We start from the raw sequence: 55,062 nt of genomic DNA, 5'->3' as shown, positions 1-55,062 counted from the left end.
GAGTTTTGCCTGCGCCGTGCCGGGCGTGATGGCCACGCGCTCCATCACGCACTGGCGTGACCGGCTGGTGACCATCATGATCGCTCCGCTCATGACCTGCTCGGCGCGCCTGCCGGTGTATGCGCTGCTGATCGCAGCCTTCATCCCCGAGCGCACGGTGGCCGGGGTGTTCAACCTGCAGGGCGTGGTGCTGTTTGCGCTGTATGTCGCGGGCATCGTCAGCGCCATGGCCGTGGCGGCGGTGGCCAAGCTGGCCCGCAGCGACACGCGCGCCACGCCGCTGATGATGGAGCTGCCCGCGTACCGCTGGCCCAGCGTGCGGGGCCTGGCCTACGGGCTGTACGAGCGGGCGGTGATTTTCATCAAGCGGGTGGGAGGCATCATCCTGGCCGTCACCGTGTTGTTGTGGTTTCTGTCCACGTACCCCGGCGCACCAGAAGGCGCCACGCAGCCCGCCATCACCTACAGCCTGGCCGGCCAGTTGGGTCGCCTGCTGGAGGTCATCGCCGCGCCGATTGGCTTCAACTGGCAGATTGCGATTGCGCTGGTGCCTGGTATGGCGGCGCGCGAGGTCGCGGTGAGCGCACTGGGCACGGTGTACGCGCTGTCTGCCACGGGCGACGAGGTGGCGAGCCAGCTGGGATCGTTGATTGCGGGCTCGTGGTCGCTGGCTACCGCGCTGTCGCTGATGGCCTGGTATGTGTTTGCGCCCCAATGCATCTCCACCATTGCCGCCGTGCGCCGTGAGACCAATGGCTGGCGCTATCCGCTGCTCATGGTGGGGTACCTGTTTGCCATGGCGTATGCCGCCAGCTTTGTGACCTACCGCGTGGCGCTGGCGCTGGGCGGGGGCTGAGGAGGAACGTTGTGATGGCCCAGCAATTCATCGTTGGTCTGATCGTGCTCGCTGCGGCGCTCTATGTGCTCTGGCGGTACCTGCCCGGGCGCTGGCGCCAGGGGTTGGGCAAGGTCCACCCGGGGCTGGTCCAGTCGCCGGGCTGTGGCGCGAGCGATGGTGGGTGCAGCAGCTGCGGCAGTTGCGCGGCGCCATCCGATACAGGTGCTGAAAAGCCCGTGGCCATGCCCGTTCGTCGTAGGCCTGCTTCTTAGTGAGTGCTATCTTTTGGATAGCTACTAGCGCATGATTCACTAGCGCTACAGGCCGTTTTGGCTCCAATCGCCTACTGGTACAGCTGGCCCTGGCCCAGCGCGCTCAGCGCCTGTTGCAGGTTGACGCGCGCCTGGGCCTCGTAGCGCTGCGCAAAGTAGTCCGTGCCGTAGATGTGCGGGCGGTCCAGAAACCCTCGCAGCACCGCGCTGCGCCCCGCCACATAACGCGGCCAGCGCACAAAGAAGTATTCACGCCGCACGTTGCGTTCGAACTGCCGGTACACCGTGTCACCCTGGCCCAGGATGGCGAGGTCGATGTCCACCACCCACTGCGCATCGCCCGTGAGCGGGCCCGGGGTGTGGCGGGTGTCCATCACATGCTGGAGCACGGTCTCGGCCAGCGTGGTGGGCAGCCCTTGGCTGAGCAGGAACTGGCGCGCCCAGTCGGCGCTGCGCTCTTCGTTATGTGCACTCCACGGCCAGTAGATGGCGTCGTGGTACCACAGGGCCAGCGCTACGGCATGGGGGTTGTGGATCGCGCCGGGCTGGTGGCCCTGCACCGCCTGCAGGTGCCGCAGGCAGGCCCGCAGGTGGGTGGTGTCGTGGTAGGCGCGGGGCCAGCGGGCCCAGCTGCGCAGCAGGCGCCGGCCTTCAGCCCGCCAAGCGGGCGTGTCGCGCCCCAGCGCTTGGCCCAGGGCCTGCCAGTGCGCCAGCAATTCGGCGCTGTGGGCGGGCTGGCGGCGCCAGGGCATGGGGCTGTCAGGCCAGTTTGCCCAAGAGCAGATATTCCATCAGTGCTTTTTGCACATGCATGCGATTCTCTGCCTCATCCCACACCACGGACTGCGGCCCGTCGATCACGTCGGCCTCGACCTCTTCGCCCCGGTGCGCGGGCAGGCAGTGCATGAAGAGGGCGTCGGGCTGGGCGGCGGCCATCATTTCGGTGTCCACACACCAGTCGGCAAAGGCCTTCTTGCGCGCTTCGTTCTCGGCTTCGTAACCCATGCTGGTCCACACATCGGTGGTGACCAGGTCGGCGCCTCGGCAGGCTTCCATGGGGTTGCTAAAGAATTGATAGCTATCAGCGCTGATTCCATGGGCGCCAGCGGCCAATTTTTCGTCCACTTCGTAGCCGCGTGGCGTGCTCACATGCACCTTGAAGCCCAGTAGCGACGCGGCCTGCAGCCAGGTGTTGGCCATGTTGTTGCCATCGCCTACCCAGGCCACCGTCTTGCCCTGGATGGAGCCACGGTGCTCGATGTAGGTGAAGATGTCCGCCAGGATCTGGCAGGGGTGGTACTCGTTGGTCAGACCGTTGATCACGGGCACGCGCGAGTTGGCGGCAAAGCGCTCGATCTTGGCCTGCTCGTAGGTGCGGATCATCACCAAGTCGGTCATGCGGCTGATGACCTTGGCGCTGTCCTCGATGGGCTCGGCGCGGCCCAACTGGCTGTCGCCCGTGGTCAGGTGCACCACACTGCCGCCGAGCTGGTACATGCCCGCCTCAAAGCTCACACGCGTGCGGGTGCTGGCCTTCTCGAAGATCATGGCCAGCGTGCGGTCCACCAGCGGGTGGTGCTTTTCGTAGGCCTTGAACTTCTTCTTGATGAGCGCGGCGCGCTCGAACAGGTAGGCGTACTCGTCGGCGGAGAGGTCGGTGAACTGCAGGTAATGTTTCAGCGTCGTCATGGCAGTGGGACTATTCTTCATTCAGCCAGGATGGCTTTGACCAGCGGGGTCAGCTTGGCAACGATTTCGTCGGCTTCGACGGTGGTGAGGATCAGGGGGGGCACCAGGCGGATCACGGTGTCGGCCGTGACCGACAGCAGCAGGCCTGCCTCGGCCGCGCGGCCAATCAGGGCGCCGCAGGGCTTGTTCAGCTCAATGCCCAGCATCAGGCCCTGGCCCCGGATCTCCTTCACACCGGGCAGGCTGCCCAGCTCGCGCTGCAGTGCCGCCTTGAGGTGCTCACCCACCGTGGTGGCATTTTGCAGCAGGCCGTCTTCTTCCATGATGCGGATGGTCTCGACCCCGGCGCGCATGGCCAGCGGGTTGCCGCCAAAGGTGGTGCCGTGGTTGCCAGGCTGCAGCACGTTGGCGGCCTTGGGGCCCGCCACCACCGCGCCAATCGGCACGCCGGAGCCCAGGCCCTTGGCCAGCGGCATCACGTCGGGCACGATGCCGGCCCACTGGTGGGCAAACCACTTGCCAGTGCGGCCCATGCCGCACTGCACTTCGTCGATCATCATCAGCCAGCCGCGCTCATCGCACAGCTTGCGCAACTGCTGCAGGTATTCCACGCGCATGGGGTTGATGCCGCCTTCGCCCTGGATGGTCTCGAAGAACACGGCCACCACGTTGGGGTTGCCTTCGGTGGCCTTCTTGATGGCTTCGATGTCGTTCATCGGCACGCGCACAAAACCTTCGACCAGCGGACCAAAGCCGCTGTAGATCTTGGGGTTGCCGGTGGCCGACATGGTGGCAATCGAGCGGCCGTGGAAGGCCTTTTCGTACACCACGATCTCGGGCTTGGCGATGCCCTTGTCCACGCCGAACTTGCGTGCGATCTTGAGCGCCGCCTCGTTGGCCTCCAGGCCCGAGTTGCAGAAGAAGACGTTCTGCATGCCCGACAGCTCTACCAGCTTGGCGGCCAGCTGCTCCTGCAGGGGCGAGTGGTAGTAATTGGAGGTGTGGATCAGCTTGGTGATCTGGTCCTGCAGCGCGGGCACCAGCTTGGCGTGGTTGTGACCCAGCGTGTTCACGGCAATGCCGCCCAGGCCGTCCAGGTATTCCTTGCCGTTCACGTCCCACACGCGGCTGCCTTGTCCACGGGCCAGCGCGATGGGTACGCGGCCATAGGTGTTCATCACGTGGGGCGAAGCGGCCTCAATGAAAGCGGTCATGCGGAAATCTCCAGACGGTGCAGTGGCGAAAAAACGAGTCACGATTCTAGGGGGAGCAGGGCGACGGTCTGTTGACGATTGCGCATCAGTGCAATGCAGCCCACTACCTGAGTTTGGGGTGCTATGTGTAGCGCGGCAGAGGGATTAGGGAGTCAGCTCTTATATAAGAGTTAGAATGTCGCGTTGCGGTGCAACATGCAGTGATCCTGCGTCTGTGCCCTCACTACCACTCCAATCCCCGATGGTTTCCCCCTCCTCCAAAGAAGTCTTCATCCAGGGCATCACCCACGAAGGGAAAACCTTTCGTCCCAGCGACTGGGCCGAGCGGCTGGCCGGGGTGATGAGCAGCTTTCGACCCGGTGGAGCGCGGCCGGGCAGCCATTTGAGCTATTCGCCCTGGTGCATTCCCACCACGCTCAATGGCGTGAAATGTGTGGTGGTGCACCGCGACCTGCAGGGGCACGAACCCATGGCCTGGGACTTTGTGATCAATTTCGCCCGCGACAACAACCTGCAGGTGGCCGAGGCCTGCCTGCTGCCCGACGTTCCGCCGCTTCCAAAGCCCTGAGGGTGTGCCTGCCGGGGCGCTGACGGCGGCCTGCGCGCGCCGTGGCGCCCCTCAATAGCGCACGATGAGCGCAACGATGCCAAGGAACGCGGCCACCGCTGGTTCCATGCCAGGCAAGTCGATCACAAGCTCCCGTTTGAAGGTGATGGCCGACCTCTCCCGGACGCACCCCAGCGGTTGTCCGGTGGACAGGTAGGTGACGGGGAAGTTCTTTGTGAGCCAGCCGGAGGATGTCCCGACCTCGATGTCAGCCGGCTGCGCCATCACGATGCGTGGCAGGCGCCGACCGGTGTTTTGGCTCAGAACATCTGCCTGGGCGTGTATGGATTCGTCGGTGGTTTCGAGCGTGTAGCGAATATCGCTGACGTACCCCCGGCTCAGGTAGCAATGCCGCACCCTCCAGGCCTGGCCGTGCAAGGTCATCTGAATGTCGCCCTTGGCGGCATCTTCGGCGCTGAAGACGCGCAACCGGGCATTTTTGGCCTGCGCAAACCACGCGTAGTGGAATCCACCCACCACCAGGCTTTCGGTGCCATCCAGAAACTCGTAGGCAAAACCATCCAACGCTGACTTCTGCCGCAGGATCATGGGGCCTCGTGGGGTGGATGTCTTGCCGGACAATGTAGCCGTTGTCGTAAGGGCGCCCCCAACGAAAAAACCGCCCGAAGGCGGTTTGTTCGTTTTTTTGCTGGCAGCGCACCCGTTACAAACGGCGAACGGCAGGTGCCGTTCGGGCTGTTTGCCTGCCGGGGCAGGCGGTCAATTGATTAAGCGGCTGCGGGTGCCAGGGCTTTCACCTTGGCAGACAGACGGCTCTTGTCGCGAGCAGCCTTGTTCTTGTGGAAGATGCCCTTGTCAGCCACGGTGTCCACCACGGCTTGCATCTTGGCGAACAGTTCGGTCGCCTTGGTCTTATCGCCAGCCAGAACAGCCTTTTCGACGTTCTTGACAGCGGTACGGTATTTGGAACGCAGCGAGGTGTTTGCAGCGTTGATCTTGACGTCCTGACGGACGCGCTTGCGGCCCGACGCCAGGCGCGGGTTCTTCTTCTTGGGTTTTGCGGATGCCATTGTTTAGTTCCTTGGGTCTGTGGATGATGCCAGCAAAGCCCGCAATTATAGCCCAGAGCCTTTCGTTGCGCCACTGCGACAACGGTTCACGCCCACCTCACCCACTTCCTGCCCGCCTCACACGCACTGTTCACAGTGGGTGATCCACACCCTCATGAAGGATCATCGCTTGAAGCATCTGTCGCCTCATTGGTCTGCACTGCCTCCTGACACTGCCTCCTGAAAGTGCGCGCCTGCAAGCGCATACACTCCCGCCGGTGTCACTGTTCAAAGCCGCCTCCACCGTTTCCCTGTTGACCCTCGTCTCCCGCATCACGGGGCTGGTGCGCGAGTTGCTCATGGCCTCCGTCTTCGGGGTCAGTGCCATGACGGACGCTTTCAATGTGGCGTTCCGCATTCCCAATCTGTTCCGCAGGGTGCTGGGCGAGGGCGCCTTCAGCCAGGCTTTTGTGCCGGTGCTGGCCGCTACCCGGGCTGAGGATGGCGACGACGGTGCCAAGGCGCTGATCGACCATGTGGGCACCTTGCTGGCCTGGACGCTGGTGCTGCTGTGCATCGCCGGTGTGCTGGGCGCGCCCTGGATGGTGTGGGCCATGGCCAGCGGCATGAAGCAGTCCCCCCAAGGCTTTGACGCCGCCGTCACGATGACGCGCTGGATGTTCCCCTACATCGGCTTCATGTCTCTGGTGGCGCTGGCCGGGGGCATTCTCAATACTTGGAAGAAGTTTGCGGTGCCCGCCGCGTCGCCGGTGCTGCTCAATATTGCCCTCATCCTGTCCATCACGCTGGGCGCGCCCTTGTTTGCACGCCACGGCATCGAGCCCATCTATGCCCAGGCAGCGGGCGTGATGCTGGGCGGCCTGCTGCAACTGGCCATCCAGGTGCCTGCGCTGCTGCGCCTGGGGTTGTTGCCGCGCATTGGCGTGCGCTGGGCGGCCATCCGTGCGGCCTGGGCCGACCCCACTACCCGCAAGGTGGCGCGCCTGATGCTGCCCGCCTTGCTGGGGGTGAGCGTGGCGCAGGTGTCCCTGCTCATCAATACACAGATTGCCTCGCACCTGGCCACCGGCAGCGTGAGCTGGATCACCTATGCCGACCGCCTGATGGAGCTGCCCACCGCCTTGCTGGGCGTGGCGCTGGGCGTGGTGCTGATGCCGCAACTGGCCAGCGCCCGCGCCAAGCAAGACGACGAACGCTATTCGGCCATGCTCGACTGGGGGTTGCGGCTGGTGGTGGTGCTGTCGGTGCCCTGCATGGTGGCGCTGCTGGTGTTTGCCAAACCGCTGGTGGCCGTGCTGTACCACTACGGCGCTTTTGCCGACCGGGATGTGCAGCAGACCACCCTGGCCCTCGCGGGCTATGGGGTGGGCATTGTGGGTATCGTGGCCATCAAGGTGCTGGCGCCTGGCTACTTTGCCAAGCACGACATGCGCACCCCCATGCTGATTGCGGTGGCGGTGCTGGCGCTCACGCAGATGATGAACTTTGTGCTGGTGCCTTACTTGCAGCACGCGGCGCTGACGCTGTCCATCGGGGTAGGGGCGATCATCAACGCCACCTGGCTGTTGGTGGGCCTGCTGCGGCGTGGCAGCTACCGGCCCCTGCCGGGTTGGGGGCGGTTTGCCCTGCAGGTGGTGGCGGCCAGTGCCTTGCTGGCCGTGCTGCTGGCGTGGGGTGCCCAGCATTTTGATTGGGTGGAAATGAAGGCACAGCGCCTGCAGCGCATTGGCCTGCTGGCCGCCATGATGGTGGCCGCAGCGGTGCTGTACTTCGGCGCCCTGTGGGCGGCTGGCCTGAAGCTGCGCCAGTTGCTGCGCCGCTGAGCGGAAGTGGCAGACCGGGCCCCCGAAATGCCCTGCAAAGCCCGTCCTTCTGTGGCTTGACGCCATGGCGACGGCCCCGTACAAAGCTGCCATGTCCCTGAGCCTTTCCGTGCCCACCTCGCTGGAGTACTTTGCATCGCTGGTGCAAAGCGACGACCACTTTCCGCTGCTCGAGGCCGCCGCCAGCCTTGCGCAGGATGAGTACCCCGAGTTCGACGTGCAGCAACTGCTGGGCGACGTGGATCAGCTGCAGGCCCGCATCAAGCGCCGCCTGCCTGCCGACGCGCCCGCACTGCAAAGGCTGCGCACGCTCAACCAGTTCTTTTTTGCCGACCTGGGTTTTGGCGGCAACATCAACAACTACTACGACCCCGAAAACAGCTACTTGAACGCCGTGCTGCGCACGCGCCGGGGCATTCCCATCAGCTTGGCCGTGCTGTGGATGGAACTGGCACAGGGGCTGGGCCTGCACGCGCGGGGCATTGCGTTCCCGGGGCACTTCATGGTCAAGGTGCTGCTGCCCAAGGGTCAGGTGGTGCTGGACCCGATCTCGGGCCAGTCACTCAGCCGCGAGGAGCTGGCCGAGCGGCTGGAACCCTACAAGCGCCGCAACGGCCTGGTGGACGACTACGACGTGCCACTCGGCCTGTACCTGCAGGCGGCCACGCCGCGCGACATCATTGCGCGCATGCTGCGCAACCTCAAGGAGGTGCACCGCACCCAGCAGGACTGGCAGCGCCTGATCGCCGTGCTGGACCGGCTGATCGTGCTGTTGCCCCAGGCCTGGGGCGAGCGGCGCGACCGGGGCCTCGCGCATGCCGAGCGCGGCAACACGGCCGAGGCCGTGGCCGACCTGGAGGCCTATCTGGCCCACAGCGAAGACGGGCTCGACATCGACCTCATCGCCGACCGGCTGAGCGCGCTGCGCAACGCCAACGGGTGATTCCGGGCGGCGGGCTCCAAAAACAGTGTTAGAACGGGGTGCTGTCTGCGGGCAGCGCCGCCTGCAATTGCGCCACCTGCCGGCGCAGTTCGGTGTTCTCCTCCGTCAGCTCGGCCACGCGGATGCGCAGCGTGTACAACTCGTCAGTATTGGCCTCGGCACCGGCGGCCGGTTCCGCCGTAGCTTTGTCTTCTGACGGAGCCTCCTCGCGCGGCTTGCGCTTGTTGAGTTCGCGCACCCGCTTCGCTGCCTGCTTGAGTTCGTCCTTGCCGGCCACAGCGGCCGCCACCTGTTCCTCGGCGGGCAGGGTGGCCACAGCGGCTGCGGCGTTGATGGAGATGGTGCCGGACTTGACGGCGGCCACCAGCTCGGGCGCGGCCTGCTTCTGGATTTTTTCGATCATCACCACCTGGCTGCTGCTTAGGCGTGCAGCCTTGGCAATGGCCTCGCGGCTGTTCAGCGGGTCGGGGGCGGGCAGGGCGGTTGCAGCCTCGGGCATGTCAGCAGCAGGGGTGGCTTCGGCGGTCTCGGTGGCGGTGGCTGCGCGCGCCTTGCGCTCGGCCATGATCTCGCGCTTGCGCAGGGCGAGCACGCCACGCAGGAAGTCAGACACGCTGCGGCGGCCCAGGTGCTGGTCGATCATCCACAGGTGCACGTCTTCCATCGACTGAAAGCGCGGGTTCTGCACGGTCTGGAACGGCAGGCCATGCTTTTGGCAGATGCCATAGCGGTTGTGGCCGTCTACCAGCACATCGCCCCACAGCACCAGTGCGTCGCGGCAGCCCTCGGCCAGGATGCTACGTTCCAGCGCGTCGTGTTCGTCGGGGGTCAGGGGTTCGATGTAGGCTTTGAGTTCTTCGTTGACGACGATGTTCATGGTGCAGGCGGTCCGGGGATCTGGGCAAGGGGCGCGATTGTAGAGGCCCCGCGTTGGCGGCTACGCGTCGCCCGTGCCTCGCAGTGCCAGCCAGCCCGCCACGGCCGTGAAGGCCGCCACCACGGCCACGATGATCCAGAAGCCGTGGCCGTTGTCCGCCAGCGGCACGCCGCCCACATTCATGCCGAACAGGCCAGCCAGAATGTTGATGGGCAGAGCCAGCACCGTCACCACCGTCAACACAAACAGGCTGCGGCTGTTGGCCTCCTGCACGCTGGCGGCAATTTCTTCCTGCAGCAGCTTGATGCGCTCCTGCAGGCCTTGCATGTCGCGCAGTACCACCGAAAACTCCTCGGTCGAATCGCGCAGCTCCTGCGCGTCGTCGGCGCCCATCCAGGCAGGCGGGTGTTGCAGCAGGCGAAACAGCGCCGCCGGCTCGGGCGCCAGCAGCCGCTGAAGGCGCACCAACAGGCGCCGCAACACGCCCAGCCGAGCGCGCTTGTGGTCCAGGCGGCCGGCCAGCAGCGCGTCTTCCACGTCGTCGATGCGTTGTGTCACGCCCCGCACGATGTCCACCAGGCCCGAGGCCTGGGTGCGCATCAGCTCGGCCAGCAGCGCTACGCTGGAGCAGGGCGCGTTGCCGCTGCGCACGGCGGTGCGCAATGCGTCCACCGACCGCAGCGGGCGCGTGCGGCCCGTCACCATCAGGTGGGGCGCCACGCTGGTCCACAGGGTGGCAATGTCTGAGGGCTCGAACGCAAAGTCAAAGTGGGCGTCGTTGAGCACGGCAATCAGCGTGTCATCGTCGCGCTCGATGCGGGTCGAGACCGAGCGGTCCTTGAGGGCGTCAAAAAAAGCCGCAGGCAGGTCTGCGTGACGCTCCATCCATCGCACGGCCTGCGCGTGGCTCAGGTTGAAGTGCAACCACAGGAACTGGCCTGGCGGCGCTGCGCCTGCCTGCAGGCTGGCCAGCCATTGCGCGGCCTGGTTCGAATCCACCTCGTGCGGCGGGGTGTCGGTGCCCAGCAGGTAGCCGCAGATCAGCCCGGCGGCATCTCCGCCGTAGTTCAGGCTGGCGCTGGCGGTGAGAGGGGTGGACAAAAGGGGGGTGTGGTCTGCGGGCGGCACGGCCTCGCATGCTGGCCTCAGGGCATGACAGTGTCGTGACAGATCACGCCAATGTCACGGCGTTGTCACCGCAGCCGACCACCATTGCGCATCTGTTTTGCACTACCGCCGGATGCTTGCCTATGTTCTACAACAACGCCCTCGACACGCAGGAGCTGATGCAACGCATCGCCAACGACCTCATTGACAGCTATGACGAAGAGCTGGAACTGGAGATCGAAGACCGCGAGGTCGATGACATTGGCGCCCCCAGCCCAGGCGACAAGCTGGCGCGCCAGCAGTACTTCAAGGACTTGTTTCGCCTGCAGGGCGAACTGGTCAAGCTGCAGGACTGGGTGCAGCACAGCCGCCAGAAGGTGGTGATCCTGTTCGAGGGGCGCGATGCCGCAGGCAAGGGGGGCGTCATCAAGCGCATCACCCAGCGGCTGAACCCCCGCGTGGCGCGCGTGGCGGCGTTGCCCGCGCCCAACGACCGCGAGCGCACGCAGTGGTACTTCCAGCGCTATGTGGCGCACCTGCCTGCGGCGGGCGAGATGGTGCTGTTTGACCGCAGTTGGTACAACCGCGCGGGCGTTGAGCGGGTGATGGGCTTTTGCACCGACGACGAATACGAAGAGTTCTTCCGCACCGTGCCCGAGTTTGAAAAGATGCTGGTGCGCTCGGGCATCACGCTCGTCAAATACTGGTTCTCCATCACCGACGAAGAGCAGCACTTGCGCTTTCTGGGCCGCATCCACGACCCGCTCAAGCAATGGAAGCTCAGCCCCATGGACCTGGAAAGCCGCGTGCGCTGGGAGGCCTACACCAAGGCCAAGGAGACCATGCTGGAGCGCACCCACATCCCCGAGGCGCCCTGGTGGGTGGTGCAGGCGGTGGACAAGAAAAAGGCGCGCCTGAACTGCATTGCCCACCTGCTGTCGCAGCTGCCTTACCAGGAGGTGCCGCACCCGCCCGTGGTGCTGCCCGATCGCGTGCGCAACCCCGAATACCTGCGCCAGCCCGTGCCTGCCAGCATGTACGTGCCAGAGATCTACTGAGGTACCCGGCGCGCTGCGCGGTGGGTGCGCGGTTATCTGTCCTTCAGCAGGGCAATGGTGGCGATCACGTCCCGCACCTTGAAGGGCTTGATCAGCACACGCCGCACCTGCAGCGCCTTCATTTTCACGGCGGTGGACGCATCCACCTGTGTGGTGGTCACGGCCACTGGCACATCGGCACTGACGGCCAGCGCATCGTTGCGCACCTGCTCCAGCAGGGCGACGGCCTCCTGCTCTTGCTCGTCCAGCGAGACGATCACGCCCGCATAGCTCTCATGGCTCAGCCGCTGCTGGGCCATGCGCACGCTGTTCACCTGCCGCACCACGGGCAGGTTCAGCTGGCGGGCCGTGGCCACGATGATGCTGCCGGTCAGCGAACTGGGTTCTACCAACAGGATGTCCTGGGGGCTGCGGTCGCTCATGGGGCGGGCGCTCCCTGTTCGCGCCGCACCAGCTCTTCCACCGCCAGATCGCGCAGGGAGCCGAGGATGGCCAGATCGATGTCGTCCAGGGTGCGCGGTTTGTTGTCGATCAGGCACAGCGTGCCCACGTTGTGCCCATTGGGCAGCTTGAGCGGAGCGCCTGCATAGAACTGGATGTGAGGTTCACCCGTCACCAGCGGGTTGCCGATGAAGCGCTCGTCCTGGTTCACATCGGGCACCACCATGATGTCGTCCTGCAGGATGGCGTGGCCGCAGAACGAGATGCCGCGTGCTGTCTCGCACTGCTCCATGCCCACCCGCGACTTGAACCACTGGCGGTCATCGTCGATGAGCGAGAGCAGCGCCGTGGGTACGTCGAACTCCTGCGCGGCGAAGGCCGTTAGGCGGTCGAACCGCTCCTCGGGCGGTGTGTCCAGAATCAGCAACTGGCGCAGCGCCTGCAGGCGGTCTGGCTCGTTGGCGGGGCGGGGTGGTTCTTGCATGGTGGCGACCCGGCGGGTGTGCGGCGAAGGGCTTGATTATCGGCGGGTGCTGGGTCGCGTGCATCGCGCGGCATCACGCCGGACGGGGCCCTTAGTGGCTGCGCGCACTGCCCTGCGACGGCGTGCCGCCGCGCCCGAACTGGTGCCAGGCCCTGCGCAGCTGCGTGTCAGAGCTGAAGCCCGCCATCAGTGCCGCCTGTGTCACGTTCTGGCCGGACCGCAGAGCGGCTTCGGCTGTGGCCAGACGGATGCGGCGTAGGTACTGCAGCGGGGCGATGCCCGCATGTTCCAGAAACAGCCGCGTCAGGTGCCGTGGCGAGGTGTGCGCCACCTCCGCCATCTGCGGCACGCTCCAGTCGGCCTGGGGTTGCTGGCCTACCGCATCCTGCACGCGGTGCAGGGCGGGGTGCAGGTGGTTGCGGTGGTGCAGAAAGGGTGAAAACTCGGGGTCGTTGGGCCCGCGGCGCAGCGCCACCACCATGGCCTGCGCTACCTGCGCTGCCAGCGCAGGGCCGCAGGTGTCCGAGATGCGGTGCAGCAGCAGGTCGATGCCCGTGGTCACGCCCGCACTGCTGTACACCGCGCCATCGGCCACAAACACACGGTTGGCCACCACGTCGCAGCGCGGGTCCACGGCGGCCAGCTCGTCCAGGTGCTGGTGGTGCGTGGTGGCGCGGCGCCCTGTCAGCAGGCCGGCGTGGGCGGCCAGCACCGAGCCCGCGCACACGGTGACCAGATCCAGCTGCCCGGCCACGGGCCGCAGGCCGCGCAGCCAGTGCAGCAGCGCGCGGGCCTCGTCGCTCTCCACGTCGATGTGTTGGCCGGCCAGTCCCACCAGCACTACCCAGGCGGGCGTGGGCAGGGTGGTAGGTAGCGGCTCCAGCCCTGTCAGCACGGCGCCCACCGAAGTCATGGATTGCGGGGTGGGGCTCACGAAATGCTGCACAAACCGCTCGGGCTGGCCCCGGCCTACCAAGGCCTGGTTGGCGATGCGCAGTGCTTCGGCCGGACCGGCCCAGTCCAGCACCAGGCTACCCGGCAGCAGGGCGAAATAGACGTGGATGGGGGAGAGGGCCGAGTTCTGCATCGATGGCTTTGAATGGCTAAAAGCGTGTCATGGCTGAGGGTTCCAGGGCGTGTCTATCTGGCGGGCCGTGCGCTCGGACAGCGCCGCGCCCAGCAGCCGGGTGACCAGGTGCAGGCTCATGTCAATGCCCGCGCTGATGCCGGCCGATGTGACCAGTGCACCCCGGTCCACCCAGCGCACATTCTCCTGCACGTCCAGCGCGGGGTACTGCGTGCGCAGGTCCGCAATGTCCTCCCAGTGCGTGGTGGCCGGGCCTTCGGTCAGCACACCCGCCGCCGCGAGGATGAAGGCCCCCGTGCACACCGAGGCCGTGATCTGCGCGGCCCCAGCCACCTGGGCCACCCAGGCCCGGGTGGCGGGGCAGGCGGCAGCGGCATCGACCACGCCGCCGGGCACGATGAGCACATCGGGCGCGGTGGCGCTGGCAAAGTCCGCATCGGGCAACACGCGCAGGCCCGCGCGTGCGCGCACCGGGGCCATGCTGCGGGCTACGCACTGCACCACAAACGGTGCGGCAGCCTCCGGGTGCTGCCGCTGGTGCATGCGGCTGGCGGTGGTGAAGACCTCGTAGGGCCCGCCCAGGTCCAGGGCCTCCACGTCGTCGAACACCAGGATCGCGACCTGCAACGGCTGCGTGCTCACTGGTGCACCTTCGGCTTCGCCTGCGGTGCGAGCTTGCTTGGGGCGGCCCGGCGCGGCGCTCATGCGGCTGCCCGGTCCAGAGCCTGCTGCAAGGTGCACAGCGTGGCAAAGCGGCCCTGCAGCACGGTGGCGGTGCGGGTCTTGATGTCGGCTGCGGCCAGCACCTGGCCGTCGGGCTGCACCATGTCCCAGGTCAGGGTGGCATCGGTCACGTAGTCCACATTCCAGCCCAGGTCCGAGGCGTGGCGCGTGGTGGTTTCGCAGCACTGTTCAGTGCGAATGCCGCTGATGATGAGGCGCTGGATGCCATGGCGCGTGAGCCACACATCGAGGCCCGTGCCCACCAGTGCGCTGTGGCGCGACTTGGTGAAGGTGGCCGCCGCCTCAAAAGGCGCCAGACCGTCAAGCGCGCGCACCTGGCCCGAGGCCAGCGAGAACGGGTTCTCGGCGACCTCCGGGCCTTCGCTATGGAACACGCGCAGCACCGGGATGCCCCGCGCCACACTCCCGTCGATCAGGGCGTTTTGCGCCTGCAGGTAGGCGGGCAGGTCGTGTTCGGTGAAAAAAGGGCGGTGGCGAAACGATTCCTGGACATCGATCACTATCAGACAGGTTTTCATGGAACGCTTTCAAAGGAAGTGGTTGGGATGTGCTTATGTTCGTTGTTCAAAGGAGCGAGGTCCGAACCGACGGAGACAGGATTCGATCAATTTAAGCCATCATCATTTTGCTGGTGGACGAATCTGACTGTGCGTGCAGGCGCCTTTTACGCGCTGGGGATGCCATGCCAGGAGGTTTTGAGGCCAAATCGTTGGTAGGCGCCCGTGAATCATGCTTCTATAGCTATCAAAAAAGTAGCGACATCTATTCCAGGCAGGAAGCTGTTAAGGTGGCTAGGGTTTTCCCTGTGTTTTCGACATCGCCTGCAAGACCACCTGCCTATGCCCCGCCGCTCCCGCCTGTTCTCGCTGTCGTCCCTGGCGCGGGCCTACCAGCGCAATCTCAAGGCTTTCGCGCGGGTTGCGCGGGCCTCCACCCGGCCGGTGCGGGCCAAGGCGGCGTCCAAGCTGCGGGCGGCGCCGCGCAAGGTGGCGGTGGCCAAAGGGCCCTCCACGGCCCGTACGCCGCGCTCGGCCGGCAAGCCGGTGCCGGTGCGGGGCGAGTGGATCTCCGGCGTTGCGCCCGGCCCGGCGGGGGCGCGGCGGTTTCATGCGTATGTGCCCACCGGGCTGGCCCTGCGTCCGGGCGAAAAGCTGCCGCTGCTGGTCATGCTGCACGGCTGCGGCCAGACGGGGCGGGACATTGCCGCCGTGTCGCGCATGAACCGGCTGGCGGCGCGCCATCGGTTTGTGGTGCTGTACCCCGAGCAGGAGCGCGTGGCCAACGCCCAGGGCTGCTGGAACTGGTTTGAACGCCGCAATGGCCGCGCCGAGGCCGAAGCCGCCACGCTGCTGGCTGCCGTGGACAAGGTGGCGCGCCGCCTGCCGGTGGACCTGGCGCGGGTGGCGGTGGCCGGGCTCTCGGCCGGCGCCAGCATGGCGGTGCTGATGGCGGCGCTGTTCCCCGACCGGTTCTGCGCCGTGGCCATGCATTCGGGCGTGGCGCCCGGCACGGCCGAATCGGCCGCCACCGCCCTGGCCGCCATGCATGGCCGCCGCGAAGCCCATCTGCCCGACCCCCCTGCGGCTAACGCTGCAGCCACCCCGGTGCTACCCGTTGGCGCCCCTGCGGCCCTGCCCCCTCTGTTGATCCTGCATGGCGATGCCGATGGTGTGGTGTCGGTGCGCAATGCAGCGGCCACCGCTCAGTTGTGGGCCGATGCGCTGGGCGCGCGGGCGGGTGCCATCCGTACCTTGCAGCGGGGCCAGCGCTACCCCATGCGGGTGACCGAATTCAAGGCCCGCGGGCGCACCATGGTCGCCCTGCGCGAGGTGGTCGGGCTGGCCCATGCCTGGAGCGGCGGTACCGCCCAGTTGCCCTACAGCGACCCGGCCGGTCCGGATGCGTCGGCGCTCATCTGGGCCTTTGTGGCCCGGCAATTCGGAAAATAAGCAAGAAAATGGCCGCAAGCGCTAGTGCATATTGCGCTAGCTGCTATCAAAAGATGACTGCAAAAGCCATCGGGTGCCTCCTGGGCAGGGTGCGCAACGCCGGGGTCACACCAGCCGAGCGGCCACCAGTTCCTTCTTGAGGTAGGCGTAGAACAGCGGTGCCGCCACCAGCCCCGCAGGGCCAAACACGGCCTCGGCCACGAACATGACGGAGAGCAGCTCCCACACGCCCATCTGGGTGCGGCGGCCCACCACCTTGGCGTTGATCACGTATTCGGCCTTGTGGATCAGGATCAGGAAGCCCAGGCAGGCGGCGGCTGCGAGCGGCGACACCGACAGCCCCACGATGGTGATCACCACGTTGCACACCAGGTTGCCCACGATGGGCACCAGCCCGGCCACGAAGGTGAAGGTGATCAGCACCGGCGTGTAGGGCAGCTGCAGCCCCCAGATCGGCAGCACAAACAGCAGAAACAGAGCGGTGAGCAGGGTGTTGAACGCCGCGATCCAGAACTGGGCCGCCACGATCTGGCGGAACGCCTCGCCGAACAGCGTGATGCGCAGCTTGAGCTGCTGGGCCAGCGGGCCGCGCGCCAGCACGGGTGGTCGCACCGCAGCCAGCGCGCCGATGAGCAGGCCCACATAGGCAAACAGCACACCGGCGAGCCAGGCCCGGCCCGCCATGGCCAGCGCCCCGGCCTTGGCGCCCAAGTAGCTGGCAATGATGCGCTGGATGTCTGCCACGCCCTCGGGCAGGTGGGAGGCCATGTCGGCGGGCAGCTTCAGGCGCAGCTCCAGCACCGTGCGGGCCATGTAGGTGAGCAATTCCTGGTACTGCTGCGGTGCGCTGACCAGGTAACCGCGCGAATGCGTGAAGCCCAACGCCAGCAGTGCCAGCGGCAGCAGCATCACCAGGCCAGCGGCCGTGACCTGCGCCACGCGCAGGTGGGTGGCGGACGGCGTGGCCTGGCGCTGAACGCGGCCCAGCCCTGCGGCAAACCAGCCCGTGAGCGCGCGGGTCAGCAAAAAACCCAGGCACACGCACAGCAGGCCGGGCAGCAGGCCGCGCCACATCGCCAGCAACAGCGCAGCGGCCACCAGCAGGTAGCTGGCCACCACGATGCTCTGGCTCAGGGCGCGCGGCGGCAGGGTGGTGAGCGTGGGCTCAGTCTGCGCTGAGGGGGCGGGTGCCGGAGCGGGGCGCTGCGCCATGCGCGTTAAGGGGGCAGTGTTCCAGGTCGGGTATCAGGCCACCACCACGGAGGCGCCTTCGCCGCGCGCGGCGATCGTGCCAATCGCATACACCTGCTCGCCCGCAGCGCGCAGCGTGGCGGCCGTGGCTTCGGCGTTGGCCGCGTCCACCACCACCACCATGCCGATGCCGTTGTTGAAGGTGCGGTTCATTTCGATGTCGTCGATGCCGGCGGTCTTCTGAAGCCAGGCGAACAGCTCGGTCTGGGGCCAGCTGCCCTTCTTGAGGTGGGCGGCGGTGCCGTCGGGCAACACGCGGGGGATGTTCTCCAGCAGGCCGCCGCCAGTGATGTGGGCCAGGGCCTTGATGGGGTGAGCAGCCAACGCGGCCAGCACGTTTTTCACGTACAGACGGGTGGGTTCCATGATGGCGTGCTTGAAGGGCTTGCCGTCCAGGGTGGCGGGCACGGTGCCAGCGGCTTCGGCACGGTCAATGCACTTGCGCACCAGCGAGAAGCCATTGGAGTGCACGCCGTGGCTGGCCAGGCCCAGCACCACGTCGCCAGGGGCCACGTCCTTGCCGGTCAGGATCTTGGATTTTTCGACCGCGCCCACGGCAAAGCCGGCCAGGTCGTATTCGCCCGCTGGGTACATGCCGGGCATTTCGGCGGTTTCGCCACCGATCAGGGCGCAGCCCGAGAGCTCGCAGCCCTTGGCGATGCCGCCGACCACGGCGGCGGCCGTGTCCACGTCGAGCTTGCCGCAGGCGAAGTAGTCCAGGAAGAACAGGGGCTCGGCGCCCTGCACCAGCACATCGTTCACGCTCATGGCCACCAGGTCGATGCCCACGGTGTCGTGCATGTTCCATTCAAACGCCAGCTTGAGCTTGGTGCCCACGCCATCGGTGCCGGAGACCAGCACGGGCTCCTTGTAGCGCTTGGGCACCTCAAACAGCGCGCCAAAGCCGCCGATGCCCGCCAGCACACCTTCGCGCATGGTCTTCTTGGCCAGCGGCTTGATGCGCTCGACCAGGGCGTCGCCCGCGTCGATGTCAACGCCGGCGTCTTTGTAGGAGATGGGGGTGGAGGGGGCAGAAGAGCTCATGGATGGTGTGGTGCTGGTAGGCCCGCCGGGCGGGCTGGAATCCGGGGATTTTAAGGGGCACGCCTCGGCACCCTCACTCAGCCCTGTGTGACAGGGGGCTTTGGGGTGCGACCGTGCCGGGTAGATTGCACCAGCACACCCGCCAGCGCCAGCGTGGCAAACAGCATTCCGGCGCCAAACGTGGCGCTGGCGCCCAGCCGGTCCCACAGCAGGCCCGCCAGGCCGCTGGCCACCAGCAGCGCCACGCCGCTGACCAGATTGAACATGCCAAACGCCGTGCCGCGCAGGTCGGCGGGCGCGGTGTCGGCCACCATCGTGGCCAGCAGCCCTTGCGTCATGGCCATGTGCAGGCCCCACAGCGCAATGCCCAGCCAGGCAACGGCGCCCCTGTCGCTGAAGGTCAGCAGCGCATCGGCCGCAATCAGCACCACCAGCCCCCAGGCCAGCAGCGTGGTGTGGCGGGTGCTGTCTGCCAGTTTGCCCAGCGGGTAGGCGCCCAGCGCAAACACCACATTCATCAGTACCAGCACCAGCGGTGTCCAAGCCAGCGGCAGGCCGCCCTGCTGCACGCGCAGCACCAGAAACGCCTCACTGAAGCGCGCCAGCGTGAACACGGCGCCCAAGGCCACCACCCACCAGTAGGCGCCACCCAGGCGTCGCAGGTTCTCGCGGCGGATGGGGTTGGTGCGCACGGCGTATGCGGTGCGTTCGGGCTCTTGCACGCCCACCAGCAGCACGGCCACACACAGGGCGGCCGGAATCACCGCCACCCAGAACACGGCGCGGAAGTCATTGGCCCACAGCAGCATCAGCCCCATGGCGAGCAAGGGGCCCAGAAACGCGCCCACGGTGTCCAGCGACTGCCGCAGCCCGAACGCCGCGCCCCGCATGCCGGGCGGCGCCAGGTCGGCCACCAGCGCATCGCGCGGCGCGCCGCGGATGCCCTTGCCCACGCGGTCGATGAGGCGCGCCGTGACCACCAGGCCCACGGTGGGCGCGATGGCAAACAGCGGCTTGGACAGCGCCCCGAGCCCGTAGCCGAGCACCGCCAGCGGCTTGCGCCGCCCCCACCAGTCGCTCAGTACGCCCGAGAACACCTTGAGCACCAGCGCCGTGGCCTCGGCCGCGCCCTCGATGAGGCCCACCGCCAGCATGCTGACCCCCAGCGTGGTGACCAGGAACACCGGCAGCAGGCTGTGGATCATCTCGGACGACACGTCCATCAGCAGGCTGACGAAGCCCAGTGCCCAGATGCTCGCGGGCAGGCGCTTGGCGGGGGAGGCGGGAGGTGTCATGGTGCAAGGCAGGCGAGGGTGGGGCCGAGCGGCGGCTGGCAGCAGACTAAAATCGCGGCCATTGTCGCCCAGCCCCTGCCAGGGAGCCGGTCGGTGACCACGCGCCGTACGCCACTTTGTCGCCGCGCCTGGCCGGAGTCATCGACGGCCCGGTGCCTTCCCACCCACTTGTGATGCCGCTGCTGACCCTCTTCCTGACCGCCGCTTCCGCACCTTCCGCCACGGTTCAGCCTGCGCTGTGCGGGTGCCGCGCATGACGATGAAGCAATTGGCGCTGGACATCGGCCTGGCCACCGGGCCGACCCTGGAGCGTTTTTTTGCCGGACCCAACGAGGCCGCGCTGCAGCACCTGCGCCTGGCCGCCGGGGCAGGCAGCAGCGAAGCCACCCGTTCCCCGGTCCCCACCTATCTGTGGGGCGAACCGGGCAGCGGCAAGACCCATTTGCTGCAGGCCGTGCGCCAGGCCCTGCGCGAGCAGGGCTCCAGCGTGGGCTGGCTCGACCCCTCGGTGGCCGAGCCGCCGGATTTTGATGAAAGCTGGGCCGCCGTCGTCATGGACGACGTGCACCTGTACAGCACCGCCCAGCAGGCCACCGCCTTCAACTGGTTCGTCAACGCCATCAGTCCCGCCAGCGGCAGCCAGCGCTGGGTGCTGGCTGCGGGCGACCTGCCCCCCGCCGACCTGCCGCTGCGCGACGACCTGCGCAGCCGCCTGGGCTGGGGCCATGTGTTCCAGCTGCAGCTGCTGGGCGAGGCCGAGCGCCGCGCTGTGCTGCGCCAGGAAGCCGACGCCCGCGGCGTGTTCCTGGGCGATGAAGTCATGGATTACATGCTCAACCGCTTTTCGCGCGACCTGGGCAGCCTCATGCAGCTGCTGGACCAGCTCGACGCGTTTGCCTTGCGCACCCAGCGCGCCATCACGATTCCGCTGCTCAAGACGATGCTCGAATCGGAATGAAAAATGAGGGACAACCCCCTGAGCGGCTGCGCCGCTTCCCCCTTCTCTCGCTGTGCTGCGCACTGCGGGAAGGGGGACGCCGCCAGCGCGGCGGGGCGGCCCTTGCGCGGCGGCCGCTGGGTTTGGGCTGCGACAGTTTTTGCAACCGCTCGTGCAGCGCAATTTATTGAATGACTGAAATGCAAAGAAGCCGCCTTCGCTTGGCGCTGTTTGACCTCGACCACACGCTGCTGCCGCTCGACTCAGATTACGAGTGGGGCGAGTTCACCATCCGCATCGGCTGGAACGACCCGGTGGAGTTCGCGCGCCGCAACGACGAGTTCTATGCCCATTACCAGGCCGGCACGCTCGACGTGCACGACTACGTGCGCTTTGCCACCGAGGCCGTGCGCCTGCGTGGGCCCGAGGCCGCAGCGGCGGCGCATGAGCAGTTCATGCGCGAGGTCATCACCCCCGCCATCAAGCCCCAGGCGCTCGACCTGATTCGCCAGCACCAGGCGGCGGGTGACGAAGTGCTGATCGTCACCGCCACCAACGAGTTCGTGACCACGCCCATCGCCCAGGCACTGGGTGTGCCGCAGCTGCTGGCCGTGCAGCTGGTGCGCGATGCCAGTGGCTGGTACACCGGCGAGATCGACGGTATCCCCACCATGCGCGAAGGCAAGGTGCGCCGCATGGAACAATGGCTGGCCGAGCGGCAACTCAGCTGGGCCGATGTGGAGAGCACGTTCTACAGCGACTCCATGAACGACGTGCCCCTGCTGGAAAAGGTGAACCACCCGGTCGCCACCAATCCCGACCCGCGCCTGCGCGCCCTCGCCCAGGAGCGCGGCTGGCGCATACTGGACCTGTTCGCGGCCCCCACCGGCCAGGAGCCCTCCTGACACCTGCGCCCAGCGCCCGATCCCCTGATACCTCCCTACCCATGATCAAGAAGTTCATCGACAAACTGCTGGGCAAATCGACGCCTGGAGCCTCGGGCGGCAAGCCCCACTTCGGCAAGCGCGAAGAGGTGCCCGCCTCGGTGCACGGCATCAACCCCGAACTGGTGGACCGCCGCGCAGCCGAGGTGGTGCAGACGCTCAAGGACGCTGGCTTCGAGGCCTACATCGTGGGCGGTGCCGTGCGCGACTTGCTGCTGGGCCTGCGCCCCAAGGACTTCGACGTGGCCACCAATGCCACGCCCGAGCAGGTCAAGGGCCTGTTCCGCCGCGCCTTCATCATCGGCAAGCGCTTTCGCATCGTACACGTGGTGCACGGTCGGGGCCGTGAGCACGAGGTGATCGAGGTCTCGACCTTCCGTGCCTACCTCGACAACGCCGCCGCGGGCCAGGTGACGGGCAACGAAAAGACCAGCAAGGCGCAGCTGTCGGGCATGCAGCATGCCGTGGACGCCAGCGGCCGCGTGCTGCGTGACAACGTCTGGGGGCCGCAGGACGAAGACGCGACGCGCCGCGACTTCACCGTGAACGCCATGTACTACGATCCGGTCAGCCAGATCGTGGTGGACTATCACAAGGGCTTGCAGGACGCCAAGAAGAAGACGCTGCGCATGATTGGCGACCCCGCCACGCGCTACCGCGAAGACCCGGTGCGCATCATCCGGGCGGTGCGCTTTGCCGCCAAGCTGAGCCCGCTGGGGTTCAGCATCGACGCCAAGTCGGCAGCGCCCCTGGTGCAGTCGCAGGCACTGCTGGCCGAGGTGCCCCAGAGCCGCATGTTTGACGAAATGCTCAAGCTGCTGCAGACGGGCCACGCCATTGCCACCATCGAGCAACTGCGCAAGCTGGGCATGGCCAAGGGCATTTACCCGTTGCTCGATGTGGCGGTGGAGCGTGCCGACACGCCGTTCGTCAAAGCCGCTCTGGTGGACACCGACCGCCGCGTGAACGAAGGCAAGCCCGTGGCCCCCAGCTTTTTGCTGGCCTGCGTGTTGTGGGAAGACGTGCGCAATGGCTGGCAGGAGCGCCTGAACCAGCGCCAGCACCCGCTGCCCGCGCTGCAAGAGGCCATCGACGAGGTGTTTGATCGCCGCATCGGCGACGTCTCGGGCCGCGGCAAGCTGGCGGCCGACATGCGCGAGATCTGGGTCATGCAGCCGCGCTTTGAAAAGCGCGTGGGCAATACGCCGTTCGGCATGGTCATGCAGCCGCGCTTCAGGGCCGGGTTCGACTTCATGCGTCTGCGTGCCGATGTGGGTGAGGTCGAAGAAGCGCTGGCCGAGTGGTGGCAGGACTTCCAGGCCGCCGACGACGAGCGCCGTGATGACCTGATGGACCAGGCCAAGGAAGAGCAGAAGGCGCGCCAGAAAGCGCAGCCTGTGGTCAAGCGCGTACCCCGCGCCGCACCCGCGGCCGATCCGCGCCGTGTGCCCCGTGCCGATGGCTCGGCACCGGTCGCTGCTGGGTCGGATGCTGGGCCTGCGGACGGCGACACCGAATTCCCCTCTGACGGTGCTGCCCCCAAGAAGCGCCGCCGCCGCCGTCGCAAGCCGGGTGGTGGCGAAGGCGCCGCCCCCGCCACTGCGGGCGAGTGACGTTACCGAGAGCTGCCTTGACCGTGGCTGAGCCGGCGCATCCGGTGATGAGCGATGCCGAGGGTGGCGCCCCGCGGGCAACCCCTGCGGTTTCCGTATTTATCGGCCTGGGCGCCAACCTGGGGGACCGGGAAGCCACCCTGCGCGCGGCCTTGGCCGCCATCGGCCGGTTGCCCGGGACGCAGCTTCTGCGTGTATCGCCCCTCTACGGCAGCGCGCCGGTCGATGCCGGTGGCCCGGACTACCTGAATGCTGTGGCCGAAGCAACCACCACCCTCGCGCCCGAGGCCCTGCTGCAGGCATTGCAATCCATCGAACAAGCCGCGGGCCGCGAGCGCCCCTACCGCAACGCCCCGCGCACGCTGGATCTGGACATCCTGTGGTTTGGCGACTGTGTGATGGACACCCCCGCACTCACCGTGCCCCACCCCCGCATGGCCGAGCGTGCGTTTGTGTTGCGCCCCCTGGCCGACCTGGTGCCGGATCGGGTGGCGGCGTCCGCCTTGTCCGGGGTGGCAGACCAGTCCATTCGCTGCATTGCAAAGGCCGATTGGGTAGATTCTCCTGATTGATCAAGGTACGCTGGACAACTTCGTCAGGCGACCTAAGCAAGCTCATTCGTCGCGCATCCAGAGTAGCCGTTCAGAGCTTTCCCTGTCCTGTTCATGTCGGAACTGAGCGCAAGGGGCTTTTCCGCTCACGCTGCTGGACAAATGCTCGGGGCGCAGTTTTCGGGTCCCAGAGTCCTTATTCAAGTCGACTGCAACGTGCGCTTGACCAGGAACAGCGGAAGCCGTTCACTGAGTTTTGGCGCCGCTCTTAATGCGCAGTTAAGTGGCGGCAGACACATTCATTGCTTGCCCTTTTTCTACGGGCGGAGAATGTTGCGTGAATCACCCGTTGATTGCAAAGGAAGTCGTCGCGCTCGTTGACCGAGCGGCCGAACAACCCGTTGCCGATAGCGCCGTCGCTGACCGTTCCGGTGACCTGCGCACCCTGCTGTCCATCAGCTGCGTGATCCCCTGCTACAACGAAGCCGAAAACCTGGAGCGCCTGCTGCCGTTGGTGTGCGAAGCGCTGGCCAGGTTGGCGCCGCGGTGGGAGATCGTGCTGGTCGATGACGGTAGCTCGGACGGCACCGCCGAGCGCCTGCGGGAATGGACGCTCCAGCCTGGCGTGCGGGGGGTGCGGCTGTCGCGCAACTTTGGCAAAGAGGCTGCGCTCACGGCCGGTCTGCAGGTCGCTGCGGGCGACGTGGTAGCGACGATGGATGCGGACCTTCAGCATCCCCCTGCCTTGCTGGATAGCTTCGTGCGCCACTGGCGCGCCGGGGCCGACGTGGTGTACGCAGTGCGCAAGCACCGCGAGACCGAGAGTGCCTTCAAGCGCTTGGGGGTACGCTGGTTTTACCGCCTGATCAATGGAGCAGACCGGTTTGAGGTGCCGCCCGGCGCAGGGGATTTCCGCTTGATGGATCGCAAGGTGGTGGATGCACTGCTGGCGCTACCGGAGCGCAATCGGTTCATGAAGGGCTTGTACGCCTGGGTGGGATTTGAGGCAGTGGCAATTCCCTATGTGCCTGATGCCAGGGTTCACGGACACAGTCATTTCAGTCCGATCCGCATGATCCGGTTGGCGTTGGATGGTTTGACGGCCTTTACCGTGTGGCCACTGCGTGCGGTGATTGCGCTGGGTTTTGTGTTGGCGCTGCTGGCTTTTGGCTATGGTGCGTACCTCACGGTCACCTACTTTCTGTACGGCCACGACGTGAGTGGCTGGACCACCATTGTTGTGAGTCTGATGCTGTTTGCCGGTATCCAGTTGGTTTCCCTGGGTGTGGTCGGTGAGTATGTGGGTCGCATCTACGAGGAAGTGAAGCGGCGGCCGTTGTATGTCGTGCAGTCCGATTTAGGTCGTGGTTTGGGGGCGTTCCATGAATGATTGGAAGCGTTCGGGCGGACTGCGTGACGGAGTGCTTGTCGCCGCGTTGATTCTTTTTTGGCTGGCTGCCACTGCATGGGCGCGTCCCTTGATGCTGCCCGACGAGGGGAGGTATGTCTCGGTGGCCTGGGAGATGCTGCGTTCTGGTGATTGGCTGACACCGACGCTCAACGGCCTACCCTTCTTCCACAAGCCACCCCTGTTTTATTGGATCACTGGCGCAGCGTTGTCGGTGGGAGGATTGACAGAGATTGCCGCCCGTGCAGCATCCATTGCTGGAGCGACCTTGGGCGCATTGTCTTTGTACCTCTTCACAAAGCACTGGTGTGGTTTGACATCGGCGCGGCGTGTCTTGTGGGTGCTCTTGGCTCAGCCTCTGTTTTTTGTGGGCGGGCAGTTCGCCAACCTTGACATGCTGGTAGCCGGCTGTATCACCGCCACGATCCTGGCGTTGGCCCATGCAGCCTTGTGTTTTGAGCAAGGGCTTGCTTACCGCAGAGCCTTGCTGCTGGCCTATGGCCTGTCCGCCTTGGGCGTTTTGGCCAAGGGGCTGATCGGCTTTGTGATACCTGCCATGGTGGTGGGCTTCTGGCTGGTGTTGCGCAGACGCTGGCGCACGGTCTGGGCGCTCATGTCCCCAACGGGGGCGATGCTGTTTTTGCTGGTGGCAGCCCCCTGGTTTCTTGCCATGCAGCAGCGTTTCGATGGCTTCCTGCACTATTTTTTTGTGGTGCAGCATTTCCAGCGCTTTGCAGCCGGGGGGTTCAACAACGTACAGCCTGCATGGTTTTACCCCGTGGTTTTGGCGCTGATGAGTTTGCCTTGTCTGCTGTGGAGCCGCAGCTTGCTGACGCAGAGGTACTTTGTGGGGACAGCTGCGGTATCGCCTCAGCATGCCGCAGTGCGCCAGTTGATGGGGCTGGCGGTGTTTTGCGTGGTGTTGTTCTTTTCAATGCCGCAATCCAAGTTGCTAGGCTATATCTTCCCTGCCGTTGCTCCCTTGGCGTGGCTGATGGCCGACGCCACCGGGGCATCAGCCACGGGAGCTTCACGCCAGCGTTGGTGGTGGGCCACTCTCGCGTTCAGTGCAGTGTTGGGGCTGGGTGTGGTGGCAGGGTTGGTGTGGGATCAACGCCATTCCACCCGCAACCTTGGGCTTGTTCTGCGCGAGTACCGCGCTGACGGCGAGCCCGTGTATTTCATTCGGAGCTATCACTACGACGTGCCGTTCTATGCGCGTCTGCAAGACCCTGTGGTGGTGGTTGATGATTGGGATGATCCAGAAATTGCATTGCGCGATAACTGGCGCAAGGAGATGTCGGATGCGGGCGGATTCTCTCGCCAGCGCGCAGAACAGTTGCTGATGACGCCAGCAGCGCTGCCTGCGGCGCTTTGCCGCCAGCCGGTCAGCTGGGTGGTAGCGTCTGAGGCATTGCGCAAGCGCTACGATTTTCTGGCGCAAGCAGAAGCGGTGCTCACCTTGCGTGGGGAAACCCTGTGGCGCGTCGATGTGCGCCAGCCCGCACAGCTCAGCGCTCTGCGCTGCGCAGGAAAGCCCAATGGCGGCTGAGCAAGTAGGTCGCTCCGGCCACCGAGACCAACACGCAGGCCAGCAGCAGGTCGTAGCGCGCCGAGGTCCACCGCAACAGCAATGCATAGGCGAGTTCGTTGACGAGAAAGCCTCCACCCGAAATACACAGGAAGCGCAACCCAGCGCTGCCCACGGAGGCACCATGACCGCGAAAGCTGAGCTGGTGGTGACCGGTGAACGACACTGTCAGTGCGACGATCCAGCCCACGACGTTCGCCTGCAGTGGCGCCCAATGCGCAAACGCCACCATGCCGGTGGCGACGCCCCAATGCACAGCAGCGGCGACGCATCCGACCACCACAAACCAGCCGATGCGGCCGCGCTGCTTGTCGGCAAATCGCAGGAGATGGAGGGGGCGGTTCTGGATCATGGTGGGGCGGGCCAGCATAGCAGTTGGCGCAGCATCAGCATTTGCGTGGACGACTTTGGTTTGCACCAAGGTATCAATGACGCTGTATTCGCCCTGGTGCGACAGGGGCGTGTGCAGGCCGTGTCTGCCATGGTGGGCGGCGCGGCGTGGCCAGAAGGCGCGCGGGGCTTGTTTGAGGTGGCACGCACAGGTAGCGTAGAGATAGGGTTGCACCTGGACCTCACAGAGTGTCCGATCAACCCCGCAAGCCGCCAGCCCTTGGGTCACCTGATTGCGCGCGCTTACCTGCACCAGCTGGACCCAGTAGCTCTGCGTGCGGAGGTAGCGAGTCAACTGGACGCTTTTGAAGCGGCTCTGGGCTGCGCTCCCGCCTATGTGGATGGGCATCAACACGTGCATCAGTTGCCGCAGGTACGCAATGTGCTTCTGCAAGAGCTTGCCGGCAGATATCCCTCGCGGGGGCTGTGGCTGCGCGCGACGCATGCACCGCAAGGAGCGGCACATCTTGATGCGCGCACTCGGTTCAAGAGCCACGTCATTGCGTGGTTGGGTGCACGGGCGCTATCGGCACTTGCGCAGCATCAGGGGCTGCGGCAAAACGCGCGGTTGCTGGGTGTCTATAACTTCCGTGGAGATGCTGCTCAGTACCGCGCCCGGCTCGATGCATGGCTGCATGCGGCTCGCCATGGCGATCTGCTGATGTGCCATGCCGGGCTGCTTTCACCAGGCGAGCATGATTTGCTGGCAGCGGCTCGGCAGGCAGAGCTTGAGGTTCTTGGCGCAGAAGCCTTTAAGGACGCTCTCCATGCTGCGCGCGTGCGTCTTGCGCCGATGGGGCAAATTTTGGCGGGACTGCCAGCGCAATGAAGGGCAGCGTCCATGCCGCCCCGCGAGGCGAGGGCGATACCGCGACACGGTACCACGGTACATCCATCGCCCCGCTTCTTAATCCACCTTGGCCCCGGACGCCTTCACCACCTGCTGGTACTTGGCACGTTCGCTGGCCATGAAGCTGTCGAACTGCTGCGGCGTGGTGGCCACGGGTTCGGCCAGCAGGGCGGCAAAGCGGGTCTTGGTCTCGGGCGCATTCAGCGCCGCCACAAAGGCCTTGTTCAGCTTGTCGATGATGGGCTTGGGCGTGGCGGCAGGCGCCACCAAGCCCCACCAGGTGTCGATGGAGAAGCCCTTGAACGTGGCAGACAGGGGCGGCACGCCCGGCAGCGAGGCCGAGGCGTCGAGCGAGGTCACGGCCAGCGCCTTGAGCTTGCCCGCGCGGATATTGGGCGCTGCGGCGGCCAGGTTGTCGATGTTGAAGTCCACCTCGCCCGCCAGCAGCGCGAGCTGGGCCGGGTTGGCGCCCCGGTAGGGGATGTGCAGGGCATAAATGCCAGCGCGCTGCTTGAACATTTCACCGGCCAGGTGGCCCGCGCTGCCGTTGCCGCCGCTGCCGTAGTTCAGCTTGGCGGGGTTGGCCTTGGCGTAGGCAATCAGGTCGGCCACGGTGTGGATCTTGAGCTGCTCGGCCTTGGCAGCGTTCATGACCAGCACGTTGGGCACGCGCACCATCTGCGTGATGCCGGCAAAGTCCTTGCCCGCGTCATACGGCATGCGCGCATACAGCCAGGGGTTGACCGCATGGGTAGCGGTGGCGGCGATGCCGATGGTCAGTCCGTCAGGTGCGGCCTTGGCAATCGCGTCGGCGCCGATGTTGCCGCCCGCGCCGCCCTTGTTGTCGATGATCACCGTGCCCAGCGAATCGCGCACGCGCTCGGCCAGCGCGCGGGCCGTCACGTCGATGGGGCCGCCAGGTGCATACGGCACGATCAGGCGGATGGGCTGGCCGGCATCCTGCGCCGAAGCGATGGAGGGAGAAAACACCGTTGCGGCGGCAACGGCACTGGCGAGGAGGATGTTTCTGCGGTTCATGGGTGCCATTGTGCAAAAAATTCGTAAGAAAGCTTATGAAGCCCTGAGGCGGTGATGGTCGGGCGGGGAGGGGAGGCCGGGGATGTTCATGCCGAACGGGGTGCGGCAAGCGCCACGCCCAGGTCTTCCACCAGCATGCCCAGTTCGTGCGACGAGCGGATGTCGAGCTTCAGGAAGATGGCGGACCGGTGCGTGTCCACGGTGCGTGGGTCGATGGGGCGCTCCGGGTCACGCTGAGCCAGCGCGCGGGCTACTTCCTTGCTGCTGAGGCCGGTGCCCAGCAGTTGGGCCACCTCTTGCTGGCGAGGGCTCAGGGCGTTCCAGCGCTCGCGCAGTTGCTGCTGCCGTTGCGCCTGTCGTGCCTGCGCTTGCGACAGCGTGGAGGCTTTCTCCACAGCGGCTAGCAGCGTGGCTTCGTTGCAGGGCTTTTCGAGCCAGTCCACCGCCCCCTGCTTGACGGCTGTCACGGCGGAGGACAGCTCGCCATGGGCCGACAGGAACACGGTCTTGAGCGCGCTGTGGCACTGGCCGAGTTCGTGGAACACCTGCAGCCCGCTCAGGCCCTCCATGCGCAGGTCCAGCAGCACGCAGCCGGGCTGGTCCAGCGCGGCTTCTGCCAGAAAGGCCTCACCGCCCTTAAAGGAGCGCACCGTGTATCCGCGTGCCAGCAGCAGGGCCGCCAGCGATTGGCGCACGCCTTCGTCGTCGTCCACGATGTAGACCGCGGTGTCATCGGGCGACTCGGCGGCGGTGGGGAGGGTGTCGTAGGTCATGGTGTGGCGGCATTCTCAGGGGCGTTGGCGAGCGGCAGGCGGATCTCGAAGACTGCGCCGCCGCCCTCGCGGTTGTGGGCCTGCAGCTGGCCACCCATGCTCTCAATGATGGATCGGCAGATGTTGAGGCCCAGGCCCAGTCCGTCGGAGCGTGTGGTGAAGAATGGCTCGAACAGGCGCTCGGCGATGCCAGGTGGCAGGCCCGGGCCCCGGTCGAGCACCTGCACCAGTGCGCAATCTGCGTACGCTGCCATGCGCAGCCGCAACTCGTGGCCACCGGGCGGGGGCTGGTGCGTCTGCATGGCCTGCAGCGCGTTCAGGCCCAGGTTGATCACGACCTGTTCGAGCAGCACGCGGTCGGCGCTCACCTTCAATGGGGTATCGGCCTGATCGACGCGCACAGGAATCCCCTGCCGGCGCGCTTCGGCGCGCAGCAGCAGCTCCAATGACTGCTCCACGATGGCCGACAGGTCGCAGGGCTCGCGGCTCTCGGGATGCTGGCGCACCCAGCGGCGGATGCGGCCCACGATGTCGGCGGCTCGCAGCGCCTGGGCCGACAAGGCCTCCAGGCTGTCGTTCAGAGGTCCCGTCTTGCCCTGCGCGGCCAGCGCACGTGCAGCCGCTGCGTAGTTGACCAGGGCGGCGAGCGGCTGGTTCAGTTCATGCGCCAGCGTGGAGGCCATCTCGCCCACCGTGATGACGCGCTGCACCCGCTGCAGCTGGGTCTCGCGCTGCTGCTGCTGTTCCTCGGCCCGCTTTTGCGCGGTGATGTTGACCACCGAACTCATCCAGCCGATGTGCTGGCCGCTGCCGTCGATGAGGCGCGTGGTGTAGAACATGGTGTACACGTCCGAACCATCGCGGTGCCTCAGGCGGTTTTCCCGCCCCTGGGGAAAGGCGTTGCCAGCCAGCACGGTGTCGCTGTCATTCCAGTGGCGGTCCAGCTCGTCAGGGTGCCAGTAGGGATAGGGCGGCCGTTGGCCGATGAGTTCATCGGCCCGGTAGCCCACCATGTCGCACATGGCGGCGTTGACGTAGACGATGCGCCCTTCCAGGTCGCGTGCGCGCATGCCTACCAGCAGTGAGTCCTCCATCGACTGGCGGAACGCCTGGGCCTGCTGCAGCGCGTGGGTGCGTTCCTGCACACGCTGCTCCAGTTCGATACGGGCCAGGCGTGTCTCTGCCAGCCGCCGCTCGCGCAGCTGCCAGTAGAGCGCGCCCAGCACCAGCAGGCCCGAGGCCAGTGTGGCCAGCGCCCACGCCTGTTGCCGTGCCAGGGCTACCACGCGGCTGTCGGCGGTGACGGTGAGGGTCCAACCCAGATCGGGCAGCTTCTCCTCAAAGGCCAGATACCGCTTGCCGCCAGGGCCGTCCAGGCGCAGTTCGGCGCCGGGCGAGTCGTCCTGGGGGCGCAGGGTCCAGGGCACGGAGCGCGGGGCCCAGCCCGTGCCGTACTGTTCGTTGTGCTGTAGCTGCTGTACCAGCGGCGCGGGCAAGGGCCGGCTGGTACGGTAGAGCCAGCCGGGCACTGAGCCCAGAAATACGATGCCCTGCTCGTCCGTCACGAAAACCGGATCACGCAGCTGGGCCCAGGGGTCGGAGATGGGCTCCATGCGCACCTTGACCGCCACCACGCCGATCACCCGGCCCGCTTCAACCACGGGGGCGGAGACAAACAGGCCGGGCTCGCCCGTGGTTTTGCCCACGCCATAAAAGCGGCCCGTCTGGCCCGCCAGGGCATCGCGAAAGTACGGGCGGTTGCCGTAGTTCTGGTGGACAAAGCTGTTGGGGGTGTCCCAGTTGCTGGACGCGAGCGTGAGGCCCTGCGGGTCCATCACGTACAGCATGTCAGAGCCCGCATGCTGGTTCACCGCCTGCAGGTAGGCGTTGGCAGCGTCGCGCACAGCCTGCGATGCAGGTTGGCGCAGCAGTTGCCGCACCAGCGGGTGCTGCGCGGCCGTGAAGGGCAGATAGTTGTAGCGCGTGGCCACGCCGCGCAGCGCCAGGGCTTGCACCTCGCCGAGGCGGCGCAGGTTGTCCCACTGGGCATCGCGTTCGCTCTGTTCAGCCCATTCGCCCGCACCCCACACCAGCAGCGCCGCCAGGCACAGCAGCGTGGCAATGAAGCCCGCGCGCCGGGCCTGGGGCCAGCGCTGCGGCGCGCCCTGCGGGGTGGGCTGGGCGGGCGCTGGGCGCACGGTCAGTGGGGTGGCTCGTGTCGTGGATGTGCCGGGTCAGCCGCCGTGCTTGTCGGCTTCTGACGTGAACGCGTCGGCAAAGAATTCCTCGGGCGGCAGGCCGCGTTGAGCGCTGTAGGCATCGCGGGCGGATTCGACCACGATGGGCGCACCGCAGGCATAGACCTGGTGGCCCGATAGATCCGCAAAGTCGTCCAGCACCGCCTGGTGCACGAAGCCGGTACGGCCGGTCCAGCCGTCCTCGGGCAGGGCGTTGGAAATGACCGGCACATAACGCAGCCACGGCAGCTCCGCCACGCGGGCCTTGGCCCAGTCGTCCAGGTACAGGTCGCCGGGGCGGCGGCCTCCCCAGTACAGCACGGTGGGGCGGGTCATGCCCTTGAACTGCAGGTGCTCAATCAGCGCTTTGATGGGGGCAAAGCCGGTGCCGGATGCCAGCAGTACGATGGACTTGTCCGAATCTTCGCGCAGGAAGAAGCTGCCGAACGGGCCTTCGACGCGCAGGATTTCCTTTTCTTTCATCGCGCCGAACACGTGGTCTGTGAACTTGCCGCCCTCCATGTGCCGGATGTGCAGCTCCACGCCCGGCGCCTCGGCCTGGGTGTGCGGTGCGTTGGCCACCGAGTAGGCACGGCGAGCACCGTCGCGCAGGATGAATTCGATGTATTGGCCCGCGTGGTAGCGGAAGGTATCGGCTGCGGGCAGCTGCAGGCGCACGTGCATCACGTCGTGCGACTTCTTTTCGAGCGACGCCACGCGCACCGGCATCTTCTTGACGGGGTAGGCACTTTCGTCGGTGACCTGGCGGGATTCAAGCACCACGTCGGACAGCGGCTGGGCGCAGCAGGTGAGCACCAGGCCCGCCGCTTCTTCATCGGCCGTGAGGGCCTTGGACTGGTGGGCGCCGTGCTGGACGGTCCCGCTGATTTTTTTGCACTTGCACGAGCCACAGGCGCCGTCCTTGCAGCCATAGGGCAGGCCCACGCCGCTGCGGATGGCTGCGGCCAGGATGGCTTCGCCCGCATTGGCACTGAAAGCGCGGCCGCTGGGCTGCACGGTGATCTGGAAAACGGACTCGGCGCTGGTCATGGAGTGGGTATCCTCGGGGGCTCTAGTAGTCAACGGACGGCCCCGATTTTGCCTTCAAACCAAAACCCCCTTGGCGCCCTGCCGGCCCGCTTTCGCCGCGAACGTCTGCTCATCGTCGGCTGTGGTGATGTAGGTCAACGGGTGCTGCGCAATGTGCAGACCGGCCCCGGGGCCGGGCGCATGCAGGTGCTGGCACTGACCTCCAGTGCCGGGCGGGTGGCGGAGCTTCGGGCACAAGGGGCCCGGCCTCTGGTGGGCAATCTGGACGATGCGGCCACGCTGCGCAGGCTGTCTGGTCTGGCCACGCGGGTGCTGCATCTGGCGCCCCCGCCCGGGGAAGGCGCGGGGGGAGATGCCTGGTGGCGCGACCCGCGCACCGTGGCGTTGACCCGAGCACTGCGGCTGCGCAGCCTGCCAGCGTCATTGGCCTATGCGTCCACCAGTGGAGTGTATGGCGACTGCCATGGTGCCCTGGTGGCTGAGACGCGCTCCGTGGCCCCCGGTACGCCGCGTGCCCAGCGCCGTGTGAATGCCGAGCGGGCTGTGCGCCACCTGGGCCGTGCCGGCGTGCGGGCCTCCGTGCTGCGCATTCCGGGCATCTACGCGCCCGACCGAGAGGGGGGCACCCCGGAGGCGCGCTTGCGCCGGGGCACTCCGGTACTGGTGACCGAAGACGATGTGTTCACCAACCACATCCATGCCGACGACCTGGCGCGGGCGTGCATGGCCGCGGTATGGAAAGGGCGCCCGCAGCGCGCCTACAACGTGAGTGACTCCACGCAGATGAAGATGGGGGACTACTTCGACCTGGCGGCCGACCTTTACGGCCTGCCGCGCCCGCCGCGGGTGCCGCGCAGCACGGCGCAGGAGCAGCTATCGCTGATGCTGCTGAGCTTCATGAGCGAATCACGCCGGCTGGACAATCAGCGCATGCTGCGCGAGCTGGGGCTGCGGTTGCGTTATCCCAGTGTGGCCGAAGGTTTGCGGGCCTGAGAAGCCGCGCAAGAACTTCGAACTTTTCTCATGCTGCCGGCAATGGGCGCCAGATCAGCGGGGGTAGCTGTTGCCTTGGGCGTCGTAGCAGCGAAACACGTTGCACTGCGTGAATTTTTTGGGGGCAGGGGTAGGCGCCGGTGGCTGCACCGGCGTGGGCCGCACGGGGTAGTACGGAGGGGGCACGACCACCACGGGCGCCGTGGTGTTTGACCGGGGACGGGATTTCTCCACCTCTGCGTAGCCCTGGGGGCCCAGACAGTCCAGATCGACCTGGCGCTGTGCTGCCTCCACCCGCAGGTTTTGCTCGTAGCCTCCGCCCGTGGCGCTGCTCAGCACCACGTCCAGGTTCCGCCGTGAGCGGGCGCATTCTGGAGAGCGCGCATAGTCGGTGGCTTTGGCCGGGGCCGTGTGGTCCCGCGGTGCGTTGCGCCGTGATTCGGTCTCTGCGGCAGTTGCCTCGGCTTGCAGGCGCTGCTGTTTGCGGGCCAGTGCTTCGGCGGCTTCTTCGCGTTCCTGCTGGATCTCCTGCGGGGTTTTGCGGGCCTCCACCTCGCGCTCGGCGGCGCCGCTGGCGCACTTGCCGTCGGTATAGGTGACCTTGCCTGTGGCGGCGTCGGTGCAGCGTATCACTTGCGCCTGGGCTCCCCAGGGAGCCAGGGCACCCAGGAAGACCACGCACAGACCAGCGATGAGGGAGTGTTTACGTGGCTTCATGGTGACGAGGAGGTGGTGGGGGGCAGCGGGTTCAACGCCAGGCCATCAAGGTTTTTCCTGGCTGTTGGACTGTTGGCGCGAGCGCCAGTCGTATGGGCTCGGGGTGTAGCTGTCGGGCGCCAGCCGGCCGGGGCGGTTCTCGCGGTTGCGGCGGTCTTCAGCAGCGCGGCGGTCCCGTTCGGCCTGTTCGCGGCGGGCTTGGTCTTGCTCGCGGGCGCGGCGGTCGGCTTCGCGGGCTTGCTGATCGCGGCGGTCGCGTTCGCGGGCGGCCCGGTCACGCTCTGCGCGGTCGCGTTCACGCTCTCTTTCGCGCCAGTCATTGCGGTTGCGGTCGTTGTCCCAGCGGTTGTCGTCGCGGTCACGTCCACCGTAATAGACGGCGGGCGGCGGGGCCGAATAGATCACGCCGGGCGCACGGTACACGGGCGGTGCCTGGTACACCGGCTGTGGGGCACCGTAGATGTAGCCTGGCTGCTCGTACACAGGGTAGCGCGGAGTGTCGTAGTACGGGTCGCCCGGCACGGTGGCACACCCTGTCACTAGGGCTCCCAGGACGGCGGCGGAAAGGATGCGGGTGATGGTGTAGGTCATGGTGATCAGACTCCGGCCGACTGGGCGCGTTCCGCCTTGTCCGTAAAGCCCTTGAAAAGCGCTCCGGTGGAGCGTTACAAATTTCGGAGGGCTGGCACAGGGGTACCAACCACTTTAGCGCGCGGGCGTGCCATTTGGTTGACTTTGCGCCGGTGCAGGTGCCACTTGCCGCCGTAACAACCCGTGTCAGCCGATGTGGATGTGACGTGAATACATCAAAAACGATAGCAGTCAGGCCATGTGCTAATGGCGCTATCTGCTGTTTGGATCCGAAAATTCTGCCAGGCCTGTGCACCGCGTCGGGGCGCGCAGGGCCCCTCCGGTTGGCCGCGCGCAGGTTTACTTGGGCAGGACGTTGCGGATGGTTTCGGCCAGGTCTTCCGCCACAAACTTGGCCACATAGCCGTCTGCCCCCACGCTGCGCACATGGTCTTCGTTGGCCGAGCCTGACAGCGATGAGTGGATGACCACAGGCAACCCATGAAAGCGGGCGTCCTGCTTGATGTTGCGTGTCAGCGTGAATCCGTCCATCTCGGGCATTTCCAGGTCGGTCAGCACCATGGCCACGCGGTCGAGCACGGTCTTGCCTTCGGCCGCCGCACTCCTGGCGATGGCGTTGAGCCGGTCCCAGGCCTCCTTGCCGGACTTCACCATTTCATACGGGGCATTGAGCACCTTGAGCTCTTGTTCGATCAGCGAGCGGGCCACGAACGAATCGTCGGCCGCCAGGATGATGCAGCCGGGCTTGAGCTTGAGTTTCGCACCCACCTTCTCCTCGGTGACCTCCTGGCCGTCCGAGGGCGAGATCATCTGCAGGATGGCTTCCACGTCCAGCACCTGGGCAAGGCGGGACTCATCGGTATTGCCGTCCAGGCGGGCAATGCTGGTCACCAGCTTGCCCGCGGCGCCGCTGGTCTCGGCCGACAGCACCTGCTTCCAGTCCAGTCGCACGATGTCTTCCACCGACTCGACCGCAAACGCCTGGGTGGTGCGCGCGTACTCGGTCACCAGCATGATGTTGAGGCCCGTCTGGGGCTTGCAGCCCACGATGGATGGCAGGTCCAGCACCGGGATCACCTGCCCGCGCAGATTGACCACTCCCAGCGAATGGGCTGTGGTGCCCGCGATCGGCGTGATGCTCGGCATGGCCACGATCTCGCGGATCTTGAACACATTGATGCCAAACAGCTCCGATTTGCCCAGCGCGCTGTCGGTGCCCAAGCGAAATAGCAGCAGTTCGAACTTGTTGGTGCTGGTGAGGTTGGTCCGCTCGTCGATGTCCTGCTGGATGGCTGTCATGTTGGGTCCTTCGCGCGGTAGGTAATGGAGATACGCGCCTTTACAAATTCTAGGACCCAAACGCCGTGTGCAGTGGGCTAAATGTTCAGGCAATACCCGAATATTGCACTGCAGCAAGCTGGCGTGGCTGCGCCGTTGCGGTGCGCTGTGCCAGGCTCCCTCCCGTGCGGTCGTCAAAAAGACTGCACACGGGTGCTGACAGGCCTCGGTTCTCAGTCCGAAATGCCCGGTACCTGCCGCAGATACGCGTGCAGCGCCGCGATGGCCTGGCGCACCTTGGCGGGCTGGGCATCGCGTTGGGGCGTGACGGCCCAGACGTCCAGCGTGCCAAACGACCACTCCGGCAGCAGCCGAGCCAGTCGCCCGGCCTGCAGCGCATCGTGAGAATCCATGCTGCCCACCAGGGCCAGCCCCAGTCCTGCCTCGCACATCTGCTGGATCGACAGCTGGTTGTTGCTGGCAATGCGCGGCTCCACCCGCAGCGCGCGGGGTTCGCCGGTGGGGCTGCGCACGTCGATGAGCAGCCCACCCCCCTCTCGCGCAAAGCCCAGCCAGCTGTGGGACAGCAGCGCGTCCGGGTGCTGGGGCATGCCATGTGCGGCCACCCAGTCGGGCGATGCGCACAGGTACCAACTCATGCCCCCCAGGCGCCGAGCCGCCCAGGTCGAATCCGCCAGGCGCCCGTAGCGCACGGCCAGATCGATGCGGGCGTTGATGAGATCAATGGTGGAGTCGTCCACCAGCAGCCGCAGGCGCAGCGTCGGGTGCGCGGCCAGCAGGTCGCCCAGGGCGGGCGCAATGTGCCGCGCAAAACCTACGGTGGCCGACATTCGCAACTCGCCGCTGGGCGCATCGCGCGAGGCCGCCAGTTCGGCGCGCGCTTGCTCCGCCGCAGCCCACATGGCAGCGCAGCGCGCGTGGTACCGCTGGCCTGCCTCGGTCAGCGCCAGCTTGCGCGTGGAGCGGTGCAGCAGCGTCACGCCGCCATCGCTTTCGAGCTTGCGCACCTGCTGACTCACCGCCGAGGTGCTCATGCCCAGGGCGCGGGCGGCGCCGCTCATCGAGCCGTGCTGCACCACGGCGGCAAACACGGCCATGCGTTTGAGGTCTTCCATCAGGAGGCAACGGGAGTGGTAAGGAGTTGATTGTGAAGTGAGGCTTCAAAGAAAAGGCTGTTTTAGCCCTCTACCGCCTGATTTGACAAGCTCCTATTCTCACTGCATCGCAACTTTGACCCCAAGGACACCGTATGAACATCGCCCTGATTGGTGCCACCGGTTTTGTCGGCTCGGCCGTGCTGAATGAACTGCTGCAACGTGGTCACCGCGTGACCGTGCTGGCCCGCAACCCTGGCAAGCTCACCCCCCGCGAAGGCCTCACGGTGGTCGCCGCCGACGCGCAGGACGCCACCCAGGTGGCCAAGGCGGTCGCTGACCACGACGCGGTGGTCAGCGCTTACAACCCTGGCTGGACGGTGCCAGACATTCACGACCAGTTCCTCAAGGGCACGCGCGCCATCATCGACGGCACCAAGGCCGCCGGTGTGCGCCGACTGCTGGTGGTAGGCGGCGCAGGCAGCCTGTTTGTGGCGCCCGGCGTGCAGCTGGTGGACACCCCTCAGTTCCCCGCCGAATGGAAGCAGGGCGCTCTGGCCGCGCGCGAGGCGCTGAACTGGATTCGCACCGAAAACACGCTGGACTGGACCTTCCTCTCGCCCCCCATCCTGCTGCAGCCCGGCGAGCGCACCGGCCAGTACCGACTGGGCGACGAAGCCCCGCTGATGAACGGCGACCAGCCTGGCAGCATCAGCGTGGCCGACCTGGCCGTGGCAATGGCGGACGAACTGGAGACACCACGCCACGTGCAAAAGCGGTTCACGGTGGCTAACTGAACAGTGCCCGGTAGTGATTAACTCCTGATTTGATAGCTGCAAGCGCAATATCCACTAGCGCTTGCGGCATTTTTTGCTTCAAACCCTCAGATTCACCCCGTAAACCACCGCATCGGCACCAGCACCAGCGATGGAAACAGCACCATCAAGAACATCACCGCGAACTGCGCCACCATGAACGGGATGACGCCCCGCGTGACGTCGTCCATGCGCATCTTGCCCACGCCGGCCACCACATTCAGCACCGTGCCGACCGGTGGGGTGATGAGCCCGATGGCGTTGTTGATGATGAACAGCACGCCAAAGTAGACCGGGTCGATGCCCGCAGCCTTCACCACCGGCATCAGCACGGGCGTGAGGATGAGGATGGTGGGCGTCATGTCCATGGCGGTGCCCACGGCCATCACCAGCACCATGATGGCAATGAGCAGCAGCGTGGGGTGTTCCATCAGCGGCTTGAGCAGGCCCACCAATTGGCGCGGGATGTCGGCCACGGTGATGAGCCAGGCGCTGACCATGGCGGCCGCCACCAGGAACATGATCACCGCCGTAGTTTTGGCGGCGCTGGTGAACACCTCGGCCAGTTGGCGCCAGTGCAGCTCGCGGTAGACCACCGTTGCCACGAACAGGGCGTAAACCGCGGCCACCGCGGCCGCCTCGGTGGGGGTGAACACGCCCATCTTCAAGCCCACGATCACGATGACCGGCAGGAACAGCGCCCAGGTGGATTCCTTGAGCGCCTGCAGCTTCTCGGCGGTGGAGGCCTTGGGCGGTGGCGTGACGTTTTCGCGCTGCGAGACCCAGTACCAGGTGACTGCAATCGCCAGCCCCATCAGCAGCCCCGGCACGATACCCGCCAGAAACAGCTTGCTGATCGACACATTGGCCGCCACGCCAAACACCACAAAGCCAATGGACGGCGGGATGACCGGCGCGATGATGCCGGCCGACGCAATCAGCCCGCCTGCGCGCGCCTTATCGTGCCCGGCTTTGACCATCATGGGCAGCAGCAGGGCTGCCAGTGCCGCTGTGTCGGCCACGGCCGAGCCCGACAGCGCCGCCAGCATGCAGGCGGCCAGGATGGCCACAAAGCCCAGCCCCCCGCGCTTGTGCCCCACGAGCGTGAGCGCGAGCTTGACGATGCGCTGCGACAGCCCGCCCACGTTCATGATCTCGCCCGCCAGCATGAAGAAGGGCACGGCCAGCAGCGGAAAGCTGTCCGCGCCGTTGATCACGTTCTGCGCGAGGATCTGCGCATCGAAAAGGTCCAGATGCCACATGAGGGCTGCGCCGGACACCAGCAGCGCGTAGGCAATCGGCACGCCGATGGCCATGGCGGCCAGCAGGGAGCCGAGGAAGATAAAAACGGTCATGGAAGTGCGCTCCAGGTCATTGCGGTGTGGGGCTCACTGGCGTGAGGCCGTGGGCGCGGGGGCTGTGTGCGGCAGCTGGCTGCCCACGGCGGCCAGTTCTTCGGATTCGGCGATCTGCACCAGCTCGCTGTCTGGCATTTGCCCCGACACGATGCGCCACAGGTCCAGCGCCAGCAGCAGGCCAGCCGCCACGGCAAACACCACGCCGGACGCATAAAAGATGGCCATGGATGCGCCGGTGACCGGTGCATCCACATCCCAGTTGATGCGCGCCTGCGCCAGTGCGCCGCTGAACAGCAGCCAGGTGCACCAGATCATCAGCGCGTAGCTCAGGGCCAGGCAAATGCGCTGGCCTAGCGGCGGCAGGCGCGCCAGCAGAAAGTCCGTGCCCAGGTGGCCCCGCTCGCGCACCGCCACGATGGCGCCCAGAAAGGTGATCCACACAAACAGCCAGCGCGAGACCTCCTCGCTGATGGCAATGCCGGAGTTGAACGCATAGCGCAGCACCACGTTGCCGAACACCATGGCCACCATCACGGCCAGCGCGAGCGCGATGAGCAGGTTGATCCAGCGGCAGCAACGGTCGATGAAGGCATTGAGCATCGTTGTCTCCTGTTTTCTTTTTGCGCCTCAGAGCACCGCGCCCTGCAGCAGCCCGCGCTGCGCCAGGTTGGCCATGAAGGCCCGCAGACCAAAGCGCCAGGGCGGCGCGGCCTCGCTGTGCGCCACGCGGTTGTGCAGGCCGCCCAGCCAGGCGCTCTGGATGGACACCAGGTCGCCCAGGTGGTGGGTGAAGCCGCCGCCCGGCTGGTCGCGGTCTTCGATGGGGGCGAACAGCGTGCCCATGAACAGCATGAACCCGTCCGGGTACTGGTGTGCAGTCAGCGTCTGCGCCACCAGGTCGGTAGGGTCGCGGCTGATGCTGGCCATGGTGTTGATGCCGCGCAGCTCAAAGCCGTCCGCGCCCGCCACGCGCAGGTGCACCGTCTCATTGCGCACCTGTTCCAGCCCGAAACTGGCGTCAAACAGGCGAATGAACGGGCCCAGCGCGCACGATGCGTTGTTGTCCTTGGCCTTGCCCAGCAGCAGGGCGCTGCGGCCCTCGATGTCGCGCAGGTTCACGTCGTTGCCCAGCGTGGCGCCCACGATCTGGCCCCGGCTGTTCACGGCCAGCACCACCTCGGGCTCGGGGTTGTTCCAGGCCGAATCGGAGCGGATGCCGATGTCATCACCACAGCCCACCGACGCCAGCACCGGCGCCTTGGTGAACACCTCGGCGTCGGGGCCAATGCCCACCTCCAGGTACTGCGACCACAAGCCCTTGTCCTGCAGCAGCGCCTTCAGGCGCATCGCCTCGGGCGAGCCGGGGCGGATGTCCGCTAAGTTTTGACCGATGAGGCCGATCACCTGGCTGCGCAGGCCCTGCGCCCGGGCGGCGTCGCCGCGCGCCTGCTCCTCGATCACGCGCTCGATCAGGCTGGCAGCAAAGGTCACGCCCGCCGCCTTGACCACCTGCAGGTCGCACGGTGCCAGCAGCCAGGGGCGTGCGGCGTCGCGCGCGCCGGGTTGGCTGTTGGCCAGCAGGTCGTCCACGCTGCACAGGTACTGGCCCGTGGCGGTGCGCGCAGCCTCGGCCGGTGCCAGGGTGTCCAGCAGCGTGCTCATGGTGGGGTAGTGCGCGCTCAGGTCGAACACGCCTTCGGGCCGCAGTGCGACCACCGCAGGGCCAGGAACGGCGCCACTGGGTGCCCACACGCGGCCGACCAGCGTGCCTTGCAGGCCGTCGTCGGGAAGCACTTGCAATGTGGCGTTGGGCGCACGGGCCCGTTCGGCAACTGCTGCTGCCGTCATGTTGTTCATGGAAAGTCCTTCGAAAAAATCCGGGCGGGCGCCGGTGGCCCACCTGGTCGTTGTCAGTGGTTGTGGCGTGGCGTCTTTTCAGAAATGCGCTGAAATTCCAGCGCAAAGTCCAGCGTGGCGCCGTCGGCCAGCTGCCCGGTTTTCTCGCGGTACAGCGCTTCCCACGGCGACTGGCTCGCGGGCACGGGTGGGGCGGGCAGGTCGCGCTTGCGGCGCGCGATTTCCTCGGGGGCGACCAGCGCATCGCAGCGCCCGGTGTTCAGGTCGATGCGGATCGTGTCGCCGCTTTGCAGCCAACTCAGCCCTCCGCCCACGGCGCTTTCGGGCGATGCGTTCAGGATGGACGGGCTGTCTGCCGTGCCCGACTGGCGCCCGTCGCCCAGCGTGGGCAGGGTGTTGATGCCGCGTCGGATCAGCGCGTCCGGCGGCTGCATGTTCACCACTTCTGCCGAGCCCGGCCAGCCGATGGGGCCCGCACCGCGCATCACCAGGATGCAGCCTTCGTCGATGTTCAGTACCGGGTCGTTGATGCGCGCGTGGTAGTCGTCTGCGCCCTCGAACAGCACGGCGCGGGCTTCAAAGATGCCCTCCTGCCCCGGGCGGCTGAGGTAGCGCTGGCGAAAGGCTTCGGAGATCACCGAGGTCTTCATGATCCCGAAGTCGAACAGGTTGCCGCTGAGCACCATGAAGCCGGCCTTTTCCATCAGCGGGTTGTTGAAAGGGCGGATCACCTCGCGGTCATGGGTTTCGCGGCCTTGCAGGTTTTCGCCCACCGTCTTGCCGGTCACGCTGGCGCAGTCGGCATGCAGTTTGCCGGCCTGCTGCAGCTCCCACATCAGCGCGGGCACGCCGCCGGCGCGGAAGAAGCGCTCGCCCAGAAACTGCCCAGCAGGCTGCATGTTCAGCAGCAGCGGCAGGTCGTAGGCGTGGTCGGTCCAGTCCTGTGCATCGAGCTGTACGCCCGCGTGGCGCGCCATGGCCATGATGTGCACCTGCGCGTTGCTGCTGCCGCCGGCCACGCTGACGACCGACAACGCGTTCAGGAAGCTCTCGCGCGTCAGGATGCGCGAGGGGCGCAGGTCTTCGTATGCCATCTCCACAATGCGCCGCCCGGTCTCGTAGGCCATCTGCCCGCGCTCGCGGTAGGGCGCCGGGATGGCCGCGCAGCCCGGCAGCGACAAACCCAGCGCCTCGGCCACCGCGTTCATGGTCGAGGCCGTGCCCATGGTGTTGCAGTGCCCGGCGGAGGGCGCGCTGTTGCAGGCGCGCTGCAAGAATTCTTCCTCGTCAATCTCGCCCGCCGCGAGCTGGCGGCGGCTGCGCCAGATGACGGTGCCCGAGCCCACCAGCTGCCCCTCATGCCAGCCGTCGAGCATCGGCCCGCCAGAGAGCACGATGGCCGGGATGTCCACCGTGGACGCGGCCATGACGCCCGCGGGCGTGGTCTTGTCGCAGCCCGTGGTCAGCACCACCGCGTCGATGGGGTAGCCGTACAGGATCTCCACCAGGCCCAGGTAGGCCAGGTTGCGGTCCAGCGCGGCCGTGGGGCGGCGGCAGTTCTCAAAGATGGGGTGGACGGGGAACTCCATCGGGATGCCGCCCGCATCGCGGATGCCGTCGCGCACGCGGCGCGCCAGATCCAGGTGGATGCGGTTGCACGGCGACAGGTCGCTGCCCGTCTGCGCGATGCCGATGATGGGGCGGCCCGAGCGCAGCTCTTCGGGCGTGAGCCCGTAGTTCATGAACCGCTCCAGGTACAGCGCGGTCATGTCCGAGCGCTCGGGTGCGGCAAACCATTCGCGGGAGCGGAAGGGGCGGCGGGGTGTTTTTGTCATGGGGTCGGGCGTCGCAAAAGAGGGGCTGGGCGCAGCCAGGAGCTGCGCCCCAGGGAACGAACTAGTGGCTTACTTGCCGCCCCGCGCCTTGGTCAGCTCGCCCATCAGCTCGCTGGTGGTCTCTTCGCCAAACTCCTTGCCGTACTTGGCCAGCACGGGTTGCAGCTTGGTGCGCAGCTTGGCCTGCTCTGCTGCGGGCAACTCGGTGATCTGCATGCCGGCCTTTTTCAGCTCGCCCAGGGCGGTTTCGCTGAAGGCGCGGATGGTCTTGCGTTCGAACACCGTGGCCTCGCGCGCGGCCTCCTGCACGATCTTCTTTTCGTCGGCCGAGAGGCCGTCCCAGGTCTTCTTGGAGATGAGCAGCACCCAGGCGCTGTACATGTGGCGCGACAGTACCAGGTGCTTTTGCACTTCATAGAACTTGCTGGCCAGGATGGTGGCGGGCGGGTTCTCCTGGCCGTCCACAGCCTTTTGTTCCATGGCGGTGTACAGCTCGGTGAACGGCATGGGCGTGGCGTTGGTGCCCAGGGCGTTGAAGGTGTCGAGGAACAAGGGGCTCTGGATCACGCGGAGCTTCAGGCCTGCCAGATCATCGGCCGTATTGATGGCCCGGCGCGAGTTGGTCACGTGGCGAAAGCCGTTCTCCCAGAAGCCCAGGCCGATCAGGCCCTTGTCGGGCAGCATGGACAACAGCTTCTGGCCGAAGGGGCCGTCCAGCACCCCGTCGGCTTCTGCCTCGGTGTTGAAGGTGAGCGGCAGGTTCAGCACGCCAAAGGGCTTGATCAGCGACATCAGCGTGGACGAGTCCGGAATCGTCATCTCCAGCGTGCCGCCGCGCAGGGCCGAGGTCATGCTCACGTCATTGCCCAGGGCACCGCTGGCAAATAGCTTGGCGCTCATCTTGCCGCCGCTCTTGGCCTGCAGGCGCTCGGCAAAGTGGCGCACGGCCTGGGCCTGCGGGTGGTCGTCGCTCAGGCCGATGCCGACCTTGAAGGTGTGTTCCTTGACTTGCGCGGCGACGGGGGTGGCGAGGGCGGCCAGCAGCGTGGCGCCGAATGCCAAGGATTTGGCGAGGGAAGTGAATTGCATGGTGTCTTGTCTCCGTTGGAATGGCTGACCCCGTTGGCGAGGCCTTCGGCGCCTGCGGCTTTTTGGGGCCAGCCGTTATCGACGCAGAGACAAGGTTAGGTTTCACGCCCCGGCGGGTCCACTGAATGTTTTGCGACAATCCATTCCAAACGCTTATGAGTCCAGACGAATTTCCGGGTAAACCCTTGTCTTTGGCGCAGGCCTGCGCGCGGCTGCGCTTTCGGCATTTGCAGTTTCTCGACATCCTGGGCCGCACGCGCAACCTGCGGCTCACGGCCGAGCAGATGCACGTCACGCAGCCTGCGGCCACCAAGATCCTCATGGACATCGAGGAGATCCTTGAGGCGCGCCTGTTCGACCGCCTCTCGCGCGGCATGCGTCCCAACGAGCTGGGGCTTTTTACGCTGCGCTACGCCAGCGCCGCGCTGGATGGGCAGCGCAAGTTTGTCGATGAATTCAACGCGCTAAAGCAGGGCGGTCACGGCCATGTGACGGTGGGCGCCATCACCGGGTCGGCCGCGCATGTGCTGGTGGCGTCGGTGGTCGAGATCCAGCGCCTGCGGCCCCTCTTGGTCATCAAGATCCTGGAACAGAGCAGTGACCAGCTCATTGCCTGGCTGGCCGAACGCAAGATCGACCTGATGATTGGCCGCTTCACCACAGAAGGCCAGCGCAGCCAGTTCCACTACGAGCACCTGTCGGCCGAGCCGCTGCATGTGGTGGGCGGGCAGCACCACCCGCTGCGCGGCGCCACCGACCTGTCGCTGACCGAGTTGGCGCACTGGCCGTGGATTCTGTACCCCGCCTCCACGGCCGTGCGCAAGGTGTCGGACGACCTGTTTGGTGGCGCGGGTCTGGCGCTCACGGCGGGGGTGGTGGAGACGCCGTCCTTCTTGTTTGCGCTGGAGCTGATGAACACCACCCACATGATGTCGCTGCAGCCCGCTGCGCTGATCCAGAAATACGTGGACCGGGGGCTGCTCTCGCGCATCCCTGTCGAGCTGCCCGACCGCATGCCCAGCTATGGCCTCATCACCCGCCTGGGCGAGCCGCCCACGCCCTCGGCACAGGCCTTTATCGACGTGCTGCGTGAGACGGCGGGGGTGGCGCCGGACGTTTTGGGGGAGTAACCAGGCCTGCGCCATGCGTGGCCTTTTCGATAACCAACGGTTATTGAAAATTGGGATCGACGGGCCCTGCCGTTATGCTCTGCGCCCTTTCCCGCAATCCAGGCCTTTTTCTCCATGACCGACGCACCCGACACGCCCGACACCATCCAGGAACCCCGCTGCTGGAGCGACGGGCGCTGGACGGCGCAGGTCATTAAGAACGAGGACGACGATGGCTGGGCCGTGGCCATGACCTTGAAGGGCGAGGCTGAGCCCGCGCTGGTGGGCCCCTGGACCATGGGCCGCGACAAAAAGAACCCCAAGCCGCTCGATGTGTCGGCTTTCCACACGCTGGTCAAGACCGCCAGCGAGGTGGTGCGCCGCCATGAGCAGCAACTGCACGCGCAGCTGAACAAAAGCGTGCACATCACCAGCACCGACGGCCAGCGCCTGCGCGTGGCGCTGGCCATCGTGCCCGATGAAGAAGGCGCCACGGCCACGCTGAGCGCGCAGGACGAGCTGGGTGAAGAGGTTGCCCGTGCGTCTGCGCCGCCCACTTTCAAGCTCACGCCCGCCAGCGCGGCGACCTGGGCCGAAGGCGGGTTTCAGCGCGTGCGCTGAGCAGACATCGGCGTTCTGCACACCCCGGAGCCCCAGAAGCCGCCACTGCCAGTGCAGGCAATCGCCTGCGCGACGGCGTGCTGCTTGCCCGCCGCCTAAAATCCCGCGGTCGGCTCCGAATGTCCTTCAGGGCCGACAGCGTTCTCAGGGCGGGGCGGAATTCCCCACCGGCGGTATTTGTTGGCTGGAAAGCCCGCAACAGCCCGCGAGCGCCTGCGGTGCCGTTTTTCGGAACAGGCCTGCAGGGTCAGCAGATCTGGTGCGATGCCAGAGCCGACGGTCACAGTCCGGATGAAAGAGATCGCGATACCCACAGCACCCGCCATGGGTGGCTGGGCCTTTGGCGTTTGCTTGCGTGCTTTTTGCCCGCTGGTCAGCGCCGTGAGGCCTGCGCCGCCCTGTGCAGGCGCCGTGCTCGCGCGCGCCCTGATTCTGGTACGACCTGTTTTGAGGAACCCATGAATCAGTCTTCTGCTACTTCTTCCGTCTCTCCCCTGGCCCCTGTCGCCGCCCACCGTGGCGCCCGCGTGGCCATCATCAGTGCCAGCTGGCACCAGGACATCGTGCACCAGGCGCGCGACGCGGCCCTGGCCGAGTTCGACCGCCATGGCCTGCCGCCCGCGCAGGTGGCGCTGTTCGACGTGCCCGGCGCGTTCGAGATTCCGCTCCTGGCCCGCAAGCTCGCGCGCAGCGGGCGCTACGACGCCATCGTGGCCTGCGCGCTGGTGGTCAACGGCGGCATCTACCGCCACGAGTTCGTCACCACCGCCGTCATCGACGGCCTGATGCGCGTGCAGCTCGACACCGAGGTGCCTGTGATGTCGGCCGTGCTCACGCCGCGCGACTTCCACGACCACGAGGACCATGTGCGCTTCTTCCGCGAGCATTTCGTGAAGAAGGGCACCGAGGTGGCCCAGGCCTGCTTGCAGACCATGGCCTACCTGCGCAAGCTGGCCTCGCCCACGCTGGCGACTGTGCAGCAGGCAACCCCTGCGCTGGCCGAAGCGTGAGAAAGCGCTAGTTGCTACTATTTATGTAGCTACTTGCGCATGATGCACTAGCGCTTCAGGCCGATTTGGCTTGAAATGGCCGCGCCACGTCAGCTTGCGGCCAACCGGGGCTGGCGGTGGCCCGCAGCGGGCGTGCGGGAGGCGGTGGGTGGGCTCGTCTGCGCATCCGCCAGCCGGAACACCGCCACTGCCTGCACCAGTTGTTGCGCCTGCACCTTCAGGCTGTCGGCAGCCGCTGCGCTTTGCTCGACCAGGGCTGCGTTCTGCTGCGTGGCCTGGTCCATTTCGGTGATGGCGTCCCCCACCTGCGCTACGCCTGCGCTTTGCTCGCTGCTGGCGGCGCTGATCTCGCCCACGATGTCGGTCACGCGGCGGATGGCGCTCACCACCTCATTCATTGTGGTGCCGGCCTTGTCCACCAGCGTGGTGCCCAGCTCCACACGCTCCACGCTGGCGTGGATCAGGGTCTTGATCTCCTTGGCGGCGTCGGCACTGCGCTGGGCGAGGCTGCGCACCTCGCTGGCCACCACGGCAAAGCCCCGGCCTTGCTCACCCGCGCGCGCCGCCTCCACCGCAGCGTTCAGCGCGAGGATGTTGGTCTGGAACGCGATGCCATCAATGACCGAGATGATGTCGGCGATCTTCTTGCTGCTGTCGTTGATGCCCTTCATGGTGGTCACCACCTCGGCCACCACGTCGCCGCCTTGCACGGCCACGGTGCTGGCGCTCACGGCCAGCTGGTTGGCGGTGCGGGCGTTTTCGGCATTGGCCTGCACGGTGGAGCTGAGTTCTTCCATCGATGCCGATGTTTGCTCCAGCGCGCTGGCCTGCTGCTCGGTGCGGGCGCTCAGGTCGTTGTTGCCCAGCGCAATTTCGGTGCTGGCGGCAGCCACGCTGTCGGCGTTATTGCGCACGTTGCTCACCACCTGCGACAGGCTGTTCTGCATGTCGTGCAAGGCATTGAGCAGCAGGGCGATTTCGTCCTTGCCCTGCACGTGCCGCGCCACCGTCAGGTCGCCGCTGGCCACGGCCTGCGACACGCGCACCGCGTTGTCCAGCGGGTTCACCACCGTGCGGCTGAAGGCAATGGCGCCAGCAATGCCCAGCGCGCACACCACCAGCATCACCACCAGGCTGATGGTGGTGGCGCGCTGTGCGGTGGAGGCGGCACGCTCGGCCACGGTGCTGCTGGCCTTGGCGATCAGCTCGCCCGCCTGGTCCAGCAACTGCGAGGGTTCGCGGTCCATGCCCGCCACGGCCTTGTCGCCCGCCTGCGGGTCGTGGTCGGCCGCCTTGAAGGCTTCTAACCCCTTGCGGTAGGCAGTGCCCATGCGTTCGTGGGCCTGGGCAAACTGCTGCACGCGTTCGCGGCCTTCGCCAGCCGGCAGGGCGGCCACCAGCTTTTGCGCCTCGTCCTTGATGGCCTGTTCCTGCTTTTCAAACGCGGCCCAGTAGCGCGTGAGCTGGGCAGGGTCCTTGCCGCGCAGCAGCACGTTTTTCCACTCCTGCACCTGCACCTTGAAGTTGTTGAGCATGCCCGCTGCCATGCGCTCGTGCTCGAAGCTCTGGGCCACGGTGGTCTGGTAGGTGTCGAGCGCCTGGTTCAGGCGGCTGATGCCAAACAGTGCCGCTGCAAACAAGAGCAGCAGCGACACGGTAAAGGCCAGGGGGAGCTTGAGGCTGAGCTTCATGAGGAACTCCTTGAGGGTCCAGAAACATCGCAGTGGGGCCGGTGGCCCTCCATCCCGGTTCAGCGGCGCGCAGGGGGCAGGGCCGCAGGCAGGGTGTCTTCGGGATTATGGAGACGGATGTAAATATTTGTACATGCCTTTTTTGCCGTGGGGCAGGCGTGCGCGGAATAGGACAAGTGACTTATCGAATGCAGCCAGCCCAAACAAAACGGCCTTGCCGGTGAGGGCAAGGCCGTGCAGTGGTCAGGGCATCGCGCAGACCGATGCGGTGAGGGATTGACTACACAACCCCGCTGGCCCGCAGCGCTGCAATGCGCGCCGCATCCAGCCCCATCTCGGCGAGCACCTCGTCGGTGTGCTGGCCCAGGGCCGGTGGCGCATTGCGCAGCACGGGTGGGGTGGCCGACAGGCGCAGCGGGCTGGCCACACCGGTGATCTGCTGCACGTTGTCGGTGGCGGCCTCGCCGTCCTTCCAGCGCGGCAGCGTCACGGCCAGGCCACGGGCCTGGACCTGCGCGTCGTCAAACGCCTGGGCAATGGTGTTGATGGGGCCGCAGGGCACGGCCTTGTCTTCCAGCAGCGTGATCCAGTCGGCCGTAGTGCGCGTGCGGGTCACGGCCTCCATGGCGGGGATTAGAGCGGTGCGGTTTTGTACGCGCAGCGTGTTGGTGGCAAAGTGAGGGTCCGTAGCCCATTGCGGCTGGTTGGCCGCTGCACAAAAGCGCTGGAACTGCCCGTCGTTGCCAATGGCCAGCAGCATGTTGCCATCGGCGGTGGGGAAATCTTGGTAGGGCGCCAGGCTGGGGTGGCTGTTGCCCATGCGGCCGGGGGCCTTGCCCGTGGCCAGAAAGCCCGAAGCCTGGTTGGCCAGCATGGCCATGCCCACGTCGAGCAGGGCCATGTCGATGTGCTGGCCCTGGCCGGTGCCATTGGTGGCGTTGTCGCGCACATGCAGCGCGGCCAGGATGGCGTTGCTGGCGTACAGGCCGGTGAACAGGTCGATGACGGCCACGCCCACGCGCATGGGGCCACCGCCGGGCTGGTTGTCGGCCTGGCCGGTGATGCTCATCAGACCCGTCATGGCCTGCACCATCAGGTCGTAGCCCGCGCGCTCGGCGTAGGGGCCGTCCTGCCCGAAGCCGGTGACGGAGCAATAGATGAGGCGCGGGTTGAGTGCGCGCAGGCTCTCATGGTCCAGGCCGTATTGCTGGAGGCCGCCGACCTTGAAGTTCTCCACCACGATGTCCGCCTCCAGCGCCATCTGCTTAATGAGCGCCTGGCCGTCGGGCGAGGCCATGTCGATGGTGACCGAGCGCTTGTTGCGGTTGCACGCGGTGTAGTAGCTGGCCTGGTTGGTGTCGTTGCCCTCGGCGTCCTTCAAGAAGGGTGGGCCCCACTGGCGCGTGTCGTCGCCCACGCCGGGGCGCTCTACCTTGACCACGTCCGCGCCCAGGTCGGCCAGGATCTGCGTGCACCACGGCCCGGCCAGCACGCGGGAGAGGTCGAGCACCTTGATGCCTGCGAGGGCGCCTGGGGCGGTAGAAGAGGTGGTCATGGTGTGTTTACTATGAAATTAATAGCTGTCAGCGCATGATGGACTAGCGCTACAAGGCAAAAACACCGCAAAGGCGGTGTTTTTGCTGTTTCTCGGGGCGCAGGCCGATCAGTTGGCGAACGCGGCGATGCCCGTCTGGGCGCGGCCCAGAATCAGCGCGTGCACATCGTGCGTGCCTTCGTAGGTGTTCACCACTTCCAGGTTCACCAGGTGGCGGGCCACGCCGAACTCGTCGCTGATGCCGTTGCCGCCCATCATGTCGCGCGCCAGGCGGGCAATGTCCAGGGCCTTGCCGCAGCTGTTGCGCTTGATGATGGAGGTGCCCTCCACGCTGGCCGTGCCTGCGTCCTTCATGCGGCCGAACTGCAGGCAGGCCTGCAGGCCAATCGCGATCTCGGTCTGCATGTCGGCCAGCTTCTTCTGGATGAGCTGGTTGGCAGCCAGGGGGCGGCCAAACTGCTTGCGGTCCAGCGTGTACTGGCGGGCGGTGTGCCAGCAGAACTCGGCCGCGCCCAGGGCGCCCCAGGCGATGCCGTAGCGGGCGCTGTTCAGGCAGGTGAAGGGGCCCTTGAGACCCTGCACTTCAGGGAAGGCATTTTCTTCGGGCACGAACACATCGTCCATCACGATCTCGCCGGTAATCGACGCGCGCAGGCCCACCTTGCCGTGGATGGCAGGGGCTGTCAGGCCTTTCATGCCCTTTTCCAGCACAAAGCCGCGGATAGGGCCCACGGCGCCGCCTTCGGACACTTCCTTGGCCCAGACCACGAACACGTCGGCCACGGGGCTGTTGGTGATCCACATCTTGCTGCCCTTGAGCTTGTAGCCGCCGTCTACCTTGTAGGCGCGCGTTGCCATGCTGCCGGGGTCGGAGCCGTGGTCGGGTTCGGTCAGGCCAAAGCAGCCAATCCACTCGCCGCTGGCGAGCTTGGGCAGGTACTTCTGGCGCTGGGCTTCGCTGCCGAATTCATAAATGGGCACCATCACCAGCGACGACTGCACGCTGGCCATCGAGCGGTAGCCCGAGTCCACGCGCTCCACCTCGCGGGCGATCAGGCCGTAGGCCACATACGACAGGCCGGGGCCGCCGTACTGCTCGGGGATGGTGGGGCCCAGCAGGCCCACTTCGCCCATCTCGCGGAAGATGCTCACGTCCATCTTTTCGTGGCGAAAGGCGTCCAGCACGCGCGGGGCCAGCTTGTCCTGGCAATACGCAGCGGCCGCGTCGCGGATGGCGCGCTCGTCGTCCGTCAGTTGCTGGCTCAGAAGGAACGGGTCATCCCATTGAAAAGCGGCGTGGGCCATGTGTGTCTCCAGGTCGGAAAGGGGGTGAGGAAAAAACGAATCTGGAACGCATCGTAGGCTTTGGGATGCTGGCCCGCAAGCGAGTTCTTTTCATCCAGACATGCGTTTATGGAATGTATGGAATACTTGTTGCAGCCAGCGTCAATGGATGGTGGCTTCTTCACAAGTTCCTCTTCATCATGCGCCGCAACATTCCATCGACCCAGGCCCTGGCCTGTTTTGAAGTCGCCGCCCGCCACGAGAGCTACACCCGCGCCGCGCAGGAGCTGTCACTCACCCAGAGCGCCGTGTCGCGCCAGATCCAGGCGCTGGAAGAGTTTTTGGGCGTCGCGCTGTTTCGCCGCACGCGCCACGGCGTGGTGCTGACGCCTGCGGGCGCGCACTACGGCCGCCAGGTGGCGCGCTGGCTGCAGGGTCTGGAGCGCGATACGCTGGACGTGATGGCCCATCAGGGCGAGGGCGGCACCCTCACGCTGGCGGCGGTGCCCACCTTTGCCACGCGCTGGCTCATCCCCCGCCTGCCGCAACTGGCGCAGGCGCACCCCGACATCGTGGTGCACATCGACACGCAGACACGCCCCTTTTTGTTTGCCGACACCACCTTCGATGCCGCCTTGTATGCCGGCACGCCCGAGCAGGTGAGCAACTGGCCCGGCGTGCAGGCGCAACTGCTGATGCACGAAGACGTGTTGCCCGTGTGCAGCCCGCGCCTGCTCGAATCTGCCGCGCCCCGGGGCCGGGGCCGCGCCCACCAGCCCGTGGCCGCCGAGGCGCTGGCCGAGCTGCCGCTGCTGCAGCAAAGCACGCGCCCGTATGGCTGGCGCCAGTGGTTCGATGCCATGGGCGTGGATGCGCCGCACGCGCTGGATGGCCCGCGCTACGAGCTGTTCTCCATGCTGGCCGTGGCCGCCACGCATGGCATGGGCGTGGCGCTGATCCCGCCGCTGCTCATCGAGGCCGAACTTGCCAGTGGCGAGCTGGTGGTGGCCTGCAACCGACCGCTGCGCGGCGAGCGGGCGTACTACCTCATCAGCCCCGCGCAGGCCCAGCCCCCGGTGCTGGCCACCTTTTCGCGTTGGCTGCAGCAGATGGCGGAGGCGGCGGGCGCCCCGGTGGCGGGTTGATGCGCTTGCGTCCACCCGGGCGGTGAACTAATCTGGTTGCGCGGAAGTCTGTCTTTCATTCACCAACCTTGTTGGAGAGCGACCACCATGACCACTTACCACGCTCCGCATTTCGACCCCACCGTGGACGAGATCGAGACCCTCAAGCAACTGGAGATGGGCGAAGTCATCACGCTGCCCCATGCGCTCAAAGACCATGTCTCCGGGCGGCTGCTTGAATGGGGGTTCATCACCAAGGGGATGGGTGGCGAACTGGCCATCACCGCCAGCGGCCGCCAGTTGATCCGGCGACAGGACAACTGATTTCCCGCTCACCCGGCCTCTGGCGCGCAGCCTTCACGGGGCTGGGCTGGGCTGGGCTGGGCTGGGCTGGGCTGGGTCTGGCAGGGGCACAGCTGGGCGAAATCCTGGTCTGCGGGCCGGGGTATCCGCGCGCTGCGGCTGGCGTAGCGGGCATTGGGCCTATCCTGCGCTGTCCCGTTATTCTGGAGCTGCCGTGCCCGCTGTGTCCCGCCTGCGCACCACCTTGTGCATTGCCACCCTGGCCCTGGCCGGTGCGTTGCTGGCGGGCTGCAGCACGGTGCGGCTGGCGTACAACCAGGTACCCCATCTGGCGTACTGGCAGCTGAACCGTTACCTTGACTTGTCGGACGCGCAGACAGAGCGAGTGCGTGGCGACCTGGGCGAGCTGCACCGCTGGCACCGCGACACCATGTTGCCCCAGCATGCCGAGCTGCTGCAAAGGGTGCAGCAGCAGTTGCCCGCCAGCATCACCGCCGAGCAGGCCTGCCGCATTTACGAGGAAGCCCGCGCCCAGCTGGACAAGGTGCTTGCCCAGGCCGAGCCCAAGGTGGTGTGGCTGGCCTCCCAGCTGACCGAGGCGCAGATCCGCAACCTGGAGCGCAAGCAGGCCGACAGCAATACCGACTGGAAATCCGAATGGCTGGACCCGCCGCCCGACAAGCTGCGCGAGCGCCGCTTCAAGGACCTCTCATCGCGGCTCGAAACCTTTTATGGCCCGCTGGACGAGCCGCAGAAGGCCGTGCTGCGCGCCTTCGTCGCCCAGTCGGCGTTCGACCCGCAGCGCACCTATGCCGAGCGTGTGCGCCGGCAAAAGGACCTGGTGCAGGTGCTGCGCAGCATCCAGGCCGACCGTGGCAACACCGCCCAGGCCCGCACGCTGATGTTGGGCTTTCTGGACCGCGTGGTGACGTCGCCAGATGGTGCCTACCAGCGCTACGCGCAAGCGCTGGTGACCGAGGGCTGCGAGGGGTTTGCGCGCCTGCACAACGCCATGACGCCAGCCCACCGGCTGCGCGCTGCGCAATCCCTCAAGGGCTATGAGCAGGACTTCTTGTTGCTGGCTGCGCGCTGAGTTGCCGTGCCATCGGCCATGCGCAAGCGTTGCTGCGGCAGGGGCGTGAAGGTCAGCAGAACATCATCGCCAGCAGCGCCGCATCCTCGGCCATGTTCTGCAGGGCATAACCCGCCAGCCGGTAGGCCAGCACCGTGGCGTGCGCGATCAGGTCTTGGGCGGTCATGGAGGGTGGTGCGGTACGGCGCAAGGGCGTGCAGGGCCCCAGTGCAGGTGTCAGATCGTCCAACCCAGCAAAAAGGCCGATAGCTCGTGGAAGCTACCGGCCTTGTTGACTGTGGTGCCCGGGGCCGGAATCGAACCGGCACGCCTTGCGGCGGGGGATTTTGAGTCCCCTGCGTCTACCAATTTCACCACCCGGGCGGAATATGTGAAGCCCTGAATTATGGCACAGTAGGGCGTATGAAATATCCGACGATTGAAGACGCGGTAGGCAACACGCCGCTGGTGGCGCTGCAGCGCATTGGGGCCCAAGACAACGCGGCGCG

At 66.3% G+C, this 55,062-nt stretch carries 55 protein-coding genes, 1 tRNA gene and 1 riboswitch (2 of these 57 only partly in view); of the genes, 23 read left to right on the top strand and 33 right to left on the bottom strand.

Annotated features, from left to right (window positions below; genetic code table 11):
• Together ASD94_RS05510 and ASD94_RS23965 are read left to right on the top strand one after the other, a co-directional pair.
• Window positions 1-856, top strand: partial view of a ferrous iron transporter B gene (locus ASD94_RS05510; protein ID WP_056639619.1) — the final stretch only. 1,070 nt of this gene lie to the left of the window's left edge; the window shows 856 of its 1,926 coding nt (coding positions 1,071-1,926); the start codon falls outside the window, past its left edge; the stop codon is at window positions 854-856.
• A 14-nt stretch (window positions 857-870) separates the two neighbouring features.
• Window positions 871-1,110, top strand: a complete 240-nt coding sequence (locus tag ASD94_RS23965; RefSeq protein ID WP_082576767.1) for a hypothetical protein — start codon at window positions 871-873, stop codon at window positions 1,108-1,110.
• 71 nt (window positions 1,111-1,181) lie between these two features.
• On the opposite strand, the gene ASD94_RS05505 is transcribed toward ASD94_RS23965, so the two are convergent.
• The 3 genes from ASD94_RS05505 to ASD94_RS05495 are packed head-to-tail and all read right to left on the bottom strand — an operon-like array spanning window position 1,182 to window position 4,013.
• A complete protein-coding gene (locus ASD94_RS05505; RefSeq protein WP_056639616.1) occupies window positions 1,182-1,862 on the bottom strand; it encodes a hypothetical protein in 681 nt (226 codons plus the stop codon).
• Window positions 1,863-1,869: 7 nt separating this feature from the next.
• On the bottom strand, window positions 1,870-2,799 hold the full coding sequence (gene argF / locus ASD94_RS05500) for an ornithine carbamoyltransferase (RefSeq protein WP_108624868.1): 930 nt from the start codon (window positions 2,797-2,799) through the stop codon (window positions 1,870-1,872).
• A 17-nt stretch (window positions 2,800-2,816) separates the two neighbouring features.
• Window positions 2,817-4,013 (bottom strand): aspartate aminotransferase family protein, encoded by a 1,197-nt coding sequence (locus tag ASD94_RS05495; protein ID WP_056639610.1) that lies wholly within the window; start codon window positions 4,011-4,013, stop codon window positions 2,817-2,819.
• A 241-nt stretch (window positions 4,014-4,254) separates the two neighbouring features.
• Between ASD94_RS05495 and ASD94_RS05490 the strand changes: the two genes are divergently transcribed.
• Window positions 4,255-4,581, top strand: a complete 327-nt coding sequence (locus tag ASD94_RS05490; protein ID WP_056639606.1) for a DUF3579 domain-containing protein — start codon at window positions 4,255-4,257, stop codon at window positions 4,579-4,581.
• A gap of 51 nt (window positions 4,582-4,632) precedes the next feature.
• Here the strand turns inward: ASD94_RS05490 and ASD94_RS05485 are convergent, their stop codons facing one another.
• A complete protein-coding gene (locus ASD94_RS05485; protein WP_056639603.1) occupies window positions 4,633-5,169 on the bottom strand; it encodes a hypothetical protein in 537 nt (178 codons plus the stop codon).
• A gap of 179 nt (window positions 5,170-5,348) precedes the next feature.
• Window positions 5,349-5,651, bottom strand: a complete 303-nt coding sequence (rpsT, locus tag ASD94_RS05480; RefSeq protein ID WP_015015385.1) for a 30S ribosomal protein S20 — start codon at window positions 5,649-5,651, stop codon at window positions 5,349-5,351.
• Between the two features lie 257 nt (window positions 5,652-5,908).
• Here rpsT and murJ point away from each other — a divergent pair, with 257 nt between their 5' ends.
• Window positions 5,909-7,474, top strand: coding sequence for a murein biosynthesis integral membrane protein MurJ (murJ, locus tag ASD94_RS05475; RefSeq protein WP_056639601.1), 1,566 nt, complete (start codon window positions 5,909-5,911; stop codon window positions 7,472-7,474).
• 91 nt (window positions 7,475-7,565) lie between these two features.
• A complete protein-coding gene (locus ASD94_RS05470; protein ID WP_056639731.1) occupies window positions 7,566-8,417 on the top strand; it encodes a SirB1 family protein in 852 nt (283 codons plus the stop codon).
• Between the two features lie 28 nt (window positions 8,418-8,445).
• On the opposite strand, the gene ASD94_RS05465 is transcribed toward ASD94_RS05470, so the two are convergent.
• Together ASD94_RS05465 and ASD94_RS05460 are read right to left on the bottom strand one after the other, a co-directional pair.
• A complete protein-coding gene (locus tag ASD94_RS05465; RefSeq protein ID WP_056639599.1) occupies window positions 8,446-9,294 on the bottom strand; it encodes a hypothetical protein in 849 nt (282 codons plus the stop codon).
• Window positions 9,295-9,354: 60 nt separating this feature from the next.
• Window positions 9,355-10,395, bottom strand: a complete 1,041-nt coding sequence (locus ASD94_RS05460; protein ID WP_056639596.1) for a transporter — start codon at window positions 10,393-10,395, stop codon at window positions 9,355-9,357.
• 149 nt (window positions 10,396-10,544) lie between these two features.
• On the opposite strand from ASD94_RS05460, the gene ppk2 reads away from it, so the two are divergent.
• Complete coding sequence (gene ppk2 / locus ASD94_RS05455) at window positions 10,545-11,459, top strand: polyphosphate kinase 2 (protein ID WP_056067080.1); 915 nt, start codon at window positions 10,545-10,547, stop codon at window positions 11,457-11,459.
• 32 nt (window positions 11,460-11,491) lie between these two features.
• Here ppk2 and ASD94_RS05450 read toward each other — a convergent pair whose 3' ends face one another.
• The 5 genes from ASD94_RS05450 to ASD94_RS05430 form a co-directional block, all read right to left on the bottom strand.
• Window positions 11,492-11,881, bottom strand: coding sequence for a histidine kinase (locus ASD94_RS05450; protein ID WP_056639593.1), 390 nt, complete (start codon window positions 11,879-11,881; stop codon window positions 11,492-11,494).
• Window positions 11,878-12,384 (bottom strand): GAF domain-containing protein, encoded by a 507-nt coding sequence (locus ASD94_RS05445; RefSeq protein ID WP_056639588.1) that lies wholly within the window; start codon window positions 12,382-12,384, stop codon window positions 11,878-11,880. The genes ASD94_RS05450 and ASD94_RS05445 overlap by 4 nt, the downstream gene beginning before the upstream one ends.
• Before the next feature lie 91 nt (window positions 12,385-12,475).
• The gene (locus ASD94_RS05440) at window positions 12,476-13,471 is read right to left on the bottom strand and encodes a GlxA family transcriptional regulator (RefSeq protein WP_056639585.1); all 996 of its coding nucleotides are present in this window, start codon (window positions 13,469-13,471) and stop codon (window positions 12,476-12,478) included.
• A gap of 27 nt (window positions 13,472-13,498) precedes the next feature.
• Window positions 13,499-14,113 (bottom strand): DJ-1/PfpI family protein, encoded by a 615-nt coding sequence (locus ASD94_RS05435; protein ID WP_056639727.1) that lies wholly within the window; start codon window positions 14,111-14,113, stop codon window positions 13,499-13,501.
• 59 nt (window positions 14,114-14,172) lie between these two features.
• Window positions 14,173-14,733, bottom strand: a complete 561-nt coding sequence (locus ASD94_RS05430) for a cysteine hydrolase family protein (protein ID WP_056639583.1) — start codon at window positions 14,731-14,733, stop codon at window positions 14,173-14,175.
• Between the two features lie 321 nt (window positions 14,734-15,054).
• On the opposite strand from ASD94_RS05430, the gene ASD94_RS05425 reads away from it, so the two are divergent.
• Window positions 15,055-16,164, top strand: a complete 1,110-nt coding sequence (locus ASD94_RS05425) for a PHB depolymerase family esterase (RefSeq protein WP_056639581.1) — start codon at window positions 15,055-15,057, stop codon at window positions 16,162-16,164.
• Window positions 16,165-16,269: 105 nt separating this feature from the next.
• On the opposite strand, the gene ASD94_RS05420 is transcribed toward ASD94_RS05425, so the two are convergent.
• The 3 genes from ASD94_RS05420 to ASD94_RS05410 all read right to left on the bottom strand — a co-directional run bounded on the left by ASD94_RS05420 (window position 16,270) and on the right by ASD94_RS05410 (window position 19,754).
• Entirely contained in the window at window positions 16,270-17,376 is a 1,107-nt protein-coding gene (locus ASD94_RS05420; RefSeq protein ID WP_235510578.1) for an AI-2E family transporter, read from the bottom strand.
• Between the two features lie 33 nt (window positions 17,377-17,409).
• Window positions 17,410-18,459: a phosphoribosylformylglycinamidine cyclo-ligase gene (gene purM, locus ASD94_RS05415; RefSeq protein ID WP_056639579.1), complete on the bottom strand. Its 1,050-nt coding sequence runs from the start codon at window positions 18,457-18,459 to the stop codon at window positions 17,410-17,412.
• A 77-nt stretch (window positions 18,460-18,536) separates the two neighbouring features.
• Window positions 18,537-19,754, bottom strand: a complete 1,218-nt coding sequence (locus tag ASD94_RS05410) for an MFS transporter (protein WP_056639577.1) — start codon at window positions 19,752-19,754, stop codon at window positions 18,537-18,539.
• Between the two features lie 259 nt (window positions 19,755-20,013).
• Between ASD94_RS05410 and hda the strand changes: the two genes are divergently transcribed.
• The 6 genes from hda (at window position 20,014) to ASD94_RS05380 (ending at window position 26,759) form a co-directional block, all read left to right on the top strand.
• Window positions 20,014-20,712 (top strand): DnaA regulatory inactivator Hda, encoded by a 699-nt coding sequence (gene hda / locus ASD94_RS05405; RefSeq protein WP_056639575.1) that lies wholly within the window; start codon window positions 20,014-20,016, stop codon window positions 20,710-20,712.
• A gap of 179 nt (window positions 20,713-20,891) precedes the next feature.
• Window positions 20,892-21,596, top strand: a complete 705-nt coding sequence (locus ASD94_RS05400) for an HAD family hydrolase (RefSeq protein ID WP_369818032.1) — start codon at window positions 20,892-20,894, stop codon at window positions 21,594-21,596.
• 41 nt (window positions 21,597-21,637) lie between these two features.
• A complete protein-coding gene (pcnB, locus tag ASD94_RS05395) occupies window positions 21,638-23,248 on the top strand; it encodes a polynucleotide adenylyltransferase PcnB (RefSeq protein ID WP_056639572.1) in 1,611 nt (536 codons plus the stop codon).
• A gap of 47 nt (window positions 23,249-23,295) precedes the next feature.
• Window positions 23,296-23,820, top strand: a complete 525-nt coding sequence (gene folK / locus ASD94_RS05390; protein WP_056639571.1) for a 2-amino-4-hydroxy-6-hydroxymethyldihydropteridine diphosphokinase — start codon at window positions 23,296-23,298, stop codon at window positions 23,818-23,820.
• 415 nt (window positions 23,821-24,235) lie between these two features.
• A complete protein-coding gene (locus ASD94_RS05385; RefSeq protein ID WP_056639721.1) occupies window positions 24,236-25,189 on the top strand; it encodes a glycosyltransferase family 2 protein in 954 nt (317 codons plus the stop codon).
• Between the two features lie 31 nt (window positions 25,190-25,220).
• A complete protein-coding gene (locus ASD94_RS05380; RefSeq protein WP_235510577.1) occupies window positions 25,221-26,759 on the top strand; it encodes a glycosyltransferase family 39 protein in 1,539 nt (512 codons plus the stop codon).
• On the opposite strand, the gene ASD94_RS05375 is transcribed toward ASD94_RS05380, so the two are convergent.
• Window positions 26,719-27,168: a GtrA family protein gene (locus tag ASD94_RS05375; RefSeq protein WP_369818031.1), complete on the bottom strand. Its 450-nt coding sequence runs from the start codon at window positions 27,166-27,168 to the stop codon at window positions 26,719-26,721. The genes ASD94_RS05380 and ASD94_RS05375 overlap by 41 nt on opposite strands.
• A 27-nt stretch (window positions 27,169-27,195) precedes the next feature.
• On the opposite strand from ASD94_RS05375, the gene ASD94_RS05370 reads away from it, so the two are divergent.
• A complete protein-coding gene (locus ASD94_RS05370) occupies window positions 27,196-28,017 on the top strand; it encodes a ChbG/HpnK family deacetylase (RefSeq protein ID WP_235510576.1) in 822 nt (273 codons plus the stop codon).
• A 78-nt stretch (window positions 28,018-28,095) separates the two neighbouring features.
• Here ASD94_RS05370 and ASD94_RS05365 read toward each other — a convergent pair whose 3' ends face one another.
• The 4 genes from ASD94_RS05365 to ASD94_RS05350 form a co-directional block, all read right to left on the bottom strand.
• Window positions 28,096-29,076 (bottom strand): tripartite tricarboxylate transporter substrate binding protein, encoded by a 981-nt coding sequence (locus tag ASD94_RS05365; protein ID WP_056639564.1) that lies wholly within the window; start codon window positions 29,074-29,076, stop codon window positions 28,096-28,098.
• A gap of 86 nt (window positions 29,077-29,162) precedes the next feature.
• Window positions 29,163-29,849: a response regulator transcription factor gene (locus ASD94_RS05360; RefSeq protein WP_056639563.1), complete on the bottom strand. Its 687-nt coding sequence runs from the start codon at window positions 29,847-29,849 to the stop codon at window positions 29,163-29,165.
• Window positions 29,846-32,047, bottom strand: coding sequence for an ATP-binding protein (locus tag ASD94_RS05355; RefSeq protein ID WP_056639562.1), 2,202 nt, complete (start codon window positions 32,045-32,047; stop codon window positions 29,846-29,848). The genes ASD94_RS05360 and ASD94_RS05355 overlap by 4 nt, the downstream gene beginning before the upstream one ends.
• A gap of 36 nt (window positions 32,048-32,083) precedes the next feature.
• Window positions 32,084-33,136: a CDP-6-deoxy-delta-3,4-glucoseen reductase gene (locus tag ASD94_RS05350; protein WP_056639560.1), complete on the bottom strand. Its 1,053-nt coding sequence runs from the start codon at window positions 33,134-33,136 to the stop codon at window positions 32,084-32,086.
• Window positions 33,137-33,184: 48 nt separating this feature from the next.
• On the opposite strand from ASD94_RS05350, the gene ASD94_RS05345 reads away from it, so the two are divergent.
• A complete protein-coding gene (locus tag ASD94_RS05345; RefSeq protein WP_056639558.1) occupies window positions 33,185-34,129 on the top strand; it encodes an NAD-dependent epimerase/dehydratase family protein in 945 nt (314 codons plus the stop codon).
• 54 nt (window positions 34,130-34,183) lie between these two features.
• Here ASD94_RS05345 and ASD94_RS05340 read toward each other — a convergent pair whose 3' ends face one another.
• The 4 genes from ASD94_RS05340 to ASD94_RS05325 form a co-directional block, all read right to left on the bottom strand.
• Window positions 34,184-34,846, bottom strand: coding sequence for a DUF4124 domain-containing protein (locus tag ASD94_RS05340; RefSeq protein WP_056639556.1), 663 nt, complete (start codon window positions 34,844-34,846; stop codon window positions 34,184-34,186).
• Between the two features lie 45 nt (window positions 34,847-34,891).
• Window positions 34,892-35,437 carry a hypothetical protein gene (locus ASD94_RS05335; RefSeq protein ID WP_056639554.1) on the bottom strand — a complete coding sequence of 182 codons (546 nt, stop codon included), beginning with the start codon at window positions 35,435-35,437 and terminating at the stop codon, window positions 34,892-34,894.
• 339 nt (window positions 35,438-35,776) lie between these two features.
• The gene (locus ASD94_RS05330) at window positions 35,777-36,736 is read right to left on the bottom strand and encodes a chemotaxis protein (RefSeq protein ID WP_056639552.1); all 960 of its coding nucleotides are present in this window, start codon (window positions 36,734-36,736) and stop codon (window positions 35,777-35,779) included.
• A 212-nt stretch (window positions 36,737-36,948) separates the two neighbouring features.
• Complete coding sequence (locus ASD94_RS05325; protein WP_056639550.1) at window positions 36,949-37,851, bottom strand: LysR family transcriptional regulator; 903 nt, start codon at window positions 37,849-37,851, stop codon at window positions 36,949-36,951.
• Between the two features lie 134 nt (window positions 37,852-37,985).
• Between ASD94_RS05325 and ASD94_RS05320 the strand changes: the two genes are divergently transcribed.
• The gene (locus ASD94_RS05320) at window positions 37,986-38,627 is read left to right on the top strand and encodes an NAD(P)-dependent oxidoreductase (RefSeq protein WP_056639548.1); all 642 of its coding nucleotides are present in this window, start codon (window positions 37,986-37,988) and stop codon (window positions 38,625-38,627) included.
• A 92-nt stretch (window positions 38,628-38,719) separates the two neighbouring features.
• Here the strand turns inward: ASD94_RS05320 and ASD94_RS05315 are convergent, their stop codons facing one another.
• The 5 genes from ASD94_RS05315 to ASD94_RS05295 all read right to left on the bottom strand — a co-directional run bounded on the left by ASD94_RS05315 (window position 38,720) and on the right by ASD94_RS05295 (window position 44,784).
• Window positions 38,720-40,000: a TRAP transporter large permease subunit gene (locus ASD94_RS05315; RefSeq protein WP_056639546.1), complete on the bottom strand. Its 1,281-nt coding sequence runs from the start codon at window positions 39,998-40,000 to the stop codon at window positions 38,720-38,722.
• A gap of 33 nt (window positions 40,001-40,033) precedes the next feature.
• On the bottom strand, window positions 40,034-40,603 hold the full coding sequence (locus ASD94_RS05310) for a TRAP transporter small permease (protein WP_056639544.1): 570 nt from the start codon (window positions 40,601-40,603) through the stop codon (window positions 40,034-40,036).
• Between the two features lie 27 nt (window positions 40,604-40,630).
• Window positions 40,631-41,860, bottom strand: a complete 1,230-nt coding sequence (locus ASD94_RS05305) for a fumarylacetoacetate hydrolase family protein (RefSeq protein ID WP_200954193.1) — start codon at window positions 41,858-41,860, stop codon at window positions 40,631-40,633.
• 53 nt (window positions 41,861-41,913) lie between these two features.
• Window positions 41,914-43,695 carry an IlvD/Edd family dehydratase gene (locus ASD94_RS05300; RefSeq protein WP_056639543.1) on the bottom strand — a complete coding sequence of 594 codons (1,782 nt, stop codon included), beginning with the start codon at window positions 43,693-43,695 and terminating at the stop codon, window positions 41,914-41,916.
• Between the two features lie 69 nt (window positions 43,696-43,764).
• Window positions 43,765-44,784, bottom strand: a complete 1,020-nt coding sequence (locus ASD94_RS05295; protein WP_056639541.1) for a TRAP transporter substrate-binding protein — start codon at window positions 44,782-44,784, stop codon at window positions 43,765-43,767.
• Window positions 44,785-44,939: 155 nt separating this feature from the next.
• Here ASD94_RS05295 and ASD94_RS05290 point away from each other — a divergent pair, with 155 nt between their 5' ends.
• From ASD94_RS05290 to ASD94_RS05280, 3 genes are all read left to right on the top strand, one after another.
• Window positions 44,940-45,914 (top strand): LysR family transcriptional regulator, encoded by a 975-nt coding sequence (locus ASD94_RS05290; protein ID WP_056639538.1) that lies wholly within the window; start codon window positions 44,940-44,942, stop codon window positions 45,912-45,914.
• Between the two features lie 114 nt (window positions 45,915-46,028).
• Window positions 46,029-46,514, top strand: coding sequence for a hypothetical protein (locus ASD94_RS05285; protein ID WP_056639535.1), 486 nt, complete (start codon window positions 46,029-46,031; stop codon window positions 46,512-46,514).
• A 136-nt stretch (window positions 46,515-46,650) separates the two neighbouring features.
• Window positions 46,651-46,821, top strand: a riboswitch (FMN riboswitch).
• Between the two features lie 151 nt (window positions 46,822-46,972).
• Window positions 46,973-47,524 (top strand): 6,7-dimethyl-8-ribityllumazine synthase, encoded by a 552-nt coding sequence (locus ASD94_RS05280; RefSeq protein ID WP_043565627.1) that lies wholly within the window; start codon window positions 46,973-46,975, stop codon window positions 47,522-47,524.
• Window positions 47,525-47,613: 89 nt separating this feature from the next.
• Here the strand turns inward: ASD94_RS05280 and ASD94_RS05275 are convergent, their stop codons facing one another.
• The 3 genes from ASD94_RS05275 to ASD94_RS05265 form a co-directional block, all read right to left on the bottom strand.
• Window positions 47,614-49,215: a methyl-accepting chemotaxis protein gene (locus tag ASD94_RS05275; protein ID WP_056639533.1), complete on the bottom strand. Its 1,602-nt coding sequence runs from the start codon at window positions 49,213-49,215 to the stop codon at window positions 47,614-47,616.
• A gap of 280 nt (window positions 49,216-49,495) precedes the next feature.
• A complete protein-coding gene (locus tag ASD94_RS05270) occupies window positions 49,496-50,770 on the bottom strand; it encodes a CaiB/BaiF CoA-transferase family protein (protein WP_056639532.1) in 1,275 nt (424 codons plus the stop codon).
• A gap of 108 nt (window positions 50,771-50,878) precedes the next feature.
• A complete protein-coding gene (locus ASD94_RS05265; protein WP_015015345.1) occupies window positions 50,879-52,075 on the bottom strand; it encodes an acyl-CoA dehydrogenase in 1,197 nt (398 codons plus the stop codon).
• A gap of 179 nt (window positions 52,076-52,254) precedes the next feature.
• Between ASD94_RS05265 and ASD94_RS05260 the strand changes: the two genes are divergently transcribed.
• The 3 genes from ASD94_RS05260 to ASD94_RS05250 all read left to right on the top strand — a co-directional run bounded on the left by ASD94_RS05260 (window position 52,255) and on the right by ASD94_RS05250 (window position 54,574).
• The gene (locus ASD94_RS05260) at window positions 52,255-53,199 is read left to right on the top strand and encodes a LysR family transcriptional regulator (protein WP_056639531.1); all 945 of its coding nucleotides are present in this window, start codon (window positions 52,255-52,257) and stop codon (window positions 53,197-53,199) included.
• A gap of 87 nt (window positions 53,200-53,286) precedes the next feature.
• Window positions 53,287-53,502 (top strand): hypothetical protein, encoded by a 216-nt coding sequence (locus tag ASD94_RS05255; protein WP_056639527.1) that lies wholly within the window; start codon window positions 53,287-53,289, stop codon window positions 53,500-53,502.
• A 193-nt stretch (window positions 53,503-53,695) separates the two neighbouring features.
• Entirely contained in the window at window positions 53,696-54,574 is an 879-nt protein-coding gene (locus ASD94_RS05250) for a DUF6279 family lipoprotein (protein WP_056639525.1), read from the top strand.
• Window positions 54,575-54,852: 278 nt separating this feature from the next.
• Here the strand turns inward: ASD94_RS05250 and ASD94_RS05245 are convergent.
• Window positions 54,853-54,937: transfer RNA gene (locus tag ASD94_RS05245), tRNA-Leu, on the bottom strand.
• 39 nt (window positions 54,938-54,976) lie between these two features.
• On the opposite strand from ASD94_RS05245, the gene cysM reads away from it, so the two are divergent.
• On the top strand, window positions 54,977-55,062 hold the 5' portion of the coding sequence (gene cysM, locus ASD94_RS05240; protein WP_056639524.1) for a cysteine synthase CysM. The gene runs 817 nt beyond the window's last position; the window shows 86 of its 903 coding nt (coding positions 1-86); the start codon lies at window positions 54,977-54,979; its stop codon lies beyond the right edge, outside the window.

Source organism: Acidovorax sp. Root70 (genome assembly GCF_001428225.1).
Taxonomy (GTDB): Bacteria; Pseudomonadota; Gammaproteobacteria; order Burkholderiales; family Burkholderiaceae_C; genus Acidovorax.
This window is presented reverse-complemented; position numbering and strand designations above follow the sequence as displayed.

Coding starts and splice junctions, on each gene's coding strand:
- ASD94_RS23965 (WP_082576767.1), top strand. CDS start 871: ATGGCCCAGCAATTCATCGTTGGTCTGATCGTGCTCGCTGCGGCGCTC.
- ASD94_RS05505 (WP_056639616.1), bottom strand. CDS start 1,862: ATGCCCTGGCGCCGCCAGCCCGCCCACAGCGCCGAATTGCTGGCGCAC.
- argF (WP_108624868.1), bottom strand. CDS start 2,799: ATGACGACGCTGAAACATTACCTGCAGTTCACCGACCTCTCCGCCGAC.
- ASD94_RS05495 (WP_056639610.1), bottom strand. CDS start 4,013: ATGACCGCTTTCATTGAGGCCGCTTCGCCCCACGTGATGAACACCTAT.
- ASD94_RS05490 (WP_056639606.1), top strand. CDS start 4,255: ATGGTTTCCCCCTCCTCCAAAGAAGTCTTCATCCAGGGCATCACCCAC.
- ASD94_RS05485 (WP_056639603.1), bottom strand. CDS start 5,169: ATGATCCTGCGGCAGAAGTCAGCGTTGGATGGTTTTGCCTACGAGTTT.
- rpsT (WP_015015385.1), bottom strand. CDS start 5,651: ATGGCATCCGCAAAACCCAAGAAGAAGAACCCGCGCCTGGCGTCGGGC.
- ASD94_RS05470 (WP_056639731.1), top strand. CDS start 7,566: ATGTCCCTGAGCCTTTCCGTGCCCACCTCGCTGGAGTACTTTGCATCG.
- ASD94_RS05465 (WP_056639599.1), bottom strand. CDS start 9,294: ATGAACATCGTCGTCAACGAAGAACTCAAAGCCTACATCGAACCCCTG.
- ppk2 (WP_056067080.1), top strand. CDS start 10,545: ATGTTCTACAACAACGCCCTCGACACGCAGGAGCTGATGCAACGCATC.
- ASD94_RS05450 (WP_056639593.1), bottom strand. CDS start 11,881: ATGAGCGACCGCAGCCCCCAGGACATCCTGTTGGTAGAACCCAGTTCG.
- ASD94_RS05445 (WP_056639588.1), bottom strand. CDS start 12,384: ATGCAAGAACCACCCCGCCCCGCCAACGAGCCAGACCGCCTGCAGGCG.
- ASD94_RS05440 (WP_056639585.1), bottom strand. CDS start 13,471: ATGCAGAACTCGGCCCTCTCCCCCATCCACGTCTATTTCGCCCTGCTG.
- ASD94_RS05430 (WP_056639583.1), bottom strand. CDS start 14,733: ATGAAAACCTGTCTGATAGTGATCGATGTCCAGGAATCGTTTCGCCAC.
- ASD94_RS05425 (WP_056639581.1), top strand. CDS start 15,055: ATGCCCCGCCGCTCCCGCCTGTTCTCGCTGTCGTCCCTGGCGCGGGCC.
- ASD94_RS05420 (WP_235510578.1), bottom strand. CDS start 17,376: ATGGCGCAGCGCCCCGCTCCGGCACCCGCCCCCTCAGCGCAGACTGAG.
- purM (WP_056639579.1), bottom strand. CDS start 18,459: ATGAGCTCTTCTGCCCCCTCCACCCCCATCTCCTACAAAGACGCCGGC.
- ASD94_RS05410 (WP_056639577.1), bottom strand. CDS start 19,754: ATGACACCTCCCGCCTCCCCCGCCAAGCGCCTGCCCGCGAGCATCTGG.
- hda (WP_056639575.1), top strand. CDS start 20,014: ATGAAGCAATTGGCGCTGGACATCGGCCTGGCCACCGGGCCGACCCTG.
- ASD94_RS05400 (WP_369818032.1), top strand. CDS start 20,892: ATGCAAAGAAGCCGCCTTCGCTTGGCGCTGTTTGACCTCGACCACACG.
- pcnB (WP_056639572.1), top strand. CDS start 21,638: ATGATCAAGAAGTTCATCGACAAACTGCTGGGCAAATCGACGCCTGGA.
- folK (WP_056639571.1), top strand. CDS start 23,296: ATGAGCGATGCCGAGGGTGGCGCCCCGCGGGCAACCCCTGCGGTTTCC.
- ASD94_RS05375 (WP_369818031.1), bottom strand. CDS start 27,168: ATGCTGGCCCGCCCCACCATGATCCAGAACCGCCCCCTCCATCTCCTG.
- ASD94_RS05365 (WP_056639564.1), bottom strand. CDS start 29,076: ATGAACCGCAGAAACATCCTCCTCGCCAGTGCCGTTGCCGCCGCAACG.
- ASD94_RS05360 (WP_056639563.1), bottom strand. CDS start 29,849: ATGACCTACGACACCCTCCCCACCGCCGCCGAGTCGCCCGATGACACC.
- ASD94_RS05350 (WP_056639560.1), bottom strand. CDS start 33,136: ATGACCAGCGCCGAGTCCGTTTTCCAGATCACCGTGCAGCCCAGCGGC.
- ASD94_RS05340 (WP_056639556.1), bottom strand. CDS start 34,846: ATGAAGCCACGTAAACACTCCCTCATCGCTGGTCTGTGCGTGGTCTTC.
- ASD94_RS05335 (WP_056639554.1), bottom strand. CDS start 35,437: ATGACCTACACCATCACCCGCATCCTTTCCGCCGCCGTCCTGGGAGCC.
- ASD94_RS05330 (WP_056639552.1), bottom strand. CDS start 36,736: ATGACAGCCATCCAGCAGGACATCGACGAGCGGACCAACCTCACCAGC.
- ASD94_RS05325 (WP_056639550.1), bottom strand. CDS start 37,851: ATGGAAGACCTCAAACGCATGGCCGTGTTTGCCGCCGTGGTGCAGCAC.
- ASD94_RS05320 (WP_056639548.1), top strand. CDS start 37,986: ATGAACATCGCCCTGATTGGTGCCACCGGTTTTGTCGGCTCGGCCGTG.
- ASD94_RS05315 (WP_056639546.1), bottom strand. CDS start 40,000: ATGACCGTTTTTATCTTCCTCGGCTCCCTGCTGGCCGCCATGGCCATC.
- ASD94_RS05310 (WP_056639544.1), bottom strand. CDS start 40,603: ATGCTCAATGCCTTCATCGACCGTTGCTGCCGCTGGATCAACCTGCTC.
- ASD94_RS05305 (WP_200954193.1), bottom strand. CDS start 41,860: ATGAACAACATGACGGCAGCAGCAGTTGCCGAACGGGCCCGTGCGCCC.
- ASD94_RS05300 (WP_056639543.1), bottom strand. CDS start 43,695: ATGACAAAAACACCCCGCCGCCCCTTCCGCTCCCGCGAATGGTTTGCC.
- ASD94_RS05295 (WP_056639541.1), bottom strand. CDS start 44,784: ATGCAATTCACTTCCCTCGCCAAATCCTTGGCATTCGGCGCCACGCTG.
- ASD94_RS05290 (WP_056639538.1), top strand. CDS start 44,940: ATGAGTCCAGACGAATTTCCGGGTAAACCCTTGTCTTTGGCGCAGGCC.
- ASD94_RS05285 (WP_056639535.1), top strand. CDS start 46,029: ATGACCGACGCACCCGACACGCCCGACACCATCCAGGAACCCCGCTGC.
- ASD94_RS05280 (WP_043565627.1), top strand. CDS start 46,973: ATGAATCAGTCTTCTGCTACTTCTTCCGTCTCTCCCCTGGCCCCTGTC.
- ASD94_RS05275 (WP_056639533.1), bottom strand. CDS start 49,215: ATGAAGCTCAGCCTCAAGCTCCCCCTGGCCTTTACCGTGTCGCTGCTG.
- ASD94_RS05270 (WP_056639532.1), bottom strand. CDS start 50,770: ATGACCACCTCTTCTACCGCCCCAGGCGCCCTCGCAGGCATCAAGGTG.
- ASD94_RS05265 (WP_015015345.1), bottom strand. CDS start 52,075: ATGGCCCACGCCGCTTTTCAATGGGATGACCCGTTCCTTCTGAGCCAG.
- ASD94_RS05260 (WP_056639531.1), top strand. CDS start 52,255: ATGCGCCGCAACATTCCATCGACCCAGGCCCTGGCCTGTTTTGAAGTC.
- ASD94_RS05255 (WP_056639527.1), top strand. CDS start 53,287: ATGACCACTTACCACGCTCCGCATTTCGACCCCACCGTGGACGAGATC.